This is a genomic window from Algoriphagus sp., from assembly GCF_029254265.1.
Classification (GTDB): Bacteria; Bacteroidota; Bacteroidia; order Cytophagales; family Cyclobacteriaceae; genus Algoriphagus.
In genome coordinates, this window is sequence record NZ_JAQWXX010000133.1 from 1 (window position 1) to 49907 (window position 49907).

Annotated in this window: 41 protein-coding genes and 1 tRNA gene; 20 read left to right on the top strand and 22 right to left on the bottom strand. The window is 36.7% G+C overall.

Annotation, left to right across the window (positions count from 1 at the left end; genetic code table 11):
* Window positions 1-252: 252 nt before the first annotated feature.
* From hemH to P8O16_RS20145, 8 genes are all read left to right on the top strand, one after another.
* Window positions 253-1281, top strand: a complete 1029-nt coding sequence (hemH, locus tag P8O16_RS20110; RefSeq protein ID WP_300318058.1) for a ferrochelatase — start codon at window positions 253-255, stop codon at window positions 1279-1281.
* A 136-nt stretch (window positions 1282-1417) separates the two neighbouring features.
* Window positions 1418-2584 carry an MFS transporter gene (locus P8O16_RS20115; protein ID WP_300318060.1) on the top strand — a complete coding sequence of 389 codons (1167 nt, stop codon included), beginning with the start codon at window positions 1418-1420 and terminating at the stop codon, window positions 2582-2584.
* A 65-nt stretch (window positions 2585-2649) separates the two neighbouring features.
* Window positions 2650-3252, top strand: coding sequence for a DUF2179 domain-containing protein (locus P8O16_RS20120; protein WP_300318062.1), 603 nt, complete (start codon window positions 2650-2652; stop codon window positions 3250-3252).
* Complete coding sequence (locus tag P8O16_RS20125; protein ID WP_300318065.1) at window positions 3252-3959, top strand: methyltransferase; 708 nt, start codon at window positions 3252-3254, stop codon at window positions 3957-3959. Before P8O16_RS20120 ends, P8O16_RS20125 begins: the two co-directional genes overlap by 1 nt.
* Window positions 3960-4070: 111 nt before the next feature.
* Window positions 4071-5531: an IPT/TIG domain-containing protein gene (locus tag P8O16_RS20130; RefSeq protein ID WP_300318068.1), complete on the top strand. Its 1461-nt coding sequence runs from the start codon at window positions 4071-4073 to the stop codon at window positions 5529-5531.
* A 10-nt stretch (window positions 5532-5541) separates the two neighbouring features.
* Window positions 5542-7938 (top strand): TonB-dependent receptor, encoded by a 2397-nt coding sequence (locus P8O16_RS20135; protein WP_300318070.1) that lies wholly within the window; start codon window positions 5542-5544, stop codon window positions 7936-7938.
* Window positions 7939-7942: 4 nt separating this feature from the next.
* A complete protein-coding gene (locus P8O16_RS20140; protein WP_300318072.1) occupies window positions 7943-9004 on the top strand; it encodes a DUF4249 domain-containing protein in 1062 nt (353 codons plus the stop codon).
* A gap of 14 nt (window positions 9005-9018) precedes the next feature.
* Complete coding sequence (locus tag P8O16_RS20145; protein ID WP_300318075.1) at window positions 9019-10071, top strand: DUF4249 domain-containing protein; 1053 nt, start codon at window positions 9019-9021, stop codon at window positions 10069-10071.
* A gap of 110 nt (window positions 10072-10181) precedes the next feature.
* On the opposite strand, the gene P8O16_RS20150 is transcribed toward P8O16_RS20145, so the two are convergent.
* Entirely contained in the window at window positions 10182-11507 is a 1326-nt protein-coding gene (locus P8O16_RS20150; RefSeq protein ID WP_300318078.1) for a saccharopine dehydrogenase C-terminal domain-containing protein, read from the bottom strand.
* A 120-nt stretch (window positions 11508-11627) separates the two neighbouring features.
* On the opposite strand from P8O16_RS20150, the gene P8O16_RS20155 reads away from it, so the two are divergent.
* The 7 genes from P8O16_RS20155 to P8O16_RS20185 all read left to right on the top strand — a co-directional run bounded on the left by P8O16_RS20155 (window position 11628) and on the right by P8O16_RS20185 (window position 19008).
* A complete protein-coding gene (locus P8O16_RS20155; protein ID WP_300318081.1) occupies window positions 11628-12110 on the top strand; it encodes a cytidine deaminase in 483 nt (160 codons plus the stop codon).
* A gap of 1 nt (window position 12111) precedes the next feature.
* Window positions 12112-12750 (top strand): alpha/beta hydrolase, encoded by a 639-nt coding sequence (locus P8O16_RS20160; RefSeq protein WP_300318084.1) that lies wholly within the window; start codon window positions 12112-12114, stop codon window positions 12748-12750.
* Window positions 12751-12850: 100 nt separating this feature from the next.
* The gene (locus P8O16_RS20165) at window positions 12851-13288 is read left to right on the top strand and encodes a UPF0158 family protein (protein WP_075349119.1); all 438 of its coding nucleotides are present in this window, start codon (window positions 12851-12853) and stop codon (window positions 13286-13288) included.
* Between the two features lie 162 nt (window positions 13289-13450).
* On the top strand, window positions 13451-14044 hold the full coding sequence (locus tag P8O16_RS20170) for an HdeD family acid-resistance protein (RefSeq protein ID WP_300318089.1): 594 nt from the start codon (window positions 13451-13453) through the stop codon (window positions 14042-14044).
* Window positions 14045-14108: 64 nt separating this feature from the next.
* A complete protein-coding gene (locus tag P8O16_RS20175; RefSeq protein ID WP_300318092.1) occupies window positions 14109-15686 on the top strand; it encodes a M1 family metallopeptidase in 1578 nt (525 codons plus the stop codon).
* 219 nt (window positions 15687-15905) lie between these two features.
* Window positions 15906-18725, top strand: a complete 2820-nt coding sequence (gene carB, locus P8O16_RS20180) for a carbamoyl-phosphate synthase large subunit (protein ID WP_300318095.1) — start codon at window positions 15906-15908, stop codon at window positions 18723-18725.
* Window positions 18726-18750: 25 nt separating this feature from the next.
* Window positions 18751-19008: a DUF4834 family protein gene (locus P8O16_RS20185; RefSeq protein ID WP_300318098.1), complete on the top strand. Its 258-nt coding sequence runs from the start codon at window positions 18751-18753 to the stop codon at window positions 19006-19008.
* A gap of 38 nt (window positions 19009-19046) precedes the next feature.
* On the opposite strand, the gene P8O16_RS20190 is transcribed toward P8O16_RS20185, so the two are convergent.
* Window positions 19047-20231: a class I SAM-dependent methyltransferase gene (locus P8O16_RS20190; protein WP_300318101.1), complete on the bottom strand. Its 1185-nt coding sequence runs from the start codon at window positions 20229-20231 to the stop codon at window positions 19047-19049.
* Entirely contained in the window at window positions 20232-21221 is a 990-nt protein-coding gene (locus P8O16_RS20195) for an aspartate-semialdehyde dehydrogenase (RefSeq protein ID WP_300318103.1), read from the bottom strand.
* Between the two features lie 178 nt (window positions 21222-21399).
* Here P8O16_RS20195 and P8O16_RS20200 point away from each other — a divergent pair, with 178 nt between their 5' ends.
* The 4 genes from P8O16_RS20200 (at window position 21400) to scpB (ending at window position 25309) form a co-directional block, all read left to right on the top strand.
* Complete coding sequence (locus tag P8O16_RS20200) at window positions 21400-23910, top strand: hypothetical protein (protein ID WP_300318105.1); 2511 nt, start codon at window positions 21400-21402, stop codon at window positions 23908-23910.
* 69 nt (window positions 23911-23979) lie between these two features.
* Window positions 23980-24150 (top strand): hypothetical protein, encoded by a 171-nt coding sequence (locus P8O16_RS20205; RefSeq protein ID WP_300318107.1) that lies wholly within the window; start codon window positions 23980-23982, stop codon window positions 24148-24150.
* Between the two features lie 211 nt (window positions 24151-24361).
* Window positions 24362-24745, top strand: coding sequence for a TraR/DksA family transcriptional regulator (locus tag P8O16_RS20210; RefSeq protein WP_300318109.1), 384 nt, complete (start codon window positions 24362-24364; stop codon window positions 24743-24745).
* Between the two features lie 3 nt (window positions 24746-24748).
* Window positions 24749-25309: an SMC-Scp complex subunit ScpB gene (scpB, locus tag P8O16_RS20215; RefSeq protein ID WP_075349129.1), complete on the top strand. Its 561-nt coding sequence runs from the start codon at window positions 24749-24751 to the stop codon at window positions 25307-25309.
* Here scpB and P8O16_RS20220 read toward each other — a convergent pair whose 3' ends face one another.
* The 4 genes from P8O16_RS20220 to era all read right to left on the bottom strand — a co-directional run bounded on the left by P8O16_RS20220 (window position 25310) and on the right by era (window position 28494).
* A complete protein-coding gene (locus tag P8O16_RS20220; protein WP_300318111.1) occupies window positions 25310-25933 on the bottom strand; it encodes a SprT-like domain-containing protein in 624 nt (207 codons plus the stop codon).
* A 67-nt stretch (window positions 25934-26000) separates the two neighbouring features.
* Window positions 26001-26198 carry a hypothetical protein gene (locus P8O16_RS20225; protein WP_300318113.1) on the bottom strand — a complete coding sequence of 66 codons (198 nt, stop codon included), beginning with the start codon at window positions 26196-26198 and terminating at the stop codon, window positions 26001-26003.
* 77 nt (window positions 26199-26275) lie between these two features.
* Window positions 26276-27589 carry a ribosome biogenesis GTPase Der gene (der, locus tag P8O16_RS20230; protein ID WP_300318115.1) on the bottom strand — a complete coding sequence of 438 codons (1314 nt, stop codon included), beginning with the start codon at window positions 27587-27589 and terminating at the stop codon, window positions 26276-26278.
* Between the two features lie 2 nt (window positions 27590-27591).
* The gene (gene era / locus P8O16_RS20235) at window positions 27592-28494 is read right to left on the bottom strand and encodes a GTPase Era (protein WP_367182865.1); all 903 of its coding nucleotides are present in this window, start codon (window positions 28492-28494) and stop codon (window positions 27592-27594) included.
* Between the two features lie 105 nt (window positions 28495-28599).
* On the opposite strand from era, the gene P8O16_RS20240 reads away from it, so the two are divergent.
* Window positions 28600-28672: transfer RNA gene (locus P8O16_RS20240), tRNA-Met, on the top strand.
* Window positions 28673-29453: 781 nt separating this feature from the next.
* On the opposite strand, the gene P8O16_RS20245 is transcribed toward P8O16_RS20240, so the two are convergent.
* From P8O16_RS20245 to P8O16_RS20315, 15 genes are all read right to left on the bottom strand, one after another.
* Window positions 29454-31421 carry a hypothetical protein gene (locus P8O16_RS20245; RefSeq protein WP_300318119.1) on the bottom strand — a complete coding sequence of 656 codons (1968 nt, stop codon included), beginning with the start codon at window positions 31419-31421 and terminating at the stop codon, window positions 29454-29456.
* 271 nt (window positions 31422-31692) lie between these two features.
* Window positions 31693-32247, bottom strand: a complete 555-nt coding sequence (locus tag P8O16_RS20250; RefSeq protein WP_300318121.1) for a hypothetical protein — start codon at window positions 32245-32247, stop codon at window positions 31693-31695.
* A 131-nt stretch (window positions 32248-32378) separates the two neighbouring features.
* A complete protein-coding gene (locus P8O16_RS20255) occupies window positions 32379-33386 on the bottom strand; it encodes a hypothetical protein (RefSeq protein WP_300318123.1) in 1008 nt (335 codons plus the stop codon).
* Between the two features lie 806 nt (window positions 33387-34192).
* Window positions 34193-37210: a type I restriction endonuclease gene (locus P8O16_RS20260; protein ID WP_300318125.1), complete on the bottom strand. Its 3018-nt coding sequence runs from the start codon at window positions 37208-37210 to the stop codon at window positions 34193-34195.
* A 116-nt stretch (window positions 37211-37326) separates the two neighbouring features.
* On the bottom strand, window positions 37327-38991 hold the full coding sequence (locus P8O16_RS20265; protein WP_300318127.1) for an RNA-binding domain-containing protein: 1665 nt from the start codon (window positions 38989-38991) through the stop codon (window positions 37327-37329).
* A complete protein-coding gene (locus P8O16_RS20270) occupies window positions 38988-40436 on the bottom strand; it encodes a restriction endonuclease subunit S (RefSeq protein WP_300318128.1) in 1449 nt (482 codons plus the stop codon). Before P8O16_RS20270 ends, P8O16_RS20265 begins: the two co-directional genes overlap by 4 nt.
* A complete protein-coding gene (locus tag P8O16_RS20275; RefSeq protein WP_300318130.1) occupies window positions 40436-42244 on the bottom strand; it encodes a class I SAM-dependent DNA methyltransferase in 1809 nt (602 codons plus the stop codon). Before P8O16_RS20275 ends, P8O16_RS20270 begins: the two co-directional genes overlap by 1 nt.
* A 228-nt stretch (window positions 42245-42472) precedes the next feature.
* Complete coding sequence (locus P8O16_RS20280) at window positions 42473-42946, bottom strand: hypothetical protein (protein WP_300318132.1); 474 nt, start codon at window positions 42944-42946, stop codon at window positions 42473-42475.
* 8 nt (window positions 42947-42954) lie between these two features.
* Window positions 42955-43218, bottom strand: a complete 264-nt coding sequence (locus tag P8O16_RS20285; protein ID WP_300318134.1) for a hypothetical protein — start codon at window positions 43216-43218, stop codon at window positions 42955-42957.
* A 46-nt stretch (window positions 43219-43264) separates the two neighbouring features.
* Complete coding sequence (locus P8O16_RS20290; protein WP_300318149.1) at window positions 43265-43561, bottom strand: transposase; 297 nt, start codon at window positions 43559-43561, stop codon at window positions 43265-43267.
* A gap of 73 nt (window positions 43562-43634) precedes the next feature.
* Complete coding sequence (locus tag P8O16_RS20295; protein ID WP_300318136.1) at window positions 43635-45215, bottom strand: DndE family protein; 1581 nt, start codon at window positions 45213-45215, stop codon at window positions 43635-43637.
* Window positions 45205-47307, bottom strand: a complete 2103-nt coding sequence (gene dndD / locus P8O16_RS20300; protein ID WP_300318138.1) for a DNA sulfur modification protein DndD — start codon at window positions 47305-47307, stop codon at window positions 45205-45207. Before dndD ends, P8O16_RS20295 begins: the two co-directional genes overlap by 11 nt.
* Entirely contained in the window at window positions 47304-47486 is a 183-nt protein-coding gene (locus P8O16_RS20305; protein ID WP_300318140.1) for a DNA modification system-associated small protein, read from the bottom strand. Before P8O16_RS20305 ends, dndD begins: the two co-directional genes overlap by 4 nt.
* On the bottom strand, window positions 47483-49423 hold the full coding sequence (locus P8O16_RS20310) for a sigma factor-like helix-turn-helix DNA-binding protein (protein WP_300318143.1): 1941 nt from the start codon (window positions 49421-49423) through the stop codon (window positions 47483-47485). The genes P8O16_RS20305 and P8O16_RS20310 overlap by 4 nt, the downstream gene beginning before the upstream one ends.
* A 262-nt stretch (window positions 49424-49685) precedes the next feature.
* A partial coding sequence (locus P8O16_RS20315) for a hypothetical protein (protein WP_300318146.1) occupies window positions 49686-49907 on the bottom strand: 222 nt, incomplete at its 5' end.

Genomic DNA, 49907 nt, shown 5'->3' on the forward strand with positions numbered 1-49907 from the left:
TCTACCAATTTACGCTTGAATTCTTCAGAATACTTCCGGTATGGATTGATCCTTTTTCCCGTTTTTAGCATTTTTCAAGTAGCTTTAAAACGGTCAACCTATATCAGGGAATGACAAAATTCGAAATCATACTTCTGACACCTAACATCCGGCATCGGTCACCCGACATCCTTCAGGTAAATCACTAGGCATTCCAACTTTCTGCCTTAATTTTGGGTTCTCTTGATCGAATCGATATTAACACCCAATAAAATGTCAAAAACCGGAAAAACTGGCGTCCTGCTGGTTAACCTCGGCACCCCAGATAGTACTGCGACAGGCGACGTACGAAAGTACCTTCGCGAATTCCTGATGGATGGCCGTGTCATCGACTTTCCATTTATTCCAAGATGGATGCTCGTCAATCTGATTATTGCACCCTTTCGGGCTCCCAAATCAGCCGGCGAATACCGTAAACTTTGGACAGATCGTGGCTCTCCTTTACTTTTTCACACCCAAGACCTGAAAGATAAATTGGTCGAAAAGCTTGATCCCGAGGAGTACTTAGTAAGTATGGCCATGCGCTATCAATCTCCAAGTATCGAATCAGGATTGGAAGAACTGATGAAAGCCAAAGTGAAGAAGATTATTGTACTTCCGCTTTTCCCTCAGTATGCCTCCGCTACCAATGGATCAGTAATCGACAGAGTAATGGAGATTGCGAGAGGTTGGCAGATCATTCCTGAGATTACCTTTATCAGTAATTATGTAGAGCATCCACTATTCCTTCAGGCTTGGACCGAACTTGGTCAGGAGATGATGGCGAAGCAGGATTACGATATGTTTCTATTCTCTTATCATGGGCTTCCTGAGCGCCAGATTCGAAAAGGCTCAGTGGAAGGATATTGTCAGCTTGGAGGCTGCTGCAATAAATACGGTCCTAAAAATCAATTTTGCTACCGAGCCCAGTGCTTTCATACCACTAGGCTAGTGGCGGCGAAGCTTGGATTACCTGAGGAAAAGGTCATGACTTGCTTCCAAAGTCGTTTGGGGAAAGATCCTTGGATCAAGCCTTACACGGAGGATATTATTAAAGAATTGGCTGAAAAAGGTATTAAGAAAGTACTGGTCTTCTCACCTGCTTTTGTTGCAGATTGTCTAGAGACTACCGTGGAAGTTGGCGAAGAATACAAAGAACAATTCGAGGAGTTGGGTGGCGAGCATTGGGACTTGGTACCAAGCTTAAACTCATCTGACACTTGGGTTGAATGTGTGAAGGACTTGGTGGAAAGTAGAAAGTAAGCAGTTTCCGATGGGCAGTTAGCAGTTTTCAGTAATCAGCTTAGAGATGAACTAGTTTTAATTAAATTCTAGGCTCTTGGCTCTTGATTCTGCTAAATCCCTTAATCTCCAATCTCTTTTCTCTTAATCTTCAACTTTGAACAGCCCGACCACCAATAAAGGATTTCTAATTGCAGGGATTCTTCTTGTTTCGATTAACCTTCGAACGTCCATTTCTTCGGTGGGTCCCTTGATTCCTTTTATAAGAGAGGACTTGGGCCTTTCAAATGGATTGGCAGGATTTCTCACCACGCTTCCTTTATTGACTTTTGCCACTTTTTCTCTTTTTGCGCCAGCGATCGGAAAGAAGCTCGGAATGGGAAGAGCAGTTTTCTTGGGGATGATTATTCTGGCGATTGGCGTGATTCTGCGGGTTTTGGGAGGAATTGAATTGCTTTTACTTGGGACAGCATTGACGGGTATCGGGATCGTGATCGCCAATGTTCTCTTGATTCCATTGATCAAATTCAGGTTGCCGGAGAAGTTGGGCTTGATGACCGCACTATTGGCGACGATGATGTCCTTGTTTGCAGCCATCGCAGCAGGAGTATCAGTTCCTTTGGCAGTGGATCTTGATTTTGGTTGGAGAGGATCTTTGGCGTTTTGGTCAGTCTTTATTCTGATCGCGCTGATCATCTGGATTCCACAGATTCAGCGTCCAAAGGCAAATCTGAACGATGATCAAAAAATTGCAAAAAATGTCTGGAAATCAAAGTTAGCCTGGCATGTAACCTTGTTTATGGGCTGCCAATCGGTCATGTACTTTACGTTGACGGCCTGGCTTCCAGATATGCTGATTTCAAGAGGGTGGAGCCCCGTGGAGGCAGGAGTAGTCTCATCGGTGATGCAGTTATTCGGTTTATTGGGATCTTATTTTGCGCCGGCTATTTTGATTAGACAGCAACAGCAGTCCACCTTCACCTTGATTGTAGGAATCATGTATGTTGTTGGATTTTTAGGCCTGTTTATTCATCAGGAATGGGTCACTTATGTCTGTTTGGTCTTGATTGGGGTCGGCATGGGGGCCAGCCTTAGCATTGGATATACTTTGATTTCCTTGCGGACAGCAGAAGATTCTACCACTGCCAAACTCTCAGCTATGGTCCAATCTTCAGGCTATTATTTAGCCGCTTTGGGCCCAATGTTGTTCGGGATTTCCCTCGATTTGTTTAATAACTGGAATTTTCTGATTTTTTTTATGCTCTTTTTCACGGTGCAGTTTATCTATTTTGGGATGTCGGCAGGAAGGGATTTGAAGATCTAGGAAAAGTTTCATTCGACTTTGCGGGAATCGGTCGTAATTTTGTCCTTCATTAGCTTCTATCCATTATGCAAGACTTTCTTCAAACTCTGGGGATTTCCGAACAATTATTCAATTATCTGATCATGCCCCTTTTGATTTTTTGTGCAAGGGTAGGCGATGTCTCAATCAATACTCTTCGAATCATGTTTATGATGAATGGGAAAAAGTCCATCGTCCCATTTTTGGGATTCTTTGAATCTATGATTTGGTTATTGGCGATTGGACAGATTTTCCAGAATATCAATAACCCCATGTCTTACATTGCTTATGCAGCTGGTTTTGGTACAGGGAATTATGTGGGAATGTATTTTGAGGAAAAACTTGCATTAGGGCGAGTATTAGTTCGGGTGATCACTCCAAATCCCTTACCTGAGCTGATGGAATATATGAAGGAAAAGGATTTCCGATTTACTAATGTGGGTGCAGAAGGACGCTATGGAAAAGTACAGCTTACTTTTACTGTCATGAAACGGGAGGCGCTCACAGAATTTATTCAAAAAGTAAAAAGCCTGGATGAGAAGGCATTTTATACAATTGAAAGTGTAAAAAGAGTTTCCGAGGACGAGCTCAATGTGATGGATGATAAGCCAAGATTCAATCTTAGCTTTTTCAGTAAAGCACGTACCTAATGGGAAACAGCTGGTTTCAATTTCAAAAATTCCGAATCAACCAGGATCGAACGGCGATGAAGATCAGCACGGATGCAGTTCTCCTTGGGGCTTTAGCGAAAAAAGATGACCCAGCGCAGATTTTAGATATCGGGACAGGCACTGGAGTGATTGCACTAATGCTTGCACAGCGCTATCCGAATGCCAAAATTCTTGGAATCGAACTAGACCAAGATGCAGCCGAGCAGGCCAAAAGGAATGCGGAAGCAAGTGTTTTTTCGGAAAGAGTTAGGATTTTGCAAATGCCAATTCAAGGTTTTGAAACTCCTTTGAAATTCGATCTGATTGTTAGCAACCCTCCGTATTTTCCGGATCACTTGAAATCAACCGATCAGAAACGAAATCAGGCCTTGCACACAGATCAACTTTCCTTTGAGGAGTTGTTGGGAAAAGTAGAAGAACTTCTGGATCAGCGAGGCTCCTTTTGGGTGATTCTACCGCCAAGGCAGATGCAGGATTTTTTACAATTGGCAGAAAAGAAGAGCCTTTTTCCCTACGAGGTTAATCAAGTCAGAGATAGTCCCGGCAAAAAAGTACAGCGAGAAATAGTGGGATTTTCATTCGAGAATACCCTTTCAACTCAAAAGGAAATTTTAATAAAAAGTGAATCTGGCGAAGCACATGAAAGTTATAGTAGCGTAGTTACTGGGTTTTTGCTGAATTTTTAATAAAAACAGTACTTATTGAAGCATTAAACTTGATTTTTTCAAGAAGTAAAAAATAAGTTGTAGGAAGGGGAGTGGATTTAATTATTTTTGAAATTCCAATTATTATTCCACATGAGAAAATACCTCAGGTTAAGCATTTTATTGCTGCTTGTCATAGGTTGGGGCTGTACCGAGGATGAGACCGAAACGACAGTTTTGGTGACTGAAGAAGTACTTTACACCAGCGGTGAGCAAGTTCGTATTTTAGGCCGATTGATCACCAATCAATCAGTAACTGCCACAGATCACGGGTTTTACCTTAGTCAAGATCCTAATTTCAGTTCACCAGTAATCATCTCCCTAGGAAAGAAAGACGGAGCGGGTCGATTTATCGGTGAGACCACTGTATTGCAGGCTCAGAAAGTCTATTATGCAAAAGCCTTTATGGATATTGGAAATGGAATTGAGTTTGGAAATACCATCGAGCTTCAGACTTTGGCGGCGGGAATCGAAAGTTATTCGCCCTCTTTTGGTACTCCAAACCAGGAAATATTTATTCTAGGGAAAAATTTTACCTCAGATACTAAGGTGTTTTTTGGAGAGGTTGAAGGCCAAGTACTTGAGAATTTATTTGAATCAAGACTTCGGGTCAGAATCCCCCAACCCAGCGGAAGTTCAAGTGTTGCAATCCGTGTGGAATCTCAAGATCAAGTTCTGACTTTTCCGATCAACTTTGAATACCAGACAGGTAGCTATCTTGCCTTAGCTTCCTTACCTGATCAGGTGAGATTGGTGGATAATATTCATTTCCAATCAGGAAATCAATTTTATTTAGGCTTGGGTTCGGATAGACTTATTCGCTTTTATGAGAAAATCTTCCGATATGAGCCAGCAACAAATCAGTGGTCAGAAGTAAACTTCCCAGGTTCTTCCCGATCATATGGTTTTGCTACAGCGAATTACATAGGAGGAGGAATAGCAGAGTTGGGTCGAGAACCTTTTATCATGAATAATTCCTTTTGGCGAATTACCTCCGAAGGCTACGTGAGATTGAAAGATCTCCCTTTTCCAAGCCGGGAATCCATAGCTTTTGAAATTTCCAACGAGCTGTATGTTTTGGGAGGAAAAGAAGGGAATACTTTTGCGCTTCATAAGTACAATCCTACCAACGATACTTGGACTACTTTAGCAGATAGCCCACAGGAGTTTGGGGATATCAATCCTTATTTTGTTTACCAAAACAAATTTTATGTCTTAGGGTCTGACAAGATCTTATACCGCTTTGATCCTGTTTCTGGCAGTTGGGATTCAATCAGCACCTTTCCCGGATCTTTTGGTTTAGGTTATGGCTTCGCTCAAGTGATTGGAAACAGAGCTTACATCGGAGGTTTTAAGCGAGACAATTCGATTTGGGAATTCAACTTAGAAACGCCAAACTGGGTATCCAAGAATCCTATCCCGGGTTCCTTCCAAAATATCACAGCTGCAAGTTTTGTACAGGGTGGGTTCATCTACTTTACACGTCAGCAGGACATCAATTTAGTTGGGGATTTCCCGCTTGAGCTTTACAGATTTGATCCAAATGGCATTTAATCATCCACCTATGAAAAGAAGTTTACTCATTTTATTTCTTCTGATTTCGCATCTTACCCTGGCTCAAACTACAGTGAAGCGTGAGGTTGTCGGTAGAGATATAGGTCAGTTAAAAGGAATTAAAATTTCCGGTCGAATCATCGATGAAATCACCGGAGATGCCTTGGTAGGAGCTACGGTTACTGTGCCCGAATTGGATGTTAATAGGATTACTGATACTAACGGAGCCTTTGAACTGACATTAGACCGTGCAGAGTATAATCTGATTTTTAGATATGTGGGTTACGAGACGATCAACTATCCAATCACTGCAGTTGGAGATGGAAGGATCTCCATTCGGATGATTCAAGAGGATTTCCAACTGGATGATGTGGTGATTTTTGGTAGAGATCCAGAGAAAAATATCCGTTCCACTGATATGGGGGCAATTACGCTTAGCATGAACTCGATTAAGGAGCTGCCTCCATTTTTGGGTGAGGTAGACATCATCCGCTCTATGGCTACTTTGCCGGGAGTCAGTCAGGTGGGAGAGGCCTCCGCCGGACTCAATGTGCGTGGTGGAGGTGCTGACCAAAACTTGATTCAATTTGCCGGAGCTCCGATTTATAATCCTTCGCATTTATTTGGTTTGTTTACCTCTTTCAATGCGGATTTGGTCAATGATGTAACCCTATACAAATCTGTTATTCCATCCAGATACGGAGGAAGAGGATCTTCAATTTTGGATATTGCTCCAAAAGCAGGAAGTGTTGCTAAATGGGGTGGTGATCTGATGCTTAGTAATTATTCAGGAAAAGTTGGATTCAACGGACCACTTGTAAAAGACAAGGTATCCATCCGTGGAGGATTTAGAGGATCGTATATCAATTGGTTTTTAGGAGCTTTGTCCAATCCGGATCTAAGAAATAGCCAGGCTAATTTCTATGATGGAAACTTAGTCATTTCTGCTCCTATCAATGAGAAAAATGAATTCACTTACAGCTATTACACCAGCTACGATGACTTTGCATTCGCATCAGACACAACTATCTCTTGGAAAAATAATAGCCATTCCCTGAATTGGAAAAGCCAAGTGAATGATAAGTTGAGTTTCGATATACTTGGTTATTATACCCAGTACGACTATAGTATTTTCAATCGGTCTGGCATCAATGATTTTGATTTGAATTCGGGAATTAAAGACTTTGGGTTCAAAGCCTATGCTAGCTATTTGATCAAAGAAGGCAATCGAATTACTGTCGGAGCCGATACAAAGCAATTGACTCTGCAGCCGGGTGAATTAATCCCCACTGGCCCTGAGCAGGATATTTTACCAAAGAAAGTTCAGGATGAATATGGACGAGAATCAGGTTTTCACTTTCAGCATGAATTCGAACTGGGAGAAAAATTCGGAATGTCCTATGGTATTCGCTATGATACCTATCAATATCTTGGAGCAAGAACGGTCCGTCAGTATGCAGAGAATCAGCCCATATCCGATGGATCCGCGATTGGGGAGACGACGTACGGCGATGGTGAAAAAATCACCAGTTTCGATGGCTTAGGCCCGAGAGGATCGATGAGGTATTCCTTCTCAAAAAACAGCTCGGTAAAAGTCGGATACAATAAGATGTATCAGTTTATTCATTTGATTTCTAATACTGCGACGATTGCACCGACCGACATCTGGAAGCTTGCTGATGAATTTTTGGAGCCCCAGATTGTAGATCAGATTTCCTTGGGATATTACCAAAATTTCAAAGGGAATATCTTCGAAACTTCAGTGGAGGTGTATTACAAGGATATTCAAAACGTAGTTGAATATAAAGATGGTGCGAATTTGATTCTCCAGAATCATATCGAGACGGAACTTGTGCCAGCACAAGGTCAAGCCTATGGAGTAGAAGTTTATGTGAAGAAGAACTTGGGTAGATTGACTGGGTGGATTTCTTATACCTATTCTAGAAGTTTGAGAAGAGTATTGACTCCTTACGAAGAAGAGAACATCAATAATGGGGAATGGTTTGCATCCAATTTTGACAAACCACATGACCTGACTTTGATTGGTAATTACAAAGTAAGTACCAATACTTCGATCTCAGCGACTTTTGGTTACAGTACCGGTAGACCGGTTACTTATCCTGAGGCAAAGTTTGATTACTCCGGAAATTCCTTGGCCTATTTCGATCGTAGAAATGAACAGCGGCTACCGGATTTTCACCGACTGGATCTGGCTGTGAATTTCAAGCTTAAGGGTAGCGGATGGTTTTATGACGGGGATTGGACCTTTTCAATCCTGAATGTTTATGGAAGGAAAAATCCATTCTCCTTATTCTTTGTAGATGAATTTGGTGCACCTCCTCAAGCCTTGCGTTTGGCTATTCTTGGAGTGCCATTACCTAGTATTAGCTATGCGATTAAGTTTTAAAGGGATGAAAAGGTTTAGCTACATACTTTTAGTGTTGATAGGGTTTTCTTGTATTGACCCCTTCACCACAGATACTGTTGATGGTGTTCAGCTTTTGACTGTTGAGGGGATGGTGACTTCAGGGGCTGGACCACATACGATCAAGCTTTCCAGAAGTGATACTTATGGATCCGTGTTTGAGGGACTCGTTAGACCGGTCACCGGTGCTACCGTCATCGTCAGAGATGAAACAGGAGTAGTAACTTTCTTTGCTGAAAGTGCAGATGACCGAGGAAGTTATAATTCCCCAGAATCTTTTTCAGCCATAATAGGCAGATCCTATACCTTGCAGATTCAGCTGAACGATGGTAGGGTATATACCTCTTTCCCAGAGCGAGTAAAATCTGTTCCAGAAGTGAAGTCACTGGGCTATCAGGTACTTCAGATTCCGGTGGAAGGGGAGCCAATCCCTCGTTCAGGAGTACAATTGATCGCAGAAATCGATGATCCTGCAGATCAGAATAACTTCTACTTCTGGAGAAATTCGCCTTCAGTTTATGTTTTAAAAACCAGACCGGATCTATTTACTCCTAGACCTTCTGATACCAATCCAAGTAGGGACCCTCAACCAAAAGATTGCTGTGATACTTGCTTCCGAAGTGAACTGGTAGGCAATGAAAGCATATTTCTGGCTCAGGATGACGCTTTTAATGGGCTGACAACAAAGCTTCCAGTGGGTTTTGTGGAAGATGATGGATTGAGATTTATAGACACCTATCGAATCGACCTCAAGCAGATGAGTATTTCTCAAGAGGCTTATCGGTTTTTGAGACTGGTTAAGCAACAAACTGAGATCAGCGGTTCGGTATTTGACCCGCCTCCAGCGAATATCCGTGGGAATTTAATTAGCCTGGATAATCCAGAGGAAGTTGTTTTGGGTTATTTCATTGCCGCAGGAGAAAGCAACAAGCGAATCTATATTAAAGGATCTGAAATGGATTTCAGACAAAATGTAGCTATTGTTCCCGATGATTGCAGACTGATCGAAGGAGCTAATATCAATCCCCCAATTGACTGGAATCCCTGATTAATCATAAAATATTGAAAAGATACCTCAACTTATTTTTCTTCTTCCTAGTGGCTTGTATTGATCCTTATGAGACTGAGATCGAACAAGGACAGCAATTCCTGACCATAGACGGTACAATCACCAGTGAAGTAGGAGTACATCGTGTGAGACTTACCAGAGGAGATACCTACGGGAGTGTTTTTCAGGGATTGATTCGTCCCGTTACTGGCGCAACTGTGATAGTCAGAGATGATCTGGGAGAGGTTACTTTTTTGGAAGAAAATGAGGAGGACAGAGGTTATTACGAGACTCCAGCTACTTTTGCAGCAGTGGTTGGAAGATCATATTCCTTGCAGATTCAATTGGTCGATGGAAAAGTATATACCTCATTTCCTGAAAAAGTAGAAGCAGCACCTCCCATCAAAAGTTTGGGCTATCAATCTCAGCGAATCCCTGTTGAAGGGGAGGCAAATGATGCATCTGGCGTGCAATTGATTGTGGAAATCGATGATCCTGCAGACCAGAATAACTTCTATTATTTCAGAAACTCAGAAGCTACCTATGTACTGGAAACTAGACCAGACCTCTATACCACTCCTCCTCCAGATCGAAGTCCCGCACCAAAAGCTTGTTGTTTCACTTGTTTTCAGACAGAGACTGTAGGAAATCAATCCTACTTTATCAGTTCGGATGATAACTTTAACGGTTTATCTACCAGGTTGATTGCTGGGTTTATTCCTGATAATGGAAGACGATTTGTGAATACTTATCGAATCGATTTACGTCAATTAAATGTCAGCCAGGAAGCTTATCGGTTTTTGCGATTAGTCAAACAACAATCTGAAATTAGCGGATCTGTTTTTGATCCTCCTCCGGCAAATATTAGGGGAAATATGATCAGCTTAGATGACCCCGAAGAGATTGTTTTGGGCTTTTTTATAGCTGCTGGGGAAAGTAAGGAACGAGTGTATATCAAAAATAGTGAGCTTGATTTTGTCCAAAACATTGCCATCATCCCTGATGATTGCAGGGCAGTTCCAGGCGCCACCTTGCTTCCTCCATTTGATTGGAGGCCGAATGAGTAGCATAAATAACCAATAGATTAGAGCCAAGATTCTAGATTTTAATTCGAACTAGTTAGACCCTATGCAGCTTTCTGAAAACTGGTAACTGGTAACTGAAAACTGCCTCCTGCCTATTGATACTTTTCCTCAAATCGAATTCCTTCTAAGGCTAACTTGCCTAAAATAGGATTGTAGATTTCAGGTAGAACCGGCACATGAAGTCCCGTTAAATTTATTTTTTGATCCAAAAACAGGTCCACCGCGATAGCGAGTGGTAATCCAACGGTTTTTGCCATGGCAGTATAAGTAGCATCTTCACCATAGCAAACCAGACTTGAGGATATCTTTTGAATGCTATCATCAGTCTTGATCTCAAAGAGGTGTTGCATGACGATCATATCTTTGTCTTCCGGCGAAAGTGCCCAATCTTTCTCCAAGATTGCTTGAAGTATTTGAGCAGGCGATCCAGTGGTGATTGGCAGTTGCTTTTCTTCGAAGAATCCTAACCACTGTAACTTTTCAAAAATCGGGAAATCCATTTCCGTAATGATATCTCCAAGTTTTTCCTCGACTGAAAGTTCTGGATCATAGGGCAAAAATGAATTCATAAACTGGCGTAGCGTAGTTCCTTCAGGCAATTCCATTTGGAAAGAATCATCAGTCATTCCGAGTTGGACAAATACATCCCAAGCATTGCAGAATCCTTTGCTACGAAGGGTGCCTCGAAGCATTGTAGGTATTTTTTCTAAGCCATACACTGAACGGTAGCTTAATGAATCCCTGTTTGGGTACCCATCGAATTCACCCAAGCCATCAAATTTGACCGTTTCCAGTCGCTTGAAAAGTTGATGATAGGGTACAAATTTCAAGTCGCCTTTTTCAATGTAGCGGGAGGTGCCTTGTCCTGCGAGCACAACATTTCGAGGATTCCAGGTGAATTTGTATTTCCAAGGATTATCCTCGCTTTCAGGTGCCAAAAGCCCTCCACAATAGGACTTAAAAGAAATAATCTCTTCTCCTTTTTTCTTGGCCTGATCAATGATCTGCATAGCAGACATATGATCAATCCCTGGGTCTAGGCCACATTCGTTAAGAAAAAACAGTCCTCTTGACTCGATTTCGGTTTTCAGCTTTCGCATTTCCTCTGATTCGTAGGATGCCGAAAAGAAATGCTTATTCAATTCAACACAGTCTTTTGCAACGATAGGATGCATGAAAGCCGGTAGCATGGAAATGACTACATCTGAATTTTGGATCAGTTCTTTTCTAAGCTTCTCATCTTCGATGTTTAATTCTTTTGCTTCGGTGTTTGGTCGGTTTCTTAGCTTTTTGGATGCAAGGCTAGGATCCAAATCTGCTAAAATCAGCTTGCGGTCTTTTTTAGAGCAAGAGTCTGCAAGATAGTCGATCAAAAAAGTGGCAGATTTTCCTCCGCCTAGAATTAATATAGTGTGCATGGGTTAGCGATTTCTCTCCCTAAATTGACCAATATATTTTGAGCGAAAAAATTCTGCTTAATCAAATCAAAGAACAAATTGGTATTTTGGACGTTTTCAGGGTTTTAACAAAATCAATAAATGACTCAAAAAATTATACTTCAGGGAGAAATCGAGTTGGTAGATCCTTCCAATGTGAGTAAAGTAGAATTATCTCTTTTAAAAGCTGCTCAAAAAGTAAGTGAAAATTCCTACTCCCCTTATTCCAATTTTCAGGTTGGGGCAGCAGTTCTTTTGGAAAATGGGGAGATTCTACAATCCAGCAATCAAGAAAATGTAAGCTACCCTGTGGGAGTTTGTGCGGAGCGACTAGTCTTGGGATATGCAGGGGCGAATTTTCCGGACCAGTTTCCACAAATTATAGCCATTGTGGCAAGGCGAAAAGGAGACCAAAATTGGGCAACAGTTAGCCCCTGTGGCATGTGTCTTCAGGGAATCAATGAGGTGGAGCAGCGATTTGGAAAACCAATGACAATACTTATTTTGAGACCTGATCAATCGGTTTACCGTGTCGAAGGAGTTAAAAATTTGCTTCCTTTGAAGATAGACGATCTTACAAGTTAATTTGAAAAAGCAAATTCGTTTTGAATATGAGGCACAATATGCTGTCTCTCACGAACCCAATTTCCAGGAAAAAGAGATTTGGGTTGTCCTCCATGGATATGGGCAATTAGCAGAGTTTTTCATCAGAAAGTTTCAAGCCTTTGATTCTCCAGACCGCTTATTTATAGCTCCCGAAGGGACTAATTACCAATATCTAAATGGTTTTTCGGGTAGAGTTGGAGCTAATTGGATGACGCGGCATGAAAGGGAAAGAGCAATTGCAAATAATCATCGTTTTCTTGATTCCCTTCTTCAAGACCTGCTTTCTAAATTTAAGACATTACCAAAAATAAACGTCTTGGGATTCTCTCAAGGAGCAGCTACAGCCACGCGATGGGCAAGTAACTGGGAGGGAAATATTGACCGTCTAGTCTTGTGGGCTGGAGGCTTTGCCACTGACCTGATTTTAGAGGATGCAAGAGTAAAATTTCTGAACACTGAAATCAATTTAGCTCTAGGTGAAAAAGATGAATTGATTAGCCCGGAAAGCATTGAAATACAAGAAGAACTGATTCGGGATTTAGGAAAAGTAGTCCACAGGCATTTTTTTTCGGGAGGACATGAGCTCGATCAAGAATTGCTTAAGAAAATTATTGATTAGAATCACTATTTACTCCTATATTGGCTCATCAATTGCATTTTAAAAAACACTACGCTAGTAATTAATTTGATTATTTTTCCGAAAACCTTTTAAAACAACAATGCTTTCGCTTACAGAAAAAGAGGTAGAGTCCATCTCTAACCAGTTAATCAAAGGAATGATTTGTTTTTATCAGATCGATAAAAAGAAAATCTACCACATGCCAGATGATGAGGATTATTTCAATTATGACCTCACTCCGGAGGAAGAGGATATCTTAGATGAGATTGATGAAAATCCTGACAATTTTGCTGAATTTACCAAAATGGAACCTGGTCAAGAACATCAGATGATGCAGGACTTTGTAGATCGAAAAGTAAAAGAACGAGCACTTGCAGAGGATTTGGTCAATGCATTAAGCAAGCCAAAGGCAGTTACCGGGTTCAAATTCTTGATTGAAGAATCCAAGTATAAAAATGATTGGATCGAGTACCGTAAAGGGAAATATCAAGATTGGGTAAAGGAGCAAGTCGATAGCTTCAACTATTCCGAAGAATAAAAATTACCGCCTTAATAGGGCGGTTTTTTTGTTTTGAACCTAGAACTAATCAGAATCTACAAAACCTTAATGGATTGGTTTTTAAGGTTATGTTGAATTGGAATTAAGGTATGTAAGAATTAATATTCTTAAATTTAAAAACGACCATCAAACATAAACCTTATGGAACAACCACTAAAATCTATTCGAAAGGTAATTAATCACTGGTATTTGGTGACGATTATCGGAGTAATATTCATCCTTTTGGGAATTTGGGTATTCCAAACTCCACTCGCATCCTATTTAGTTTTGGCAACAATTTTCAGCGTTTCTTTTCTGATTGCGGGTATTGCAGAAATAGCCTTTGCTTTGGGTAATCGAAAGCAATTGGATCACTGGGGTTGGTTTTTCGGCTCTGGTATTTTAAGTACTTTAATCGGTATGTTGTTGATTTCTAACCCGGGGCTTTCTATGGTGACGCTTCCCTTGTATATTGGTTTTGGAGTAATGTTTCGATCAATTTCTGCTATCAGTTTCGCCTTCAACTTGAAAGAAATAGGCTCCGAATACCATTCAATTCTCTATATGGGTTTGGCTGGAATGGTGCTTTCATTTCTGTTGATTTGGAATCCAACCGTAGTAGGAATGACACTTGTAACAATGACAGCATTAATATTTATACTTTTGGGAATGATAGCCATCATGCTTTCCCTTAAAATGAAAAAATTTCATGATTTTCCGGGTAAGCTTAAGGATCGAATAGCAGCTGAACAATAGATTTGAGCTGGTCCAAGAAATTGCGCTTTTTTTATCCACGCTTTCGAATTCAATACCTTTACATATGAGAAAAATCCTCCTAATATTTCTTTGTTTAGCCTGCTCCATTTCTTTAGTTTTTGCGCAAAATTGGGATTGGGGAGGCCCTATAGACCCTCTACAAGAAAAATTCAAAATAGAGCATTACCGACTGGAAATTGAGCTTTTGCCTGAAACCCAGAGTATCAAGGCCAAAAGTACTGTGACCTTCTCTGCACCGGAGAAATTAGATATCCTTCGTCTGGATCTTATCGATCAATACACGGTGAGTAGTGTAAGGATGAATGGGGTTGAAGTTGACTTTTCACATCAAAATGACCTGCTGGATATTAAAGTGATTGATTGTACCTGCGATGCTGTGGATATCTATTATGAAGGAAAAACGCCAATAGCCATTAATCCTCCCTGGCAGGGCGGTTTTACTTGGGAAATTGATCAGCTGGGTAATCATTGGATGGGGCTTTCTTCACAAGGTGAAGGTGCAAAGATCTTTATGCCTGCTCTTGATCATCCGTCCTCTGAGGCTTCCAATGGGGTAGATCTTTTGGTGACAGTTCCTAATCCATATTTTGTAGCTGCAAATGGTAGATTAGATCAGATCAAGAAAGAGGGCGAAAAGTTAACCTATCATTGGACTACCGATTACCCGATAAATAACTATGGGATCAATTTTACCATGGGGATTTTTCATGAGGAGAAAATAGATTTCAAATCAGTTTCTGGTGCCGAAATTCCGATGCACATCTGGGTATTGCAGGAAAATAAAGCTAAGGCAAAAGGAATTCTTGAAGTCCTAAAAGTTTCAGCCCAGACTCATGAAAAATACTTTGGAGCCTATCCTTGGCCAAAAGATAAAATCGCCATAGTCGAAACTCCTTACCTAGGTATGGAGCATCAGACGATCAATGCTTATGGCAATAGTTTTCAATATGTCCGAATGGGGAATGTGAATTACGATAATTTGCTACATCATGAACTCGGGCATGAGTGGTTTGGGAATAAGGTTTCCGTTGGAGATTGGGCAGATTTCTGGATTCATGAAGGGATCACTGCTTTTGGAGATTGGATGTTTTTTTGGGAGCACGGAGGAGAGGAAGCGTATTTTAAAAATGCTAAAAACACGCTTAGGCAAATTTCAAATTCCCAACCAGTAGTCAGTCCTATTAACAGTACAGAGGAAGAGGCTTATCACTCAGATATCTATACAAAGGGGGCCTTTGTGATGCATTCTTTACGCTGGGTGCTTGGAGATGATGTGTTTTTTCCCATGCTGAAAGCATTTGCTAGTGACGCTCGATTTACGTACGAAAATCAGGTAAACACACGTGATTTTATCGATTTTGTCAAAGCTTATTCTGGAAAAGATCTGGAAGGCTTTTTTCAACTTTATCTATACAGTACAGATTTGCCTAAAGTAAAAATTGCCAAGAAAGGGAAAAAAGGATTCGAAGTCTCTTTGGAGGGAATCAATTTTCAATTACCAGTTGAAATTGAAACTGAGAAGGGAATTAAAACAGTAATGCTGGGTAAAGAGCCATTACTTATCAATAGTGAATCAGCCCCTATTATAGACCCGAGGGGCTGGTTGATGCTGGGTAAGTGATGTTTTCAATTCGAATCTAATATTCCTTCATTCAAAATTAGTTATAGTTCTGTTTAATGGCTTGATTAATTTTAAAGCCATAATAATCAGATAGATAATTAGAAATTGACATTTTGCAATCGGGATTAAATTAGATTTAACCGTGCCCCTTTAGAATATTTTTATAATTTTGCCCCAATTTGGACTTAAGTAAAACTTTCTCTTCAACCTCCCCCTCTAATGCCTAAAGACAGTAGCATCAAGCACGTTCTCCTCATTGGTTCTGGTCCCATCGTCATCGGTCAAGCTTGCGAATTCGATTATTCCGGTTCTCAAGCAGCTCGCTCCCTTCGCGAAGAAGGGATTAAAGTCACGCTGATAAATTCCAATCCCGCGACGATAATGACTGATCCTGTGACGGCAGACAATGTGTATTTGCTCCCGCTGGAAAAGAAATCAATCATTAAAATCTTGACTGAGCATCCCGATATCGATGCGGTGCTTCCTACTATGGGAGGTCAGACTGCCTTGAATCTTGCGATTGATTGCGACAAAGCTGGAATTTGGAAAAAATTCAATACTCACATGATCGGAGTAGATATCGATGCGATTGATACTGCCGAGAACCGGGAAAAATTCAAAGCATTGATGGAAAAGATCGGTGTTGGAGTTTGTAAAGGAGCAACTGCAACATCCTTCCTTCAGGGTAAAGAAATTGCTCAGGAGATTGGTTTCCCGCTTATCATCAGAGCTTCCTATACCCTTGGAGGTGCAGGCGGTGCTTTTGTAGAAAAAGAAGAAGATTTTGAAAGATTGTTGGTCGCAGGTCTTCAGGCTTCACCAGTTCATGAAGTGCTTATCGAGCAAAGTATCATGGGTTGGAAAGAGTATGAGCTTGAGGTCATGCGTGACAACATCGGTAACATGATCGTGATCTGTTCCATAGAGAACTTTGATCCAATGGGTGTACACACGGGAGACTCTATCACGGTGGCGCCAGCGATGACTTTACCGGACACTACTTACCAACGGATGCGAAACTATGCGATCACAATGATGAATAGCATCGGGAATTTCGCAGGTGGATGTAATGTGCAATTTGCTGTAAGTCATGATAACTCCGAGATCATCGGAATCGAGATCAACCCACGAGTTTCCAGGTCTTCGGCTTTAGCATCTAAAGCAACTGGATATCCAATCGCTAAAGTGGCTGCTAAACTAGCCATTGGCTACAACTTGGATGAATTGAAAAATTCAATAACAGGAACAACCTCAGCATTTTTTGAGCCTTCGATTGACTATGTGATCGTAAAAATCCCACGTTGGAACTTTGACAAATTCAAAGGATCTGATAGACGTTTAGGACTTTCCATGAAAGCAGTTGGGGAAGTGATGGGAATTGGAAGAAATTTCCAAGAGGCACTTCAAAAAGCTTGTCAATCGCTTGAAATCAAACGAAACGGACTAGGTGCTGACGGAAAAGAACTGAGAGATCAGGATAAGATTCTTTATTCCCTAGCCAATCCAAGCTGGAATAGATTATTCCATGTCTATGATGCTTTCAAGCTTGGGATCTCATTCCGAACCATCCACGAGCTAACGCAAATTGATAAATGGTTCCTGAAGCAAATTGAAGAATTGATTCATCTGGAAGGCGAGATAGAAAAGTATGATTTGGACTCTATACCTGTAGAGTTGATGGATCTGGCAAAGAGAAAAGGATATGCCGATCGTCAAATCGCTCATTTGTTGGATTGCTTAGAAAGCGAAGTCTTTGACAAGCGATACAAGGAGATGGGCATTAAAAGAGTTTATAAATTAGTGGATACCTGCGCAGCAGAATTCGAGGCACAGACTCCATATTATTATTCCTCCTTTGGAGAGGAGAATGAATCTGTAAGATCAGATCGCAAAAAAGTAGTAGTCTTAGGTTCAGGTCCGAATCGAGTAGGTCAAGGAATTGAGTTCGATTACTCCTGCGTCCATGGAGTATTAGCAGCAAAAGAATGCGGCTATGAGACCATCATGATCAATTGTAACCCGGAGACAGTTTCTACAGATTTTGATATTGCCGATAAGCTTTACTTTGAGCCTGTATTCTGGGAGCATATTTATGAGATTATTTTGCACGAGAATCCACTTGGAGTAATCGTGCAGTTGGGAGGTCAGACTGCATTGAAATTGGCCGAAAAGCTGGAGAAGTACGGAATCAAGATCATCGGAACAAGTTTTGAAGCGCTTGATTTGGCAGAAGATAGAGGAAGATTCTCTACCTTATTGAAAGACCTAGATGTTCCATATCCTGAATTTGGTACGATTCACAATACGGACGAAGCGTTGGAGCTTTGCAAAACGATTGGATTCCCACTTTTGGTAAGACCTTCCTATGTATTGGGTGGTCAGGGGATGAAGATTGTGATCAACGAGAAAGAACTTGAGCAGCATGTAGTGAATGTGCTTCGGGATATTCCGAATAATGAAATCTTACTGGATCACTTCTTGGAAGGGGCAATTGAAGCGGAAGCAGATGCGATTTGTGATGGAGAAAATGTTTACATCATCGGAATTATGCAGCATATCGAGCCTGCGGGAATTCACTCAGGAGACTCTTATGCGGTCCTTCCTCCATATAATTTGGGAGATTTGGTGATTCGTCAGATCGAGACTTATACCCATAAGATCGCCTTGGCTTTGAAGACAGTCGGATTGATCAATATCCAATTTGCGATCAAAAATGATAAGGTCTACATCATTGAAGCTAATCCAAGAGCCTCCCGAACAGTGCCGTTCATCTGCAAAGCATATCGGGAACCTTACGTCAACTATGCCGTAAAGGTGATGTTGGGTGAGAAAAAAGTGACAGACTTTGAATTCAAACCGTACAAGAAGGGTTATGCTATCAAAGAACCTGTCTTCTCCTTCCATAAATTCCCGAATGTCAATAAGGAACTAGGGCCTGAAATGAAGTCAACAGGAGAAGCGATTTACTTCATTGATGATTTGATGGATGATTACTTCTTGAAAATATACTCAGAGAGAAACCTTTATTTGAGTAGATAAATTGAAAAGCTAAAAAGATAAAACCTTGTTAAAGTTTTTAATCATATTTCTAGGAGTGGGTTGGCTTTTGGGCCAACTCATTCGCTATTTCTTGCGGACTAAACTGGCAAAATTTGCGCAGCAGGTGAACGAGGCGCAAAAAGAACAAATGCGTGCGCATCAACAAAATGCCAGAAGTAAAGATGGAGTTCATGTGGATTTCATCCCCAAGGAGCATCAACAGAAGCGCAATAAAGATATCGAAGGCGGAGAATATGTCGATTATGAAGAAGTGAAGGAGTAAATCCTTCACTTTTTTTCTTTAAAAAAGACGGATAGTTTTTAAACGAGCCTACACCAAAAAACCTTAAAACCACTAGCTGTTTTTGTCCCGATTAAAAAATCATCTCCTCCATCCTTTAGTCCAAATTTCTTTTTGAAAGCATCTGATCCGGAAGCATAGTTTCGGGTAATTACATTGACTTTACCACTTGGAAATCGTTTTTTCAGTTCATTCTTTTTTGGATTGATTTCCTCCAAAATCTCAAAAATTCGACCTGGGATATCTGGATTCACTTCATTCGAAGTGTAGAGGTGAGTATTCGCATCCAGCTTTTTTAACCCAAAACGAATTCCAAATGTCTTGAAAGCTCCTGCTTTTAGGATCGCCGAATAAGGCTCAATCAAATACTTTCCCGCTTCTCCAAAACTAGCTTGAGCATTCACTTCCTCATTAGACGAAAAAGAAAAGGATGATTTGTCTCTTCCAAGATCTATTGCTTCAATTTCGGGCGGGTTTTCAATACCGTTTTTATTCCAAATCAGCAAAAGCTCTTTCACTTCATTCTTTACAGAAACTATTTTCACTTTTTGGATTTCTGGAAGCTCTTCCAAGGCTTGGGAAATATCTAGCATGGGAGAGAGTTTGAGCAGAATGGAATTGGCTTTGCTTTTCATCAGCTCCCAAGTAGCAACTACGTTGGGTTGGCAATCTGCAAGTTTGTAAAGTTTTTGATTTGAATCGCCTCTTCTTGCGGGATCACCATAGATCAGGTCAAAATGCTTTTCTGATTTGGCTAAAAAATCCAATCCATCACCAATTACGAGTTGAAATTTGTCTGGTGTTAAAGTCTCCAAATTATGAAAAGCAATTTTCGCAAGCTCTTCCTGCTGCTCGCAGTAAATAGCTTTTTCAAAACCTTTGCTCAAGTGAAAACTGTCCACCCCAAACCCGCCGGTAAGATCGATCAAAAGTTGCCCTGATTGTCCATTTGATTTGAATTTGGCTGTTTCTTCCGAACTGCTTTGCTCCAGTGAAACACTTGCAGGAAAAATTAAATCAGGGTTTGAGGTCCAAGAGGGGAGTTTTTTCTTTGCTTTTTGTCGGGCAGCGATTTGCTGCACTGCAGCTTTCAGATCAAAATCAGTTTTGCCCTGATATTTAAAAAGTAAAAGTGCAGGATCTTCATTCAGATGATCCTGCACAAATTGTTTAAAGTCAGCCCGATGATATTGGCTCAACTCCATTTAGACTAGTTTATTTTCAAGCGCATATTCTGCGATTTGGACAGCATTAGTTGCAGCACCTTTTCGAAGATTATCTGCAACGATCCACATGTTAATTGTATTAGGTTGAGATTCGTCTCTTCGAAGTCTACCCACAAACACCTCGTCCTTCTTATGTGCAGTGATCGGCATTGGGTAAATGAAGTTGGCTGGATCATCCTGTACGATTATACCAGGAGCTTTTGATAGCAGTTCACGAACTTCAGCCATATCAAAGTCTTCCTTAAATTCGACATTCACCGCTTCAGAGTGACCCCCCATGGTTGGAATTCGAACTGTGGTAGCAGTCACTTTGATTGAATCGTCGGAGAAAATCTTCTTGGTCTCATTGATCATCTTCATTTCCTCTTTAGTGTAGCCATTTGGTTGGAATACATCAATGTGAGGAAGAACATTCATATCGATCTTATGTGGATAGACCATCTCTGGGGTAGTACCAGCTCGCTCAGCCATCATCTGATCTACAGCTGCCTTCCCAGTGCCCGTCACGGACTGATAGGTGGATACCACAATCCGTTTGATGCCGTAGCGCTGACGCAAAGGTTCAAGAGCCAAGACCATTTGGATCGTGGAGCAGTTTGGATTTGCTATGATTTTATCCTCCTTCGAAATCTCTTTGGCATTAATCTCTGGTACTACCAATTTCTTGGTAGGGTCCATTCTCCAAGCAGAAGAGTTGTCTATGACCAGGGTGCCCACCTCAGCAAATTTTGGTGCCCATTCCAAAGAGGTGTTTCCACCGGCAGAGAAGATTGCAATCTCAGGTTTCAAGGATACTGCTTCTGCTAAGCCAATAACTGTATAGTCTTTGTCTTTATAAGCTATTTTTTTACCCACTGATCGCTCACTGGCGACAAGTAAAAGTTCGTCAAAAGGGAAATTGTGCTCATCGAGCACTTCAAGGATTTCGGATCCTACCAAGCCGGTAGCTCCTACCACTGCTAATTTCATCGAAAGGGTCGTAATAGGTTGTTAAAATTCAAGGTGTAAAAGTAAGTACTATGCGGTCATTTTCAGGTTAATCCTAATAAATATTGATTCATTTAGATAGAAAAAAAAACTGGGGAAGTCTCTTACTTATTTCAAACTGATTTAGTAGATTAGTTCAAATTTTTATACTAATTCCTTTATGATCAATTTTTTAACATTGGTGTTAATCCAATTTCTTCCCCTTCTTCTAATCAATGAAGACCAAAATGGAAATCAAAAACAAGATTTTGAGGAAGAGTTTGTTATTGTAAATGCCCCGATGGAGTTTCTCCCAGGGTGGACAGCAAATGAATTGAGAGCAACTTCGTCAAGAATATTCCAAACTAACCTAGGAAGAAATAACTCCAAAGCCATAGCAGTTCAGCCCATTTCAACTTTTAATGGGGAACTTACCATCAGCCTTTTAAATGAAGATTTTGAAGATCCAATAGTTGAGTTTTGGGCGAGATCAATTCAAAATGGAACAGGAACCAGATCAGCTGAAGTTTACATTTCATGGAAAAATGACTCTCAATCATCTTTTTCACAGCCCACTTTACTTGGGAGTAAACAAGAGTTTGAAAATCAAAATCAAGATTTCAGGAAATTTCAAATTGAACTCCCGGATTTTCTAAAGACAATAAGAGAAATAACCTTTAAAATAGAGGTTCGGTACGGGGCTGGAACAGGGAGTGCTGCCCGATGGATAATGGACGATTTTGAATTTGGGGATTTTGAGGTTGATTTGAAATCGCCTGCTTTAACCCAAATCAGAGGATTTGACTCCAATCAACTTGAACTTACTTTCGATGAAGCATTGGATCCGGTCTTTCCGCTTTTTCAAGTAAACTATGATTTGGAGGGAATCGAACCAGAATCAGTAATTCTAAAGAATGATACATTGGTTTATTTGTTATTTGATCAGGATTTGGTTCAAGGCAAAGATTATATTCTTCAAATGAAACAGATTCCTGATCTGAGCGGTAATTTTCTTAGCGACACCTTGGTCAATTTTACTTTTTATGACCCTACCGATATTCCCGCAAAAGGATTGGTAATCAATGAAATTATGCCTGCTCCAAGAGCAGATTTGGACTTGCCCAATGTAGAATATGTAGAGCTTTTTCATGCGGGTGATTTTCCATTTAGATTGAAAAATGTTATTTGGGCAAATTCACGAACTCAGGTGAAATTGGATGAATTTTGGATATTACCTGGAGAGTTTCTCATTCTTGTTCCTCAAAATCAAGCAATAGTATTTGAGCCTTATGGGAAAGTTCTGGAAGTGGCAAGCTGGCCTACTTTGCTAAATTCTGGGGATCGATTGAGGATTGAAACTGATAAGGGCGAAAAGATTGACGAGTTGACTTATGCTACTGCAAATTGGGGAGGGACTGAGTTTGCAAATGGAGGATACAGTCTTGAAGTAAGTAATCCTTTCTATGCTTGTGAGCAATCTGAATTTCTTATTCCCTCTAAAGATCTGCTGAGAGGAACTCCCGGAAAGATTAATTCCAACTTTGATCTCACTTCTGATTCTGAATTTCCACGATTGGAGGAGGGATATTTCATAAATTCGACAATGATCAACTTGAGGTTTTCAGAGCCGATCATTCCCAATGCATCTAGCTTAAATTTTTCCTTTTCGCCAGATCTTCAATTGGACTCAGTTAAATTTTTAGACTCACGATCCATTCAATTGATCCTAAAGTCCGAAGCTAGATCGAATCAAGTTTATCAGCTTGAAATAAATGGAATCAGCGATTGTAGTGGAAATAAATCCCCTAATTCTGATCCTTTTGAGTTGATATTACCGATTCCTGCAAAAAAAGGAGATTTAATCATCAATGAACTTTTATTTAACCCTAAAACAGGAAGTCCAAAATTTGTGGAATTGTATAATCGGACAGATTCGTATTTGGAAATCGGAGACTGGAAATTAGCGAATCTAAATGAATTAGGTGAGGTAGATCAAATCAGAAGGCTTGCTGAAAACCGGCTTCAGATCCCTCCAAAGAGCTTTTTATCAATCACTACGAATATTGACCGATTAAAACTGGACTATCCGCTGGCCTCTTCAGGAGCCTTCCATTTGCTTAGTACGTTACCAAGCTATCCTATTTCTGGTGGGAACGTGGTTTTGCTGGATTCTGAGGAAAGCGTGGCGGAAATATTTTCTTATAATGAAGATCTACACCATCCGCTTTTGAGAGACCCTAAAGGTGTTTCTTTAGAGCGGATTTCCTCAGAAAGCCCGATTTCCAATCCTTCCAATTGGCATTCTGCTTCAGGAATAGCTGGGTATGCTACTCCGGGAATGAAAAATTCCCAACTCATTTCAAATGAATTTGACGGAGAAATTCTGCAGATCGAACCCAAAGTATTTGATCCGGAAGGTAGCAATGGCAATACTTTCACCAGTATCCGATATGAACTCGATCAAAGTGGTTGGATTGGAAACTTTCGGATATATACTACTTCCGGTCAATTAATCCAGGTTTTAGCTCAAAATGAATTATTGGGTGTAAATGGTCTTTTCACATGGACGGGAACTGATACTCAAGGAAGAATAGTAAGGCCCGGTTATTATATTTTGTTGGTTGAACTTTACGATATACAGGGGAATATTAAGGTCATAAAAGAGACCATTGCAATTGCGACATCTTTTTAAAAAAATTAAAAAAGTCTTTCTGTTTTCGAAATATTTTTATTAAGTTAATTTCCGAATTAACATACACCCATGGAAAAAGACCTGATTAATCAATCCCTTCACACTATTTGCCTTCAAAATGGCAAATCCCTTGATGACGCAAGCCAGTATCTGAAGATGAAATACAGAATGGATGTGGAAAACCTAGTCCTAGAAAAGCGTCTAAACAAAATTTTAAATGATGAAAAAGCCGTTGCATAACGTTTTTTTTTTGGGGTTAATTTCAAAATTATCTGATAATTAGGTTATTAGAATTTTTCTGCCTCCCGATTTAAAAATTTAAAGTCTTATTTAACTTTATTTTTATCGAGTAGAGAATTTTTATTTTTTGCAAATCCAAGGTCTAAATGTATTTTAGAGGTATCTATCAGAGTTGGTAGTCGATAATAATATTCATCAAAACTAGTTTGCTATGAGTCAAGGAGAAAAAACAGCGTATTCTCAGGAGGAATTGAAAGAATTTGAAGAGATCATCCTCAGTAAACTTGCTAGTGCAAAAGAAGAGTTACATATATTAAAAGAATCTTTGAGCAAGAAAAATGACAGTGGTACGGACTTTACTGCTTCCACATCTAAGCTGCTAGAAGATGGAGCGGATACTTTAGAGCGAGAGAGCCAAAATCAACTTGCTGCAAGACAACAAAAATTCATCATTAATCTTGAGAATGCATTGATTCGTATCAAAAATGGTACTTATGGGGTGTGTGTCGATACTGGTAAGTTGATCTATAAAGAGCGACTAAAGGCAGTACCACATACAATGCATTCCATCGAAGCTAAGCTGGCAAAGCAGTAAGTTTTGGACTTTTTGCATCGCCATATTGAAGCATTAATCTTTTGTTCACCTGTACCACTTCCTCAGGCGGAAATTTTAAAATGCCTCAATGAGATGTTTGAAGCGGAGGTGCCAAAAGAAGATGTTGCTGATGCAATTAAGGATTTGAGAGAGAAATATAAGTCTGAAGATTTTTCTTTTCAACTTGATTTTCTAGGTGGAGGCTATCAATTTTTGACCAAACCTGCCTACCAAACTTCAATTAGTATTCTTTTGCGGCAGCAGTCTCAAAAGAGATTGTCTACTGCTCAGCTGGAAACCCTGTCGATTATTGCCTACAAACAACCGATCACAAAAGGTGAAATCGAACAGATCCGAGGAGTTAACAGTGACTATTCTGTCCAAAAATTATTGGAAAAAGAGTTAATAGAAATCCAAGGTAAGTCTGAAGGAGTAGGAAGGCCATTGATTTATGGTACCTCAGGGAAGTTTATGGAGTATTTTGGGATCAATACTATCAGTGATCTTCCGCAGCCGAAGGATTTTTCTCAGCCTGAAAATCAAATCGGAGAGCAGAGAGATTAATTATTCTTGGAGTTTGACTTTAGCCATTTGAGCGATTAGGAATTTTTTCCCGGATTTTACTTCCAGGCAAAGGACTCTTGTCCTTCTTGTCTCACCTTTTTCAAATTCTCTTCCGGAAAGTAAAAAGCGATTTCCCGGTTTTAAATCTGAAAGAAAAAGATCCTCCGCAAGTTCATCTTTTTGATCATACTTACTCATTTCTTTCATTAAAAAAAGATCTGCTGCAGAGCTGGCTTTAGGGTTTTGCATGTGCTTTCGCAAAGGAATCAGGATATCGATCGGAAAAATCTCATCCTTCAATATTGGGAAAAGCAATTCTTGAAAAGTGCTTTTCCATTCGACTCCATGAGGGTTGATATTTATGCTAAACCTTGTGAAAGCAAAAAGATGTGCAACCTCATGAATATAGGTAAGTAAAAATTGATAAGGGTTGAGGTCTCGGTTTATAGTGATTGTCTGAATCTTCCGATCTCTTCTATATCTAAAATCCCCAAGTTTGGTTTTTCTCGACTGGCTTATCTGGAAATTGAAAGGTTCTTTTTCCCATAAGTCTAAACAATATTGAATAGAGGATTTGGGGAGGTGTTTACCGAATATAAGTTTGAGATTTTCCCTGCTATTCATGGCTAAAAATACCAAAAAAAAGAGCTCCGGATTCCGGAGCTCAATTTTTTTAGAAGTGGAGAGTTAATTACTTAACTTCTTCAACAATCTCTTCTACCATTACAGCAGAAGAATCAGCAGTTTCTTCAACTACTTCGATTGACTCTTCAACAACTACTTCAGTAGATTCTACTGTTTCAGTTGTCTCTTCAGTTACTTCTTTGTTGCCGCAAGATGCAGTTGCCATTAGGCCAACGATTGCGAAAATTGCAAATACCTTTTTCATTTTTTGTGGTTTTCTTAGTTACGCTGCAAATATATTATTACTTTGATCAATAAAACAACAAACCGCTCAAAATATTTTTATTTGTTTTTGTAAATAATTTTCACAGGAACTCCTTCGAAATCAAAGTTTTCCCGGAGTCTATTTTCTAAATACCGAGTATATGGCGATTTGATGTACTGGGGCAGGTTACAGAAGAAAGCAATCACCGGATTTTTGGTTGGTAATTGGGTCACATATTTGATTTTGATGTATTTTCCTTTCCAAGCCGGCGGCGGATATTTTTCAATTTCCGGAAGCATTACGTCATTTAATTTTGAAGTAGTTACTTTCCTGGTTTTGTTTTCATAGACTTTCACTGCGAGTTCAATAGCCTGAAAGATTCGCTGCTTTTCAGTTACTGAGGTGAAAATGATAGGAATCCATTTATTTTCACCGAGTCTTTCGATCATATCATCTTTGATGGTTCCCATGGTTTTATGATCTTTTTCGATCAAATCCCACTTGTTTACCATGATCATCACTCCTTTATTATTTTTAATTGCCAGGGCAATCAGATTGATATCTTGTGCTTCCAGACCTCTTGTAGCATCGACCATGATGATTACTACGTCAGATTCTTCGAGAGTTCTTAATGAACGCATCACTGAATAAAACTCTACATCTTCAGTTACTTTGGCTTTTTTTCTGATTCCAGCCGTATCGGTGATTATAAAATCTTGGCCAAAAAGCTTGTATCTGGTATGAATAGCATCCCGCGTAGTGCCAGCCTCGTTGGTGACAATGGAACGCTCTTTTCCTAATAGTGCATTTAGAAATGATGATTTTCCAACATTTGGTCTTCCAAGAATAGAGATTTTTGGAGTATCTGCATCAGGATCTTCCTCGCCTTCCTCTTCGAATTGAGTGATAGCATGGTCAAGTAATTCACCAGTACCACTTCCGCTTGCGGAGGCAATCGGGAAAACTTCATAATCACTGACTCCAAGGGAATAAAATTCATTCGCCATAAAGCTCTTTTCCTGATTATCTGCTTTGTTGGCAACGATGTAAACAGGCTTTTTGGTCGCTCTGAGTTCATGTGCAAAATCGGTATCCAAATCAGTGACACCATCATGGCAATCGACTACAAACAAAATCACATCTGCTTCTTCGATAGCAAGCTTTACTTGCTTTCTGATTTCTGCTTCATAAATATCATCAGAACCAATGACATAACCTCCTGTATCGATCACTGAAAAGAATTTTCCTGCCCACTGAGCATGGCCGTAATGTCTGTCTCGGGTTACCCCGCTCATGTTATCTTCGATCGCTTTACGCTCTTCAACGAGTCGGTTAAACAAAGTGGATTTTCCCACATTTGGTCTTCCTACTATTGCTACAATATTTGCCATAATCAAGTTGGGTCGTACCCAAATTTTTTCAGTTTCGATTTATTTTTTCTCCAGTCTTGCTCCACCTTCACAAAGGTTTCTAAGAAGACTTTCTTTCCGAAGAATTTTTCCAATTCTTCGCGGGATTCTATCCCTACTTTTTTGAGCATTTTGCCTTTTTCACCAATCAAGATTCCTTTTTGACTTTCGCGCTCCACGAAAATATTTGCTCGCATCCGGATCATAGTAGCATCTTCTTTGAAGTCTTCGATACTCACTTCAGTGCTATAGGGAACTTCTTTTTTATAGTTGGTGAAGATCTTCTCTCGAATGATCTCGGAGGCAAAGAACCGTTCTGAGCGATCAGAAAGTTCCTCTTTGTCATAAAATGCCGGGTGCTCCGGCAATCGGTCTAATATTTCCTGATTGATTTTCTCGATGTTGAATTTTTCAACTGCAGAAATTGGGATGACTACTTCAGATTTAATTCTTGAAGTCCAATAAGCAGTCACTTCCTCCAATTGACCTTCTTTTGCCAAGTCAATTTTGTTAATTACCAAAAGAACTGGGACTCCGGATTGATTGATTTTTTCAATCACATGCTCTATATCAGTGTCTGTTTCATAGAGATCGGTGACGAAGAGAATGATGTCGGCATCTTCTAAAGAGATATTGACAAAACTCATCATATTCTTCTGAAGCTCATATTGGGGCTTCAGCATTCCTGGCGTATCTGAAAAAACTATTTGATAATTTTCAGAATTTGTCAGACCAACAATCCGGTGCCGGGTCGTCTGCGCTTTGGAAGTAATTATCGAAACTCGCTCACCTACAAGGATATTCATCAATGTGGACTTACCCACGTTTGGCTTTCCAATAATATTTACAAATCCTGCTTGGTGTTTTTCTTGGCTCATTTTGAAAATTTTTACAAAGGTACTTGATTTTTGAGAGTTTGTCCTTACCTTTGTATCACAATTAGCCGGAAGGGCATTTGAATTAGCAATTTAGACAAAAGTCAAAAGATATATCGCGGGATGGAGCAGTTGGTAGCTCGTCGGGCTCATAACCCGAAGGTCACAGGTTCGAGTCCTGTTCCCGCTACAAGAAACCCCTTATACGTAAAGTATTTGGGGTTTTCTTTTTTTAGGGGACGGAATTGGGGACGGAATTTGATAATAAATTAAATATCTATCTAGCCTTGTGTCAATTTGAAGAAATTCTTCAAGAGACTTTTTTGCCTGAAATAATAAGTCTAGGTCTTTCTTAAGAAATTTTGAGAATTTCAGTGTTTTTGACAGAACAATAGTTCCTGTAATGCAGACCATCAGTATTCCTTTAACACCTGCGGCTTTGAAGTACCTGCTTATACAGCGCGAGGATATTTAAAAATTAAGATGGGTTCTGTTAGAAGCAGGCGCTTAGATTTCTCAAAAGCATGCAAGTTAGGGGGGTAATTGCGAATACTTATATAGATAAATTCTAGGAATAGATGAGCTAAAGAATAGTACTAGCTTTATTAGATTTACATTTCCCAATTTCATTTGATTTAAATGATTAAAGTGTAAAACATTGATATATAAACTTTAGCTTACGCACTTAGGTCACCTTCAGTAATTAATTTCTTTCATACGGCGGTAGCAAGAAAAATTAATTCTACTGGGCTAGAAGGCATTATCACTCTCTACTCTCCTTAAATTGGGGATTTTGAAAAAATAAAAAGACAGGTGATTAATATTTCTGTCTTATGGATTTGTTAAAATGCACATAGAAATAGTTCTTTAAAACCATATCTGTGTCATTTATGTGATATCTAATTCTTAACAAAAAATCTAAAGGTAAACTGAAAGTTAATAGGTCGATCGATAATTATTATTTATTAAAGCTACATGTTTCTGTCATATTTGAACATATGTCTATCATATTCGATAGAATCAATAATAGGGCTATTTCGATCTTTTAAAAATAGATTTTCGCTATCACCATAGAAATCAATGTAATTATAGTAATTTATTTCTTCCCCATCTGCATTGATATATAAAGAAGAGCTGTAGACTACGTTATATAAATCACCTTCTTGTATTATCTTGGTGAATAATTCGCTTATTTGCATATTATCTGTAAATTCAATATATGCGATTTGAATATTACTTATTTTATAAGTGTAAAAATATTCTTTACCACTATTAAAAGAATCTATAAACTCAGTTAATAAACTTAAATTGCTAACAATATATGCAGATCTGAGTAAGATATTATCTTCAAATAGTTCGATTTTTAATTTTTTCAAATCAGGACTAAAATCAAAAAAATCATTTTCTATATTCTCAATTTTAAATTTAACTTTAAACTTTGGATCTTTTAATCTAAACTTATATTTTCCAGTTATAAAACCAAACTCCTTTATTAATTTTTTATAATATCTAATTCTTTTTTCAGAATTATGATAATTAAAATGAATTCCTTCAAATTCGCTTTCTTGTAAGAATTTAAGATTTTTAAATTTTGATCTACTAGGATTAAAAAAATATGCTTTTTTGAAATTATGATAAGGTGAAAAATCTCGATCATTATCAATATGATTTACATTAAGCCTTTTTCCGGATATTGTAAAGATAATATGTTCTATTCTTTCTTTTGAAATATTGTCATCATTATCAAAAAAATCTAAAAAATCTATATCCTTTGTATAATTTCTCCCAATATAATTGCTGATATATTTTATTATATATTCTAATGTTCCAGTTTCCACTATTTGAAATTCAATTAATTTAATCTGAAATATGCTTGTTATTAGTAATTCTACATTTCTTCTAACTTCATATTTATTTTTGGCTGTATTAAAGAATATAATATTTCCATTTTCCTCTTTGAAATAGTATTGAGATATTTCATGTTTTTTATATTTGTCAATTATTTTTTTCTTATAAAAAAAATGTTTAGAATGAATTAAATTACTTAAAGATATAAGATTCTTAAATAATGAATTTTTATCAGATAATGCAAATTTATAGAATATTATTATTATTCCTTTACAAAATGATTCAAGTATTTCAATTTTACGTATTGTAATCTTTTGTTTATTGAGATTTTTGATTCTAAATTTATAGGATTTTAGATAATTTATTATTTCATGTATATATATAAAAAACTCACGATATACATTATTAGTTAAAATTGGTTTTGCCTCCAGTATCACTGTTAATGCAAATTTTAGTTCCTCTGTTACAACTGTAATAATTGTTGATTTCTCTTTATTTGGTTTTGTTTCATCTAGGCGGTTTAAATCATTTATTCTCTGTATTTCATCAAAATTGAATGGAGTTAGTATGTCTATATTAATTATATTATTAAATATTGTAGAGCTAAATATGTTATTTACTCTTTTTATTGTACTTGAATCTCTACCACTTGTTTGAATGTATTCATTTAATATTGTAATAAAACGTATATATTCATCTTTAGTTAGAGCTTCATTATTTTGAATTTTTAAATTTAAATTTTCTCTTATATCCTTAAGTTTTTGGTAGGGATTTTTAAAATCAATTCCAAATAACTTTCTAACAGCTTTAATAAATGCTTCTAAATTATCAGCATATTCATCAACAAGTATAGGAATCATTCTGGAATTTCTACTACTTTTAAAATTTTCAGGACGTGCTTGAGCAGCATAATTGTAGAAACTACTAACTGTTATTAAAAATTCAGCTTCATATTCTAAATCATTTTCTGCAATATCATTTTCATAAAAGAATTTAAAAAACTCTTCAACATCTGAATAAGTGTTATCAAAAGCGATGGCTTCTTTTATAATTTTTTTTATCCCTGGAGCTCTGTCAAAATTGCAAAACATAGTTTAGTATTTATCCCTTTAATCGTATTTAATTCATTTCTCGGGCTTGGTAATTATTTCATTTTTAATTACTTTAGGCTCCTAATATAAATAATTGTTAATTAAAATCCGATTTTTCTTTAAGGATAAAAATTTCCATAAACATAGTTTTCATTAATTTTTATTTGCTCAGGTTATCAAAACCTTTCTTCTTGTGTTCCACCTCTTTCATATTAGCATAAATTTTTTCAATTAATAGCTTCAAAATTCTCTTTCTACTTTTTCTAGCTCTTCAATCATCTAATCTTCCTTTATTTCCCCTGATTGTTGGCACATAATATGAAATATAAGATACTAAAGAATGGTATGATTTAATGGTGAGTTTTTCCATCAATTGATCAAAAGTTGGATTAGGTTGATATTTTTCAATTAAGGGATCATCAAAAATCTCTTGGACAGGAAATCCAAAAGAGATGTCTTTACTATAAAAATGGAATGAAGTGTAATCAAAGTTGAAAGTGGAGCTACTTTTCAATACTTCTGAAATATCTCTTCTATAGTATTGCTTTCTAGCATTTATGAAAGTGTTGAGAACTCTTTTTTTGGTCTTAAAAAAGTCATAAGTATCACGAGCTTTTTCTACCATAAATGAGTAAATCATGAGCTTAAATGTCAATTGCTCTACCTCATCCTCTATTAATTTGCACACCTCTAATGCAATACAACAAGTGAAAGTGAAGACTTCTAAGTAGTTTTTATAAGGAAGTACACCAAATTCCTTGACGATTTCTCCTTGATTTTCAAGACTTATCATTTCTAGCTCAATAATAAAATCCTGTGTGTTCATCAGTTAAATATTTGCTGTATATGACTTTTTATAAAAGATTTTTTTGGTTTGATCTTGGATTTTCAAGTTTTTTGCAAAATTCATCGAGGTAACTAGTTGCGTTCATCCTAAAACTTTTCTTTAAAAAACACTCAAACAACCTCTAAGAGTATTTCTTCTAAATAGGCATGAGTAGTACCAGTTATTTTATTTAGGCTACTTTTAAACTGTATCTCTGGATCAATGAAATCACGAACGGCATAATCTTGCAGCTTCATGTTGTTCTTAAGAGTAAAAGCATAAATATCTCCAAATGCTTGATCAAGGTTTCCTTCAAAATAATCTTTGAAACTTTTGCTGTAAGCAACGCTTCTTACCACATGGAATCGTTCTAGCAAATGTTGAGTTTTAAAAGTCCTAAACACCTTAAAATCAATAGAATTCCTTATATTTTTTAATACTTCTTCTTTTTTAAAAGGAAGTCTAGCCTTATCAATTATTGATGAAATCAAGTAAAATAAAAACACTTCTATTTCAAGAAGACCTGATTCGGAAATCTTATCTTGATTATACCCACGTATATCCATTATGGCTTCTGATATTAGCTGATGAATTTTACCTTGCAATAGAATTATCTGGTACTGATCAATAGAATGAAAATCCTCTAGCTCATGAATTCTTAATAGTAGCCTAGAATACTTGTCTTGAGTGGTATCTAGGTAGATTTGAAAAAGTTGCTCAAACTCTTTTGGAACAAGATTTTCAACGACTGGGTCTGTTGTAAAAGGATTTTGGTAGAAATAGTGGTAAGCAAAATAAGGGGAGTGATTTTTAGTTGATTTTATGATTTTAAGGTCCTGTAGATATTCTTCTATTCTGTTTTCTACCAGAGAATAGTTATGCTCTTTCTTTAAATCCAAGTAATGGGTTAGAAGACCATTTTTGTCGCGAATAATTCTAATTGCGTTTTGGGCTTTTTCTTTGAATTCTGGTCCAAAGATCTTTGTCTCAGTTGAGTCATGTAGTAAGCGAAGAAAGATGCTAAAACAATAAAGCTCAATTTCAATCCTTGAATGCTTTGAGGTAGCTCTAAATGTTTCTGAAAAAAGATCTGCTCCTTCAGAAGCAATTTCGAAGATTGAGGTTTTGAGACTTTTCATTTTAATCAAATATTTGCCGTAACAATCTTTCTTACAAGTTTTCTAATTTAAATATATGATTTTCAGTTAGGTAATTTTTTTCTGATGCTAAGAATTAAAGAGGTGCATATCCATGTTAGTCAAATCGTTGCAGTTAACGGTTTCAGATTTGAAGAAATGGGATTTCAGTACACAGGTCTAAGTTTTGGCTTCTTAATAAGTGATAATTCCCATATTGAAGCTTCTTGATTACCCAAAGTTACTTTTGTCTGATTTGGGAAGTAGAACTTCAAAGTTAAACTAGATGTTTTAGTTACAAATTGATGGTGATAAATTATTCCCATATCAGGGAATGGACTATGATTCTCAGGAATTACTAATTGATTTTGAACAGCCCATTTAAGGTACCTTTCCACCAATTGCTTATTCCATTTCCATCTAAAAGGGAGTTTATTTGAGGAATAAAAGAATTTCTTGAAATGATTATCCCCAAGAATATGGACGCCTTCTTTTCTTATTAAACGTGAATTAATATTCGAGAAATTGAGGTTCAAATAACTAAAATTAGAATTTATCTCATTCCATTCAGGAAAATCAAATATTGTCCGAAGTGCAAAGATTTGATTTGGATGATTCTTTAGATAATTATGAAAAATAGAAACTAAGAAGTCTAGTTTTTCGCTTTGGGTCATAACTTAATGATAATCAAAAGAAAAAAATGAGAATAGAAAACTGCTTAATGACTATAAAAATCATATTCACCTGCCATAATTAAGGCTGACTGGAATGAGAGGTCTCAGATTCAATGGGAAGAGTTTTAGTTTGTGCTAAGAATTAGGATTTCCCCTTAGTCCTTTATTGATTAACTCTTTCACCACTCCAAACATCATCGCAGAGAAGTCCTCTTTGAATTCTTTGTTATCTGAATACAGCTTATAAAGGTCAAAGTTGGTAGTGATGTGTTTGAGCAATTCTTCACCAACTACCTTATCACTTGTGATTCTTGCATTCTGGTCATCAGAATGTTGAATAGAGCTTATCAATTCATTGTTCTTAGCTACATCAGCGGCGATGTTCTCCGCCATTTGTCGCACCTTGTCTGCATCTTCAAATTCAGTTCCGTATCGGTCATTGAATGTTTGAAGGATATTTGAAAGCCTGTCAATTTCTGGTTCACTTACTCCACCTCTCATGTCGGTTGGAATTGGTTTCAAATCTTCTCCTTGTTCTAAAACCACATTTGTTGTTGATTCCAATTGCAGACGGTAGCTGTCCATATCTATATTATCCAAAACACCTCTTGCTAAATCCACCGAAGTATCTCCACCTAGCTTGTTTTGTAGATGATTTAGGAAGATATAAAGTCTCTCTAAATATGGGTTTTCAAATGGTACAATTTGAGAAAGGAAAATGTATAGCCGAACATACGTTTTTACTTTCGCTCTGAAGTCCGCTTGTTGTTCTTCTTCTAAATCTTCTCTGAATATTGCTACTGATTCATCAAGTGAAGCGTGTAATTGGTCAACTGGTACATTTGACAATATCTTATTCGAGAACTCTTCTACTTGCTCATGAGAATAAACTTGATAATTGTCTAATGCATCTTGTAAGTCAAACAATTTGTTTGGGTCAGTAGCTTCACCTAAAATGGTACTTTCAAAATATGGTTTGAAAGCAGCTTCCATATCTTCTGCTGTATTGGCAAAGTCTAGAACAAAAGTATCTCTTTTTAGAGGGTGACTTCTGTTTAATCTAGAAAGTGTTTGGACAGCATTTACGCCACCTAACTTTTTGTCAACATACATGGTATGTAAAAGTGGTTGGTCAAAACCAGTTTGATATTTATTGGCTACCAATAGAAATCTGTATTCATTCTTTTGAAACTCTGATGGAATAGAGGTACTGGAAAAACCATTTAAACTTGCTTCTGTCTCTCCATCAATTTCACCTGAAAATGCTACCACCGCTTTGTAAAGACTATTGATTGATTTCAGATATGCGTCAAAAGCCTTTTTGTATTGCACTGCATTTTTTCTGCTACTGGTTACCATCATAGCTTTTGCTTTGCCTCCCATTCGCTTCTTTTGAATGATATTTTCCATAAAATGATCAATCATCAATTTTGACTTTTTCTTTATGGCGTGTTCGTGACTTTCTACATAAGCTTTGAGTTTCTTTTGTGCTCTTTTCTTATCGTATTCGGGGTCGTCTTCTATCTTTTTTAGCAAAGCATAAAAGCTTTGGTAAGAGGTATAGTTTTGTAATACATCCTTGATAAAGCCTTCTTCTATTGCCTGTTTCATGGAGTACAAATGAAAAGCTCTAAACTTCGTTTTATCACCTTCTTGGTAAGGAACACCGAAGAGTTCTAAGGTTTTGTTTTTTGGAGTTGCAGTGAATGCAAAATAGCTTGCATTAGGTAAAAGTTTTCTTGACTTTACTAATGTTCTAATTAAATCCTCTCCTGTTACCTCACTACTTTCATTTTCATCATAATCTTCCAAATCTGCCTTTAATTCATCTTCATCATTCAATTTCGATAAAGATTCGTTGAGTTTTCTTGCCATTTGACCACTCAAACTGCTGTGTGCTTCATCAATAACAATGGCAAAATTGTTCCCTGGCAATTCTCCAATTTCTTCAACTATATGTGGGAATTTCTGAATGGTAGTAATGATAATTTTCTTGCCTTCTTCTAAAGCAGTTTTGAGTTGTTTACTACCTTCAGTAATTGCTTCAACTACACCGCCAACTTGTTGGAATTGCTTTATATTTTCTCTGATTTGAGCATCTAATGCCCTACGGTCTGTAATTACTATGGCTGTATCGAAAAGGTTGTTTGTCCCTGATTTATCATGTAGGCCAATTAACTGATGAGCTAACCAAGCAATGGAATTTGATTTTCCTGAACCAGCTGAATGTTGAATTAAGTATTTCTGCCCTGAACCTTGTTCTTGGGCATGTGCAAGAATTTCTCTAACTGCTGATAATTGATGATAGCGTGGAAAGATGAGTTTCTTCTCTTTCTTCGTTCTCTTTTTGCCTTTATCGTCTGTGTATTCTTTTTCTTCTGTGATGAGTTGCGAGAAGTTCTGAATGATATCTGTTAGACTATTCTTGGTTAAAATTTCTTTCCAGAGGTAATCAGTTTTGATGCCTCCGTTTGGTGGATTTCCTGCTCCGTTATTATTTCCTTTGTTGAAAGGTAGGAAGTGTGAATTTTCTCCTTTTACTTGGGTACACATCCAGACTTCTTCTGTATCTACTGCAAAATTGACAACCAACCTGCCCAAGCGAAACAGTTCTTCGTTTGGGTCTCTATCCTTTTTGTACTGCCAAATAGCATGTTGCACATTTTGATTAGTGAGTTCGTTCTTCAACTCAAAAGTGATGACAGGCATACCATTGATAAAAACGACCATATCCAACGAGTTCTTATTCTTGGTGGAATAGTACACCTGACGAATAACCGAAAAGGTATTAGCTTGGTATAAGGCATTGGCGCTGGCATTATAACCCGAAACAGGTTTGTCATAAAACAAGCGGAGTTTAGTATCTGTAAAGCCATCTACAATGCCTTTTCGCAATACTTCAATAACACCTTTTGCTTGGATTTGGTCATTGAGTCGCTTGATGATTTTCTGTTGATACAGCTCCTGATGATACCGCTTGAGTTTTTCTAATGCTTTGGGTTGCGTGGCTTCTAAAAACTGAAATAACATTGCCTCATCTAAACAAGACACATTATTGTAGTCTTTGCTGTCTCTTTGGACATAGTTATTCTTATCTACCAAGTAGCTAGTGATGTGACTTTCTAAGCCCTTTTCGGTGGTGTCTGTACCCATATTTCTATCTCAAAATATCTAAACTTCGTCTAATAAAAATATTTTAACTTACTGGTTATCAATATTTTAAAACTTATTCAATTCCTTTAAATGTCTAAATAATGTCTAAGCAATGTCTAAATCTCTGCTTTAGACATTATCCAGATCTTTCCCTCAGGCACGATCAAGCCTTCTCTTCTCATTTTTTGGAGAATGTTCCTCACTTTGTTTTTTTTCTGGTCAATAGATAGCACATCGGGTAGCTTGTCTAGCAGCACCTTTTCAAAGTCTTCTCTTTTTCCTTCTCTAAATTTTTTGAGGTAATCCAAAATTATTTTTTGACAGTATTCATCGTCAATTCCTCTTTGTTTGATGTAATCGGCTTTCTCGCCTGTCACTTTCGCCACAGTGACTGATATGTGGAAATTTGGTTTTCTTCCTTCAATCAATCCTTTGTTTTTTAGGTCTTTTATTTCTGCTGCACTTAACTTTTTCGATTTGGCTACTTTATCTAAGGCGATGATATCTACTAAACTTAAATCAGGCACAGAAGCAATTTTTCTCGCATAGTTGATATCCACTACTTTACCTGTAATCGTCAGTTTTACCTTGTCATTGGTAAATTCATAGTCTGGCATAGGAAAGTATTTCTTACGCTGAATATTAAACATGCGCTTGATTCCACTCCCAATAGCATCAATCATGTTGAGGTTAATCATGGCTTCCACCAAAAACGGGTTTCGGTAAGTAGGTTCAGGAGCATCTGTAATCACTACATCCTCTATACTTGAGGGGATAAATGCACCTGAATTGATAAACACTAGCTTGCCATCTTCATGTTCGACCACATTTATTTTACCACTTAGTGTGTAGTCTTGGTGAGCAATGCAGTTATTCAAAGCCTCTCTAACTATGTAGGCATCATATTGGTCTACTTCTTCGGGAAATAAAGTGCCGTCTGAGATATAGCGGTATTTCAGATTTCTTATTTTCTTATATACTTCTTCGGTATTTAATAGAAGAGGACAGGTAAAGTGCTGGTAGTCCTTTTCAATATTGTCCTTGTCTCTTAAAATCCATGAAATCTTAGCTGTAGCGGGATTGATAAAGTGTTCCGATTCCGATTTACCCAATAGTAAAATAGCCGTTCGGGTGATTTTACCTTTGATGCAAACTTTGGCTTTGTTCAGAAAAGTTTCATCATTCCATTGGTCAATTTCCTCAACTAAGTGTGAATTTTTTCTTTTAAATGATTCTCTTGCTTTAAGAATTGCTTCGGGTGATAAGTCTTGAATAGATGCTTCTTCTATAATGCCAGAACTCCAATCTTCACCACGTGATTGCTCTCGAATACGTTCTACTTCTTCCAGATTCAAGGCGTTAAGTTCTTCGCCATCTCTGCCATAATAATGCCCCTGCCACGAAATAGGGATGCCTTTAGGGGCAGCAGGGATTTCAAATAACACTACTCTTCCCTCGGGCGCTGCTACTTCATAGATTTCCTTGAAAGTAAGTCTACCCGTAGTATGATTAGCTACTTCTGCTTTAAGGCTATCAAGGTCAGCACGGCTGGTTCGGAACTGCGAACCTACTATACTTTTATCCTTATCTTTTATGCCAAATACCAACCAAGCCGAACGTTTGTTTTTGAGGTTCGCTTCATTACATAGGGCAGAAAAGTATTTGCCAATTTTATTGAAATCATATTGGTTTTTAGCTTCTTTAAATTCTACCACTTCGTTCTCGATACCTTGGGAGCGAAGCTGATTCAAAATGGTTTGTATTTCGGCTTGACTTTTCATTCTTCAATTTCTTCGTTTTGGTAATCAGCTTCATCTTCAGCTACTAAACTCTCCCGATAGCTATCGGGATTATCTTCCAAATCTTCATCCCGATAGCTATCGGGATCTTCTTCTTGAGTCTCGGGAATCTCAAAATCTCTCACATCTATTTTGCCTGTAACCGCTTCTGCTATTAGGGCGGTTTTATATTCTTGGGTGAGAGTGATTTCTTTTTCGATGGTGGAAATGGTTTTATGAATCTTATCTACTTCAGATACAATATGATTTACAATGAGCTGTTGTTCATCTTTTGGTGGTAAGGGAATTTTTGCACTTTTCATATCATAAACACCCAAACCAACTCTTGTGACTCCATTCGAACAAACTTCAAACTGGACATTTATTGCTTTACATTGAAGTGCTCTCAGTAAGTAACTCCCTTCTAATTTCGAATAAGGTCGTAGCACAGATAAATGGTAGCCGCAAACCACATTTTCTAATTCTTCAATAACCAAAGCAGGGTTAGCAATATCATCGGCTGTTTCTGAATCTTTGGTAATAATTACATCACCCTTTAATAATGTGAATTTTTCAATTTGGTCATTACTGGCTGTTGCAATCATTAATTCCATGTTGTTTGTGATGAAATCATTTTTGTAAACATCAGTGTAATTGCAGAGCCTAACTTGCATTTCATCTTCTTTCGAATGCTTATCTATGTTACTTGGGAAACAATTAGCCACATACTTCAATTTCTTCACCTCCCAATGTTCAGGAACATCACCCAGCCAATCAATGCCCGAAGGTTTCATTTTGGCTTTGGAGTCTAAGCCTTTGGTAACGGCTTGATTGATAATAGCTTCTTTTTGCTTGTTGAGTAGCTTTATCAACTGCTTTTTCTTCAGGATAAAGCGGTCAATTCTTTTGAGTTTGAATTGTAGGTACTCAACAATCTTATTTTGTTCATCAATTGGTGGATATGGCAGTTTTATATCACCAAAGCGAGTGAAATATAATCTCAATCGCATATCCATTATACCTCTTGAATGTCGTTTGAATTCTCTACTTGCTATTGGGTTTCTAAAGAGGTAATTGTAGAAGTAAGGGTTTACATTTTCATTGTGTCTTAGAATGTCATAAGCAGGACTTGTAACTCCCTTGTATTCTGAAATGCCAATAGCTCCCATCCAAGCCAATAGTTTATTGACAATGATATCGCCTTGCTCAACTCTCCAATAATTGTCAGTGCTCGAAGCTTTGTTTCCTCTTGCTTCTAATTCTTTTCTTGGTTTAACACCCAAAGCAGTATAAACAGAAAGTAGTTCCTCTGAATTACCTACAGGAGCAGGTTCGCTAACCAAATCAAAAAGTAACTTAGTGCGTACTGCTTTCCAATGAGCAGGTAAGTCACCAAGCCATTCCTGACCGAAATCTGAGTAATCTAAATATGGTTTTACCTTGCTCATTATTCAATAATCTCTTTAAGTAAACCATCTGTTTCTTCTTCCAACTTGAAAATGTCACTACTGATGTCTTCTAAACTTCTCAACGCAGAGAAGTCGTAGAAATATTTGTTGAATGGAATTTCGTAACCAATTTTTGCTCCTTTGGTTTCGTACCAAGCATCAGGAACGAAAGGTTTAACCTCCCGATCAAAATAGGATTGAATGTCCTCTTTCATTGGGACGTTTTCAACATCTTTCAAACTTGTATCTGATTTTGGCTTCTCTTTGCTGTCTTTGATGATATTCCCGTCTTCATCTCTTTGAGGTTGAAAAACAGGAATCTGGTAAGAGCCGAAATCAGCAATATCAAATATTTTGCTGTATTCATTTTCCTCAAAACCGAAGTATAGATTTTGAATGTCAATGATGTGATTAGGCTTCAATTCAACTTTCTTTTCTCCCAAGTTCTTATTTCTCCTTTCAAAGAAATCTTTTGAAGAGGCATTGATTAATTGAACTTTCCCTTTTCGCTTTTCCTCTTTTACATTGCTGATAATCCACAAGTATGTTGATATACCAGTGTTATAGAAAATGTCATTCGGTAGTTGAATGATACATTCTAGCATGTCATTTTCAAGTATATATTGTCTGATACCACTTTCACCACTTCCTGCATCACCTGTAAAGAGGGCAGAGCCATTATGGATGGATGCAATTCGACTGCCTCCGTCTTTTGGGTCTTTCATTTTAGAAAGCATGTGGAGCATAAACATGAGCTGCCCATCATTGCTTCGTGATGTCAAACAGGTTTCAATCAACTCTCCATCAAAATTTCTGATAGGAAGGTTGAAGCGTTTATCAACAATGGCTTTCTTTTTCCCTTCACCTACATTTAGATTGTCAATATCTTGTTTCCAACTTGTTCCGTAAGGTGGGTTGGTCAACATAAAGTTGAATTTCAAATCAGGATCAAAACCATATTCGCTCAAAGTAGAACCAAACTTAATTTTGTCAGGGTCTTCATTTTTCAGTAGCATATCAGATTTACACACCGCATACATTTCGCCTGTGTTTTCCTGCCCGTACAAATGGAAAGTGGCCTGAGATTTTACTTCGCCATCAGGGTCGGTGGCAAACTTTTTAGATTGGGTAAGCATAGCGCCTGAACCCGCACAAGGGTCATATACTAAATATGTTCCTTGTTGTATTTTGTCCTTTACAGGCAGATAAACTAAATGAGTCATCAACTCAATGATTTCTCTTGGCGTAAAGTGTCGCCCAGCTGCTGCATTGGTTTTCTCGTTGAATCGCCTGATTAAGTCCTCAAACATATAACCCATTGCCATTGGTGAAATCTTGTCTGGGCTTAATTCTACCTTAGGATTACAGAACTTCTCAATCAATGAAAAGGTGATACCTGTGTTTTCAAATGTTTCAAGTTGATTTCTGAATTTGAACTTGCTGATAATGTCTTGAACATTTTCAGAGAAGCCATTCAGATAGTCTAGCAGGTTGGAGTCGATGTTTTTAGGGTCAGCCAATAACTTCTTCATGGTGTATGGAGAAGTGTTGTAAAATGCTAATCCAGAACCGTGCTCTTTACTTGTTAGCAATCCTGAGAGATTGTCAATCTTGCTTTTGAATTCGTTATGTGTGGTTAGTACTTTATCCTTGGTTGGCTCCAAAGCCAAGTCCAGTCTTCTTAACACCGTCATTGGGAGTATTACATCCTGGTACTGGTTTTCTAAGTATTTGTTAATCAGCACATCATCAGCGACAGTCCAGATGAAGTTGATGATGGGTTGTAAACTTTGGGTATCTAAATTCATTGTTTTTTTCTGTTTGAGGCAGTAGATTTCCTATTTGGTAGCTATTTGACCTGCTTTTTTTTGGGCTTTTAGACTATCACTTGAAAAATTGAGGAACTTAAAAATAAGAGTTTAATTCAGAATTTTATAATTCAAATTTATCTTTTAATGACTACATCAATTTCCTTGAAAAATGGAAGCTAGAATTAGCTCTTGAAAAATTTAAATTATTAATCATTTAAAAACTGATTAACCCATCATTACGGAAGTGTCCTTTTTAAGATCAAAATCTATTTCAAAATCTTGCCCATTCCAAACTGCTTCACAGCTTTCTAGTCGATAATTACTTCCTTGGTTCCATCGTGATCCAACAATGTCCTCAATTAAGTCTGCTAACAAAACCCGCTCTCCAACTTTTAGGTCTTTTGGTAATAAATATGCTGCATAAGGGCTTTCGAAATTATACGGGTAATAGTTAGTCCATGGAATAACTTGCTCCCAGAATTCATCATGATTTGAGCGATAGTCACTCGTGAAATCTACTTCACCTGTCTCCTTATGTTGAAAGACAGCGTACTTGGTAAAAATTTCAGTAGATGGGATCACTTTTTTCACTAACGGATAAAAACCTGACTGAAATGCTTTCCTAATCTCTTTTGAATTTCTTGCCGTGTAAATGATTCGCAATCCAGAGTCAGTGAACTCACCTTTAATTGATATCATGTTATTTCTCATTCGTTGGTAATTCTAATATTCTCTTGATTTAGATCAACCTTTAGGCAAGCATCAGGATTTTTTTTAATGATATTGAGTAATTCTTGTTCAGTGAGTTTAGAAGTGTCAACAATCGAATGATCACAAACGCTACAGACTCTACTTTTTCCGTCTTTGCTTGCAGCTAATGAAGACCATTCAATCTGAAACGGACAATCCAGTTTTTTGATTAGTTCACCTGATTCGGTGAAGAGCGACTTTTTTATAGGATTTAAAAACATGATTGAAAGTAGAATCTTCTACTAGAGCTTGATTCTAAAATATGACTTATTGATTTGATCCAACAGGCTGATATTTGATTGATGTGTTTTTGTCAAAGAAGCAATAGGCTATAAGCCTAGCAATAAGGTTTGTGATAAAATTGTCAAAAGAGCGGTGCCTTGAATGCTCTACTTGATAAACAACTTTTAGCTCATCATTGATGGTTTCAATAACTAATCCGTTGCACAAGAGTATTTTATCATTCAATTCCATGAGCACGTTCTTCATAATGTTTCTGAGGCTGGTGGTCAAGTGTAGTCCGTTGGTTTGTAGGTCGTTTTTGTTGTGCGGTTGGGAAAACACACATTTTGCCAAGCTTTGGTTTGCGATATGGCTGATGTGAGTTGGCGATGTGTGTGACTGTAGAGCGTTAGAATTAAATGTTTTCCTCTTTTTTCGTTTTCCACCATTGTCTTAACTCAATAATTTTAGGTTCACCTATATTTATCAGTCCTTTCCCTGATTCTAATTTTTTGATTTCTGTTTCAAGTTTGTATTTGCTGCTTGGAGTTCCAACGAAATTACTTATTGCTTTATAGTCTTTGTTTTGAACATTTAAGCATATCGGTAATTTCACTTGCGAAGCAAAATCAAAATCCTTTGTTTTGTAATCTTCAACTCCTTGTGATAACATTACTATTATTACACCTTTTGATCTTAGAAGTCTTAAAAGTTCTTCAAGTGCCTTTCTTGCATTTTTGTTTTTCAAATAAATATGTGCTTCGTCAATAACAATTACATATCGAAGTGGGAAAATATGATCGACTGGTTCGCAATCATTTGTTGAGCTAAAATAAGTGTTGAAATATCTTAATAACAAAAATACTACAAGCTGCCTCAATGTGTCTGAAAGAGCAGAAGGAAGATTTAAATACAAGCTCTTATCTAAAATGTTTGCATTGCTTGGATCACAATTAAAAATATTTGTTGTCAAATCTTGAATACCTGCAAAAAGTGTATCAGGTCTTCGATTATTTTCTTCATAATATTCTTCAATTGCTTCAAATAATTCATTAATGGTTGGATAAGAACCATTTTTATTATCAAATAGGTCTGTAATAACGTTTGTTAAAATATTTTTTTGAGCAACACCAACGCTTGGAACAAATGTGGCAATTGTATCAACAAAGGCTTTAATACTAAAAGGTCGTTGTCTCTCGTCTAAACTGATTGATAGAAAAGGATTGAACTTTACACCACTGTCATTTACTATATCAATAAACTCGCATTTTGTTGCATCAAGAAAAGGCTTTAGTTGCGATGGATTACCTTCTCCTTTGTAATCAAAAAAGATAAACTTTAACTCATTGTTTGTATTCTTAGAAATTTGATACAGAATATCTTTCATAAGTTGAGTTTTGCCAGAACCTGCCATACCTGCAATGGCTATATTTCTGTTATCAAATTCTCTCAGGTCATTTATTCTGATTTCAATTATTTCACCACTTTCCGTTTTGCCTAATTCAAATGAGAGTAAGGAAATGATTTCTTTCATTGAATTTACTTGAACATTCCCACTATTTATCTTAACAGAATTTGATCTTAGTGATAGCCCGTTTTTAATTGATTTTAAAAGTATTCCAATATGGTCACCTTTTGAAATATTCGAACTTTCAATTTTATCATTCCATATATTTAATCCGTGATTTAGATGAAGTTTGAAAAGTTTTCCAAATTCATCCTCAAAAGTATTTTTGTTGTAATGTTGGTCAAAAATTGTTTTAAAAATGACAAGATTTGAACCATCTCCTATGACAGTTCCAAATAATGCTTTGTCGTCACGAAATTCTTTTCCATCAGAACTAGGTATCACATCATTTTCCAAGTCAAATAGTTTACCTGAAAGTAAGCTAAAGGACAAGGCTATTCTTGGCGCAATGCCATCATTCTTAAAATTATATAGAGCCTTTATTCTATAAAGCAACTCATCGTTTTCTTTGCTTATTTTAATCCTCATAACTACTGAAATAACCGCTTTTTAAATTTGTATTTACTCCATCATTAAATAGTAAATATGATTTTGAAATGTTTCCAGAAATCTCTTTAAACCTTTTTGGAGTAATCTCACTATTTGTAGAGAACAATACAACCTGATCAGAAAGTGCTGGATAATATTTTTTAGTAATGCTATCTCTGTGTTCCTCGTCAAGTCTTCCTAAAGGAGTATCAATAAAAATGGGGAGATTTTTAACTGATTCTTTTAAAATCGCCTTTATTAAACAAGAGATATAAATTTGCTTTTCACCAGATGATAGACTTTCCTTTCTTATCTCATTATCATCTTGGTCAAAAAGAGTGATTTTCATTCCTTGCCCTGAAGCTAAAATTGTAACTTTGACATCCTCAATAAATTTAGTTAAATTATGATCGCTATTCAATTTGTGCATAAGGGTTTTGAGTTCAGAAAGAATTGTTTCTTCCAAGCTATCTTTATGCTTGTTTTTTTGTTCATCAAGGAACTGATTTAAAACATCAATATATTGATTGCTTTTTTGAATTTTTAATTTATTTTTTTCGTTAACATCAACTTTCTTTACAAGAGTAACTAATTGTTGATTGAGTCTTACTATATCACTTCTCAGCTTTGTGATTTGTTGATAGTTCTCACCAATTTGCCTATTTTTTTCTGTAATATTATAATCTGCTGTTTCTTTTTTAGACGAATACTCAAGAATTAATTCGTCTTCAAGATCTGCGTCAACTTTACTTAGGGTTTTATTTAAATATGATAGTTTTACTTTGATATCATTAAATTCTTCAATTGTATTTTCAAATAAATCTTTGGATTGTGTATTAACCAAGTTGATTGCATCTGCTATTAAGTTCTTTTCAGAATTATTGAGATCGTGTTCAAATTCAAGCTCTGTGTATTCACCATCCACTTTAAATAATTGCGATCCTAAAGATTGTGCTTTTTCGTAATAAAACATTTTGTCCTTTAAAGACATTGTTGAATTGTCTGGCTCAGGAGGTTTATTGAAAAGCAGTTCAATAAAGTTTTCAATTTTATCCGCATTTTCCTTTGATGAGTTTTGTGAAAGTTCGTTTTTTTCTTGAATTTCCAAATGCTCTTTTACTTCTTCAAGTTTACCAGTGAGAATAGCAAGAGGGATAATTTCACTTAATTCATTAAACCGTTCATTGAGTTCAACTTCTGTAGCCTTTAATTTGTCGATTTCAACTATGACAGAGTTTCTATCAAATGTAGAATTACCTTGTTTGCTATGTTGAGAAATTAGACTGTCATATTCTCTGATTTTTTTCTTTAAATCATCAATTTCTTTAAGTTTTTCGGCATTTTCTTCTTCAATATTATTTATTTGATCCTTTGATATTTCAATTGCTTTTTCACTATTGATAATTTGTTCTTGAAGGTTTTTTGATGCTCCTTCTTTTCTCAAACTATTAATATATAATTCAATGTCCTCAATTAAAGTCTCATATGTATCTAAACCAAGAATCTTTCCAAGAGCATCATTAATAAAACTGCCTTCATCTTTTATTGACAAATTTGCTATTTCTGAAATCTTTTCGGCATCAAAAAATACAAATTTTGCTGCGTCGATTGGAATGATGTAATCGTTAATAAAATTGATTTTGTCACTTTCATCATCAAATATATCAAGGGTTGAAGCAAAATCAATGATTGAAAGGGTTTCATTCATTGAGACAACATCAAAAGTTCTTTTTATAAGTATAGAATCTGTATTTGAATTAAGTATTCTTAATTCTGGTAATTCGATATCTGATATTTTAATGCTTACTGAGAACTTGGTTTTATTTTCTTTTTCAGCTGTCCAATTAATTGAATGTTGCATAAAAGAAGAATAGTTTTTTTCCTTTTGAATCTCTTTTTTGAAATTCTCATCTATCTGTGAAATCTTATCGCCAAATAAGCACCATACGATTGAAAGTAAAAAGTTTGTTTTACCGTAACCGTTTCGACCACCAATAATTATTATGTTCTTTTCATACTTTGTTTCAAGGTCAACATTTACAGTGTTGTAATATTGCCTAAAATTATTTATTTCAATGCTTGAAAATTTCATTTTATTGCTTTTTCAATTACATCATTAATTTTTTGCTGATGATAATTATTTCTTTTCAGCAACTTCTTTGTTCTAACAGATTCAAGGAGTGACTTTATAGAATCATAATCCACACCCTTGTCCATTGATATTTCATTCAGTCTTTGCTCTTGTAACACTTTATTTTCTTTTATTTTCATATAATTAGGTTGTTTTGATTGTCAATAAAGACAAATTGTTGTTCAATTAGATAATCAATAATATAATTCATATTTTTTTGACTTATATTAAGCTGAATAGAAAAATATTCTTCAATGGTTATGCGATTAGTACATTTTTGTTTACTAATATAATTCGTGATATTTCTACCTAAAACCTTTGGCAGAAAAGTTAGGCTTGAATTATATGTCTTACCACTTAATCCAATAAAACTTTGGTTGAAAATTATGAATTGTTTTTGAGGGTCAAGTTTAAGATTTCCGATGATACTTTTAGCATTAGTCTTTTCTCTGTACTTGTGAACTTCATTAAGTAGTTCTAAAATGTGAATTGGGTCAGTTTTATCTTGTAAATATTCAAAAATAATATCCTTTATTGTTCCTCCTTTAATTCCTTCTTTTTCTTTTTCCCATTTCTTCAATCCATAAGTGCTACTTCTGCCAAAACAAATAATCTCTGGAATTCTTTGTAAGGTTCCCCTTAAAGCTAATTTACTTTTTGTAACCTCAGGATTTTCTCTTTCAATTAAGTTATAAATTTCCTCAAGGCTTGAAGGAGAGCCAAGTTTTTCAAGAGCTTCAATTGCATACTCAGGAATTTGCTTAAAAGTATTTCTTTTAAAAGTTACATTTTCATTAAGATCAATTAATAAATCGAATTCTTGATTGATAATTCTTTCAGCTAAAGGAAATATTAATGATATTGTAGAACTATCTTCAGTTTTGACAAAATTATTTAAGTAGCTTTTGAAATGAAAACTGTATGTTTCCTCGATACGTTCACTTAATCTTTTATCTATGTCATCCGCAAAATCATTAAATCGAAACTCATCACATATTATTCTGTCTACCAAATAAAAGTATTCCCAATTGTGACGGTTTTTGGAATTAAAATATTTTGGCACCAAAACATCTTCAACATTGCCAATCAGTGTAAATTTATCGAATGTGTAAACAAAAATTAAGTACGAAATAAATTCTTTTGAAAAATTAGTCCCATTATTATAATTTATAAAATCACACAGATCATCATCAACAAATAATATTTCTTGGTTTATGTCAATTTTATTTTTTTGAAATAGGTCATCTTCTATGTTTTTAACAAATTGGAAATTTTTGAATAAATCTTTCAAAATACTTTTTCGAATTTGCCTTACTCTTTCTTTTGTACGGTCTAATTGTTCTGCTATTTCATCTAGTGTTAGTTCAAGTTGATTTTGATATACCTTAAAGGCCTTTTGAAAAATAATATTTTCATTCTTTTCAAAGATTGCATTCCTATTAAGTAAAAAGTCAGTTAGTTTAAAAACAGAAAGTGACTCAAGAATATCAATTGGTATCTCTGCAATTGAAAAACTTTTTTCTATGAAAAATCTGTTTTTTAAAGAAACTAAATTAATTTCATCATTGGTAATAGAAACATTTTCAATAAATTCTTTTATTGATATAATGAAATTGTTAAGTTCGGTTGTTGATTTTGTTCCAACATTTTTTATATCCTGAATGTTAAATCGTTCATTTGCTAAAATTTTTTCATTAATATTTCTGAATTTCAGATTTCCATTAAGAAAGGTGGAAATTGCATTTCTACTTCTATTTGATAGATTATTTGAGTTGATTTCAATAAAGCTATTTACTATTTCTCTCTGTGTTCTTGTTAAGTTTGATATTAAAGAAATATATGGACTTTCTATTTTGGCATGTTTTAAGGAATTATTCACTTCATACTCAATATATTTTACACATAAAGCCATCAATTCTTCATTAGACTTTTTTCCGCAATTTCTGAGATTTTCAAAAGTTCCACTCTCACGATAATGTTTTAATATCGCAGACAAGTCATTTAAGTTATTTTGGTTGCAGACGTTGAAAGAACGTACACTAATATCTTCAGAATAATATATTTCCTCGATTGTCATTTAATCCTCGATCAGTTTAAATTTAGCAGTTCTATGGTGTTGGCAAAATTCAGGTTCTTTGAATCGAAAGCCTGTCTTTCGTATTTTGGGTTAGGCAAATGTGCCTGAATATGTAATTGGCTATAATTTTTCAAGGTAGATTGGAGGTCTTGGATCAGGTCTTGGAGCATTTGCTGAAAAATTTGTCAGTTAAACATAAGAGTTTAATTTGAAATTCATTGAACCTCTGATAAAAGTATCTGGACAATGGTGAGTTTTTTCCTTATTTATTATCTGAGTCCTGTCCAAAATTTCGAAATCTTTTTGGGATGCAACTAGCTTGACATACTCCACCATTGTAAAAAGCCCCTATCTCTTCCTCCCCTTTCCTGATGTAAAAATTTGCTGAGCTAAACCAGTAGCACTTTCTGGCATAACATTCCAGCGCATCAAATTCATGAATAATGGCTAAAACGGTATAATGTTCATTCTTATCTTCCCAGTA

Coding starts and splice junctions, on each gene's coding strand:
- hemH (WP_300318058.1), top strand. CDS start 253: ATGTCAAAAACCGGAAAAACTGGCGTCCTGCTGGTTAACCTCGGCACC.
- P8O16_RS20120 (WP_300318062.1), top strand. CDS start 2,650: ATGCAAGACTTTCTTCAAACTCTGGGGATTTCCGAACAATTATTCAAT.
- P8O16_RS20125 (WP_300318065.1), top strand. CDS start 3,252: ATGGGAAACAGCTGGTTTCAATTTCAAAAATTCCGAATCAACCAGGAT.
- P8O16_RS20130 (WP_300318068.1), top strand. CDS start 4,071: ATGAGAAAATACCTCAGGTTAAGCATTTTATTGCTGCTTGTCATAGGT.
- P8O16_RS20135 (WP_300318070.1), top strand. CDS start 5,542: ATGAAAAGAAGTTTACTCATTTTATTTCTTCTGATTTCGCATCTTACC.
- P8O16_RS20140 (WP_300318072.1), top strand. CDS start 7,943: ATGAAAAGGTTTAGCTACATACTTTTAGTGTTGATAGGGTTTTCTTGT.
- P8O16_RS20150 (WP_300318078.1), bottom strand. CDS start 11,507: ATGCACACTATATTAATTCTAGGCGGAGGAAAATCTGCCACTTTTTTG.
- P8O16_RS20155 (WP_300318081.1), top strand. CDS start 11,628: ATGACTCAAAAAATTATACTTCAGGGAGAAATCGAGTTGGTAGATCCT.
- P8O16_RS20165 (WP_075349119.1), top strand. CDS start 12,851: ATGCTTTCGCTTACAGAAAAAGAGGTAGAGTCCATCTCTAACCAGTTA.
- P8O16_RS20170 (WP_300318089.1), top strand. CDS start 13,451: ATGGAACAACCACTAAAATCTATTCGAAAGGTAATTAATCACTGGTAT.
- P8O16_RS20175 (WP_300318092.1), top strand. CDS start 14,109: ATGAGAAAAATCCTCCTAATATTTCTTTGTTTAGCCTGCTCCATTTCT.
- carB (WP_300318095.1), top strand. CDS start 15,906: ATGCCTAAAGACAGTAGCATCAAGCACGTTCTCCTCATTGGTTCTGGT.
- P8O16_RS20190 (WP_300318101.1), bottom strand. CDS start 20,231: ATGGAGTTGAGCCAATATCATCGGGCTGACTTTAAACAATTTGTGCAG.
- P8O16_RS20195 (WP_300318103.1), bottom strand. CDS start 21,221: ATGAAATTAGCAGTGGTAGGAGCTACCGGCTTGGTAGGATCCGAAATC.
- P8O16_RS20200 (WP_300318105.1), top strand. CDS start 21,400: ATGATCAATTTTTTAACATTGGTGTTAATCCAATTTCTTCCCCTTCTT.
- P8O16_RS20205 (WP_300318107.1), top strand. CDS start 23,980: ATGGAAAAAGACCTGATTAATCAATCCCTTCACACTATTTGCCTTCAA.
- P8O16_RS20210 (WP_300318109.1), top strand. CDS start 24,362: ATGAGTCAAGGAGAAAAAACAGCGTATTCTCAGGAGGAATTGAAAGAA.
- P8O16_RS20220 (WP_300318111.1), bottom strand. CDS start 25,933: ATGAATAGCAGGGAAAATCTCAAACTTATATTCGGTAAACACCTCCCC.
- P8O16_RS20225 (WP_300318113.1), bottom strand. CDS start 26,198: ATGAAAAAGGTATTTGCAATTTTCGCAATCGTTGGCCTAATGGCAACT.
- der (WP_300318115.1), bottom strand. CDS start 27,589: ATGGCAAATATTGTAGCAATAGTAGGAAGACCAAATGTGGGAAAATCC.
- P8O16_RS20245 (WP_300318119.1), bottom strand. CDS start 31,421: ATGTTTTGCAATTTTGACAGAGCTCCAGGGATAAAAAAAATTATAAAA.
- P8O16_RS20250 (WP_300318121.1), bottom strand. CDS start 32,247: ATGAACACACAGGATTTTATTATTGAGCTAGAAATGATAAGTCTTGAA.
- P8O16_RS20255 (WP_300318123.1), bottom strand. CDS start 33,386: ATGAAAAGTCTCAAAACCTCAATCTTCGAAATTGCTTCTGAAGGAGCA.
- P8O16_RS20260 (WP_300318125.1), bottom strand. CDS start 37,210: ATGGGTACAGACACCACCGAAAAGGGCTTAGAAAGTCACATCACTAGC.
- P8O16_RS20265 (WP_300318127.1), bottom strand. CDS start 38,991: ATGAAAAGTCAAGCCGAAATACAAACCATTTTGAATCAGCTTCGCTCC.
- P8O16_RS20270 (WP_300318128.1), bottom strand. CDS start 40,436: ATGAGCAAGGTAAAACCATATTTAGATTACTCAGATTTCGGTCAGGAA.
- P8O16_RS20275 (WP_300318130.1), bottom strand. CDS start 42,244: ATGAATTTAGATACCCAAAGTTTACAACCCATCATCAACTTCATCTGG.
- P8O16_RS20280 (WP_300318132.1), bottom strand. CDS start 42,946: ATGATATCAATTAAAGGTGAGTTCACTGACTCTGGATTGCGAATCATT.
- P8O16_RS20285 (WP_300318134.1), bottom strand. CDS start 43,218: ATGTTTTTAAATCCTATAAAAAAGTCGCTCTTCACCGAATCAGGTGAA.
- P8O16_RS20295 (WP_300318136.1), bottom strand. CDS start 45,215: ATGAGGATTAAAATAAGCAAAGAAAACGATGAGTTGCTTTATAGAATA.
- dndD (WP_300318138.1), bottom strand. CDS start 47,307: ATGAAATTTTCAAGCATTGAAATAAATAATTTTAGGCAATATTACAAC.
- P8O16_RS20305 (WP_300318140.1), bottom strand. CDS start 47,486: ATGAAAATAAAAGAAAATAAAGTGTTACAAGAGCAAAGACTGAATGAA.
- P8O16_RS20310 (WP_300318143.1), bottom strand. CDS start 49,423: ATGACAATCGAGGAAATATATTATTCTGAAGATATTAGTGTACGTTCT.